Annotated in this window: 41 protein-coding genes and 1 tRNA gene (2 of these 42 running past the window's edge); 24 read left to right on the forward strand and 18 right to left on the reverse strand. The window is 34.9% G+C overall.

Annotated elements, in window-relative coordinates:
- The 7 genes from Arg41_RS04645 to purF form a co-directional block, all read left to right on the forward strand.
- Positions 1-84: the end of a type IV pilus assembly protein FimV gene (locus Arg41_RS04645; RefSeq protein ID WP_092343067.1), read on the forward strand. Its footprint begins 2,487 nt before the window's first position; 84 of the gene's 2,571 nt are visible here — the last part of the coding sequence; its start codon lies off the left edge, out of view; its stop codon occupies positions 82-84.
- A gap of 172 nt (positions 85-256) precedes the next feature.
- Positions 257-1,048: a tRNA pseudouridine(38-40) synthase TruA gene (truA, locus tag Arg41_RS04650; RefSeq protein WP_092343068.1), complete on the forward strand. Its 792-nt coding sequence runs from the start codon at positions 257-259 to the stop codon at positions 1,046-1,048.
- Positions 1,049-1,071: 23 nt separating this feature from the next.
- Positions 1,072-1,929: an acetyl-CoA carboxylase, carboxyltransferase subunit beta gene (gene accD / locus Arg41_RS04655; protein ID WP_092343069.1), complete on the forward strand. Its 858-nt coding sequence runs from the start codon at positions 1,072-1,074 to the stop codon at positions 1,927-1,929.
- A gap of 1 nt (position 1,930) precedes the next feature.
- Complete coding sequence (locus Arg41_RS04660; RefSeq protein WP_092343070.1) at positions 1,931-3,241, forward strand: bifunctional folylpolyglutamate synthase/dihydrofolate synthase; 1,311 nt, start codon at positions 1,931-1,933, stop codon at positions 3,239-3,241.
- Positions 3,229-3,822 carry a hypothetical protein gene (locus Arg41_RS04665; RefSeq protein ID WP_092343071.1) on the forward strand — a complete coding sequence of 198 codons (594 nt, stop codon included), beginning with the start codon at positions 3,229-3,231 and terminating at the stop codon, positions 3,820-3,822. Before Arg41_RS04660 ends, Arg41_RS04665 begins: the two co-directional genes overlap by 13 nt.
- A gap of 71 nt (positions 3,823-3,893) precedes the next feature.
- On the forward strand, positions 3,894-4,433 hold the full coding sequence (locus Arg41_RS04670) for a CvpA family protein (protein WP_092343072.1): 540 nt from the start codon (positions 3,894-3,896) through the stop codon (positions 4,431-4,433).
- Positions 4,434-5,843, forward strand: coding sequence for an amidophosphoribosyltransferase (gene purF, locus Arg41_RS04675; protein ID WP_092343073.1), 1,410 nt, complete (start codon positions 4,434-4,436; stop codon positions 5,841-5,843).
- Here purF and Arg41_RS04680 read toward each other — a convergent pair.
- Genes Arg41_RS04680 through Arg41_RS04695 form a run of 4 tightly spaced genes read right to left on the reverse strand, consistent with a single transcriptional unit; the run spans position 5,840 to position 10,109 of the window.
- Positions 5,840-6,910 carry a hypothetical protein gene (locus Arg41_RS04680; protein WP_092343074.1) on the reverse strand — a complete coding sequence of 357 codons (1,071 nt, stop codon included), beginning with the start codon at positions 6,908-6,910 and terminating at the stop codon, positions 5,840-5,842. The two genes, purF and Arg41_RS04680, sit on opposite strands and share 4 nt — an antisense overlap.
- Before the next feature lie 50 nt (positions 6,911-6,960).
- Positions 6,961-8,016 (reverse strand): dihydroorotase, encoded by a 1,056-nt coding sequence (gene pyrC, locus Arg41_RS04685; RefSeq protein ID WP_092343075.1) that lies wholly within the window; start codon positions 8,014-8,016, stop codon positions 6,961-6,963.
- Complete coding sequence (locus tag Arg41_RS04690) at positions 7,985-8,770, reverse strand: hypothetical protein (RefSeq protein WP_092343076.1); 786 nt, start codon at positions 8,768-8,770, stop codon at positions 7,985-7,987. The genes pyrC and Arg41_RS04690 overlap by 32 nt, the downstream gene beginning before the upstream one ends.
- Positions 8,757-10,109: a type IV secretory system conjugative DNA transfer family protein gene (locus Arg41_RS04695; protein ID WP_157722279.1), complete on the reverse strand. Its 1,353-nt coding sequence runs from the start codon at positions 10,107-10,109 to the stop codon at positions 8,757-8,759. Before Arg41_RS04695 ends, Arg41_RS04690 begins: the two co-directional genes overlap by 14 nt.
- Before the next feature lie 147 nt (positions 10,110-10,256).
- Here Arg41_RS04695 and Arg41_RS04700 point away from each other — a divergent pair.
- Positions 10,257-10,346: transfer RNA gene (locus tag Arg41_RS04700), tRNA-Ser, on the forward strand.
- A 96-nt stretch (positions 10,347-10,442) separates the two neighbouring features.
- Here Arg41_RS04700 and Arg41_RS04705 read toward each other — a convergent pair.
- Positions 10,443-14,666, reverse strand: a complete 4,224-nt coding sequence (locus Arg41_RS04705; protein ID WP_092490521.1) for a hypothetical protein — start codon at positions 14,664-14,666, stop codon at positions 10,443-10,445.
- A 411-nt stretch (positions 14,667-15,077) separates the two neighbouring features.
- On the opposite strand from Arg41_RS04705, the gene Arg41_RS08435 reads away from it, so the two are divergent.
- Together Arg41_RS08435 and Arg41_RS04710 are read left to right on the forward strand one after the other, a co-directional pair.
- On the forward strand, positions 15,078-15,203 hold the full coding sequence (locus tag Arg41_RS08435) for a hypothetical protein (RefSeq protein WP_278183670.1): 126 nt from the start codon (positions 15,078-15,080) through the stop codon (positions 15,201-15,203).
- A gap of 265 nt (positions 15,204-15,468) precedes the next feature.
- Positions 15,469-16,800, forward strand: coding sequence for a DEAD/DEAH box helicase (locus tag Arg41_RS04710; RefSeq protein ID WP_092343080.1), 1,332 nt, complete (start codon positions 15,469-15,471; stop codon positions 16,798-16,800).
- Here the strand turns inward: Arg41_RS04710 and Arg41_RS04715 are convergent.
- Positions 16,797-17,438: a carbonic anhydrase gene (locus tag Arg41_RS04715; RefSeq protein ID WP_242641402.1), complete on the reverse strand. Its 642-nt coding sequence runs from the start codon at positions 17,436-17,438 to the stop codon at positions 16,797-16,799. The two genes, Arg41_RS04710 and Arg41_RS04715, sit on opposite strands and share 4 nt — an antisense overlap.
- 191 nt (positions 17,439-17,629) lie before the next feature.
- Here Arg41_RS04715 and queC point away from each other — a divergent pair, with 191 nt between their 5' ends.
- The 5 genes from queC to Arg41_RS04740 all read left to right on the forward strand — a co-directional run bounded on the left by queC (position 17,630) and on the right by Arg41_RS04740 (position 23,638).
- Complete coding sequence (gene queC / locus Arg41_RS04720; protein WP_092343081.1) at positions 17,630-18,316, forward strand: 7-cyano-7-deazaguanine synthase QueC; 687 nt, start codon at positions 17,630-17,632, stop codon at positions 18,314-18,316.
- A 46-nt stretch (positions 18,317-18,362) separates the two neighbouring features.
- Positions 18,363-19,497 (forward strand): peptide chain release factor 2 gene (gene prfB / locus Arg41_RS04725; RefSeq protein ID WP_278183671.1). Its coding sequence is split into 2 segments (ribosomal slippage): positions 18,363-18,446 and positions 18,448-19,497, totalling 1,134 coding nucleotides; the frame shifts between segments, so codons are not numbered across the junction.
- Positions 19,498-19,516: 19 nt separating this feature from the next.
- The gene (gene lysS, locus Arg41_RS04730; RefSeq protein ID WP_092343083.1) at positions 19,517-21,025 is read left to right on the forward strand and encodes a lysine--tRNA ligase; all 1,509 of its coding nucleotides are present in this window, start codon (positions 19,517-19,519) and stop codon (positions 21,023-21,025) included.
- A gap of 89 nt (positions 21,026-21,114) precedes the next feature.
- The gene (locus Arg41_RS04735; protein ID WP_157722280.1) at positions 21,115-22,299 is read left to right on the forward strand and encodes a type IV pilus twitching motility protein PilT; all 1,185 of its coding nucleotides are present in this window, start codon (positions 21,115-21,117) and stop codon (positions 22,297-22,299) included.
- A gap of 118 nt (positions 22,300-22,417) precedes the next feature.
- Complete coding sequence (locus tag Arg41_RS04740; protein ID WP_092343085.1) at positions 22,418-23,638, forward strand: MFS transporter; 1,221 nt, start codon at positions 22,418-22,420, stop codon at positions 23,636-23,638.
- Here Arg41_RS04740 and murI read toward each other — a convergent pair.
- A complete protein-coding gene (gene murI, locus Arg41_RS04745; protein ID WP_092343086.1) occupies positions 23,633-24,400 on the reverse strand; it encodes a glutamate racemase in 768 nt (255 codons plus the stop codon). The two genes, Arg41_RS04740 and murI, sit on opposite strands and share 6 nt — an antisense overlap.
- Positions 24,401-24,405: 5 nt before the next feature.
- Positions 24,406-25,782 carry a DEAD/DEAH box helicase gene (locus Arg41_RS04750; protein WP_092343087.1) on the reverse strand — a complete coding sequence of 459 codons (1,377 nt, stop codon included), beginning with the start codon at positions 25,780-25,782 and terminating at the stop codon, positions 24,406-24,408.
- A gap of 235 nt (positions 25,783-26,017) precedes the next feature.
- On the opposite strand from Arg41_RS04750, the gene hemC reads away from it, so the two are divergent.
- From hemC to Arg41_RS04775, 5 genes are all read left to right on the forward strand, one after another.
- On the forward strand, positions 26,018-26,950 hold the full coding sequence (gene hemC, locus Arg41_RS04755) for a hydroxymethylbilane synthase (protein ID WP_157722281.1): 933 nt from the start codon (positions 26,018-26,020) through the stop codon (positions 26,948-26,950).
- 1 nt (position 26,951) lies between these two features.
- Positions 26,952-27,695, forward strand: coding sequence for a uroporphyrinogen-III synthase (locus tag Arg41_RS04760; protein WP_157722282.1), 744 nt, complete (start codon positions 26,952-26,954; stop codon positions 27,693-27,695).
- Positions 27,696-27,765: 70 nt separating this feature from the next.
- Positions 27,766-28,824, forward strand: a complete 1,059-nt coding sequence (locus Arg41_RS04765) for a uroporphyrinogen-III C-methyltransferase (RefSeq protein WP_092343090.1) — start codon at positions 27,766-27,768, stop codon at positions 28,822-28,824.
- Positions 28,821-30,005, forward strand: a complete 1,185-nt coding sequence (locus tag Arg41_RS04770) for a heme biosynthesis HemY N-terminal domain-containing protein (RefSeq protein WP_092343091.1) — start codon at positions 28,821-28,823, stop codon at positions 30,003-30,005. The genes Arg41_RS04765 and Arg41_RS04770 overlap by 4 nt, the downstream gene beginning before the upstream one ends.
- Positions 30,006-30,183: 178 nt before the next feature.
- Positions 30,184-30,396, forward strand: a complete 213-nt coding sequence (locus Arg41_RS04775) for a cold-shock protein (protein WP_092343092.1) — start codon at positions 30,184-30,186, stop codon at positions 30,394-30,396.
- Positions 30,397-31,314: 918 nt separating this feature from the next.
- On the opposite strand, the gene Arg41_RS04780 is transcribed toward Arg41_RS04775, so the two are convergent.
- Together Arg41_RS04780 and Arg41_RS04785 are read right to left on the reverse strand one after the other, a co-directional pair.
- Positions 31,315-32,997: a hypothetical protein gene (locus tag Arg41_RS04780; protein ID WP_092490524.1), complete on the reverse strand. Its 1,683-nt coding sequence runs from the start codon at positions 32,995-32,997 to the stop codon at positions 31,315-31,317.
- A gap of 817 nt (positions 32,998-33,814) precedes the next feature.
- On the reverse strand, positions 33,815-35,077 hold the full coding sequence (locus Arg41_RS04785; protein WP_092490525.1) for a hypothetical protein: 1,263 nt from the start codon (positions 35,075-35,077) through the stop codon (positions 33,815-33,817).
- A 981-nt stretch (positions 35,078-36,058) separates the two neighbouring features.
- On the opposite strand from Arg41_RS04785, the gene Arg41_RS04790 reads away from it, so the two are divergent.
- The 3 genes from Arg41_RS04790 (at position 36,059) to Arg41_RS04800 (ending at position 38,985) form a co-directional block, all read left to right on the forward strand.
- Complete coding sequence (locus Arg41_RS04790) at positions 36,059-36,973, forward strand: hypothetical protein (RefSeq protein ID WP_092490526.1); 915 nt, start codon at positions 36,059-36,061, stop codon at positions 36,971-36,973.
- A 278-nt stretch (positions 36,974-37,251) separates the two neighbouring features.
- On the forward strand, positions 37,252-37,461 hold the full coding sequence (locus Arg41_RS04795) for a cold-shock protein (protein WP_092343639.1): 210 nt from the start codon (positions 37,252-37,254) through the stop codon (positions 37,459-37,461).
- Between the two features lie 837 nt (positions 37,462-38,298).
- Complete coding sequence (locus Arg41_RS04800; RefSeq protein WP_092343640.1) at positions 38,299-38,985, forward strand: hypothetical protein; 687 nt, start codon at positions 38,299-38,301, stop codon at positions 38,983-38,985.
- A gap of 29 nt (positions 38,986-39,014) precedes the next feature.
- Here Arg41_RS04800 and icd read toward each other — a convergent pair whose 3' ends face one another.
- From icd to Arg41_RS04825, 5 genes are all read right to left on the reverse strand, one after another.
- Positions 39,015-40,268, reverse strand: coding sequence for an NADP-dependent isocitrate dehydrogenase (icd, locus tag Arg41_RS04805; RefSeq protein ID WP_092343641.1), 1,254 nt, complete (start codon positions 40,266-40,268; stop codon positions 39,015-39,017).
- Between the two features lie 68 nt (positions 40,269-40,336).
- A complete protein-coding gene (locus Arg41_RS04810; RefSeq protein ID WP_157722283.1) occupies positions 40,337-41,137 on the reverse strand; it encodes an inositol monophosphatase family protein in 801 nt (266 codons plus the stop codon).
- 312 nt (positions 41,138-41,449) lie between these two features.
- On the reverse strand, positions 41,450-43,336 hold the full coding sequence (locus Arg41_RS04815; protein ID WP_092343643.1) for a hypothetical protein: 1,887 nt from the start codon (positions 43,334-43,336) through the stop codon (positions 41,450-41,452).
- 1,396 nt (positions 43,337-44,732) lie between these two features.
- Complete coding sequence (locus tag Arg41_RS04820; RefSeq protein WP_092343644.1) at positions 44,733-46,340, reverse strand: hypothetical protein; 1,608 nt, start codon at positions 46,338-46,340, stop codon at positions 44,733-44,735.
- Positions 46,341-46,631: 291 nt separating this feature from the next.
- Positions 46,632-48,494 (reverse strand): hypothetical protein, encoded by a 1,863-nt coding sequence (locus Arg41_RS04825; protein ID WP_092490527.1) that lies wholly within the window; start codon positions 48,492-48,494, stop codon positions 46,632-46,634.
- 604 nt (positions 48,495-49,098) lie between these two features.
- On the opposite strand from Arg41_RS04825, the gene Arg41_RS04830 reads away from it, so the two are divergent.
- Positions 49,099-50,841 carry a hypothetical protein gene (locus Arg41_RS04830; protein WP_092343646.1) on the forward strand — a complete coding sequence of 581 codons (1,743 nt, stop codon included), beginning with the start codon at positions 49,099-49,101 and terminating at the stop codon, positions 50,839-50,841.
- A gap of 50 nt (positions 50,842-50,891) precedes the next feature.
- Here Arg41_RS04830 and Arg41_RS04835 read toward each other — a convergent pair whose 3' ends face one another.
- The 3 genes from Arg41_RS04835 to Arg41_RS04845 all read right to left on the reverse strand — a co-directional run.
- Positions 50,892-53,945 (reverse strand): hypothetical protein, encoded by a 3,054-nt coding sequence (locus Arg41_RS04835; RefSeq protein WP_092343647.1) that lies wholly within the window; start codon positions 53,943-53,945, stop codon positions 50,892-50,894.
- Between the two features lie 400 nt (positions 53,946-54,345).
- Positions 54,346-56,463: a hypothetical protein gene (locus Arg41_RS04840; protein ID WP_092343648.1), complete on the reverse strand. Its 2,118-nt coding sequence runs from the start codon at positions 56,461-56,463 to the stop codon at positions 54,346-54,348.
- Positions 56,464-56,761: 298 nt separating this feature from the next.
- On the reverse strand, positions 56,762-57,671 hold the 3' end of the coding sequence (locus tag Arg41_RS04845) for a hypothetical protein (protein WP_092343649.1). The gene runs 1,556 nt beyond the window's last position; the window shows 910 of its 2,466 coding nt (coding positions 1,557-2,466); its start codon lies off the right edge, out of view — the gene reads right to left on this strand; it ends in the stop codon at positions 56,762-56,764.

The following is a 57,671-nucleotide window of genomic DNA, read 5'->3' on the forward strand; positions in this document are numbered from 1 at the left end:
GAACCGGAGAAAAGAGATTCTGGCGATGATGGGTTATTGAATTTTGATTTGGATCTGAGCGAATTAAATGAAGATGATGACTGATACGTTATGCTTTGTGCTGGTCGTGCTCTGACATTTTGTTGTACCCCTAATACTCATATTTTCTATTTTTCCCATTTTATTTCCTGTTCTTAGTGCACATTAGAATATAACCATTATAATCCCCATATGTTTTTCTGTTCTGCGATTTGGTTTTAGTATGGGGTAGTTTCCTATGCGCTGGGTGCTTCAAATTGAGTATTTTGGTTACGACTTTTGTGGTTGGCAAAAACAAGTTTTCGTTCCTACCATCCAGGAATCTTTGGAGTCTGCCCTTTCACGTATCGCTGGAGAGAAAGTATCGGTTGTTGCTGCAGGTAGAACTGATAGCGGTGTCCATGCTATCGGGCAGGTGGTTCATTTTGATACTAATGCTGTTCGTCACCATATGGCCTGGGTTAGAGGGGTTAATTCTTATTTGCCAAAATCAGTGCGAGTGTTGTGGGCAAGTCCAATTTCTGATTATTTCCATGCCCGTCGCAGTGCCTTGTCTCGACGCTATAGGTATATTTTATTTATGAGTCCTGTAAGACCGGCATTATTTGCTCACAGAGTATCATGGACTCACCATGTTTTATCCGAAGAAGCCATTTATAAGGCCTTGCCATTATTGGTAGGGTGTTACGATTTTTCATCATTCCGCAGTTCTGAGTGCCAGGCTGTTTCCCCGGTTAGAGAAATTAAAGATGTATCCCTAGTTCGTCAGGATAGTTTTTTGATCTTTGAAGTGGAGGCTAACTCTTTTTTGCAGCATATGGTACGTAACATTATGGGAGCTTTGATTTTTATAGGGCGAGGTTTGTGTGACAGTGACTGGTTATATGAGCTTATACTGCAACGTAGTCGTCTTTTCGCTCCCCCAACTGCCCCGCCAGATGGGCTATATTTACTCTCCGTAAAATACCCGGCACAATACTGCTTTCCGAGCATAGATGGTAGTAATTTTTTACCTTTATGTCCTGGGTGATGTAAATTGGCTAGGAGATATTAATGAGTTGGCTTGATAAGATCTTGCCACCTAAAATTCAGAGAAATCCCGATCTGAGACGTATAGTTCCAGAAGGGGTGTGGTCTAAGTGTTCACATTGTGATGCTGTTTTGTACTACTCTGATGTGGTTAAAAATCTCTATATTTGTCCTAATTGTTCTCAGCACCAACGTTTAAATGCCTCTCTGAGACTAGATTTATTTTTGGATCAAGATGGGCGTGAGTCTATAGGTACTGAAGTCTGTCCTTGTGATCCGCTAAAATTTTTTGATACCAAGCCATATAAGGACCGTTTATCAAAAGCTTATAGTGAAACAGGTGTATCCGATGCTATTTTGGTTATGTTTGGTGCGGTAAAATCTTTACCTGTTGTGGTGGCGGCATTTGATTTCTCCTTTATGGGGGGATCTATGGGATCGGTTGTTGGTGAACGCTTTGTACGAGGTGTACGTTATGCAGTGCAACAGGGATGCCCATTTGTTTGTTTTACCTCATCAGGTGGTGCTCGTATGCAGGAAGGTATGTTTTCCCTATTGCAAATGGCTAAGACTACTGCTGCATTGCATTTTTTGCGTCAGGCAGGATTGCCTTTTATAAGTGTTCTGACTGATCCTACGATGGGTGGTGTATCTGCAAGTTTTGCTTTTATAGCTGATGTAGTTTTGGCAGAACCAGGTGCTCTTATTGGTTTCGCGGGTCCTAGGGTAATTGAGCAGACAGTACGTGAAAAATTGCCGGATGGATTTCAGAGGTCGGAGTTTCTTCTCGAGAAGGGTGCAATTGATATGATTGTTAATCGACACCATTTGAGAGATAAAATTCATAATATATTGAGTTTATTAATGAACGAAGCAAATTAAAATGTCATCTACAAAAGACAAGTCTTTTTGCTTTGATGAGTGGTTCCAGGAAACATTTTACCGTGATCACAGTTGTGTCGATTTGTCTTTGTCGCGCATGGTTGAGGTTAAGCGTAGACTTCCTAAAATTAATGCTCATGTAATATTAGTTGGAGGCACTAATGGGAAAGGATCTACTTGTGCTTATTTGGAGGCAATCTACTGCCGGGCAGGTTATAGAGTTGGATCATTTGTTTCGCCACATCTGATTACCGTTCGCGAGCGTATTAAGTATAACGGTTCTATGTTACCGGAGGAGGTATGGATTGATCTATCATCGTTTCTTCTTTCTAATTTTAGTGATTTAAATTTGACGTACTTTGAGTCAATTACTGCTTTGTCATTTATTTTTTGGCAAAAGTACCATGCTGATGTCCTCATATATGAGGTTGGTCTCGGAGGTGCTTTAGATGCAACCAATGTTCTAGATCCAGAGTGTTCGATAGTTAGCAGTGTCGATTTGGATCACCAGAATTATTTGGGTCATGATCGTGAATCTATTGGTCGTGAGAAGGCAGGTATTTTCCGTAAGGGAAAATTAGCCGTTTGCGGTGATTTATCGCCACCAAGTTCACTATTAGAGTATGCCTTGAAGGAAGGATCAAATATTTGTTGTTTGCAGAAAGATTTTTTTGTTTCCTGGGAGCCAGTTGACTCTAAGCAGTGGAGGTATTCATCTCCCATTGGTGTCTGGAAAGCACTTCCTGTACCATCCATGAGAGGCAGACATCAGCTGAGAAATGCTTCGTGTGCTTTGCGCGTTGTTCAAGAACTGTTTAATCGCTTTCCTGTTTCGGTTAGTGATATTCGTGCTGCTTTTATTGGTACTACCATACCTGGTCGTTTCCAAGTTATTCCTGGCAGGCCGTCTGTTGTTCTAGATGTGGCTCATAATCCCTCCGGAGTGAATTGTTTGCGAGACACACTAATTGATATGCCGTATTCACCCAATACAATAGCAATTTTTTCTTGCCTGCGGGATAAGGATTATTACTCTATGCTTAAAATTATAAAAGATCAGTTTTGCCAATGGTTCGTTTGCGAGTTAACATCTTCTCGTTCGTGTTCTTTGGTGGATATAGTTTCATCTTTGCAAGATGTCGGTGTAGATACTTCTACGGTTCATACTACGTCCGATCCATTTGATTCTTATAATAAGGCCTACCGTAGCGCATCTTTGGATGATCGTATTGTTATTTTTGGTTCTTTTTATCTAGTTGGTTCATTTTTGCAAAGATCTAATTTTTTATGGCATGGATCATGTTTACTATGAAAGAGAAAATTGTGGTACAATCCGCGCCTAGAGATGAGACTCAAACTATTTTGGCCCGTCGTCGTTTGCTTGGTGCTGGTGTTTTAGCTCTGGTTGCTGTGATGTTACTACCTTTTATCTTTCGCGGGCGTTATTTTATTCCTGATAAGCCTTTGCAGCTGGCGATTAATAATTTATCCAGGGCTGATAGCCTAAAAGAGTTTTCGCGACCTGTTCAGCCAATACAGACCGTTTTAATTTATCCGCATAATGATCCTAGGTACTCCCTTCCCTCTGTGGCTGGTTCGGTTAAGTTGCCTGCTGTTTTGTTGAGTAATAACAATCGTAGTTTGACTTCAGATGCTAAAGTTCATTCCTATAGTGATAAGTTTAAAACAGATTCTGTGTCTAAGCGTTTGACAAAAGTTTATCCTGCTCCTGTTGTATCTAAGCATAGTGTTTATCGCCATGTGAAGCCAGAAACCAAAATTGCTATTGACCATCCGGATGTGAATTTTACTTCCGGTCATCGTATAAAACACGCATCAAATTCCGTGGGTACAAAGAAGCCCATGAAGAATAGAAATGATTATCTAAATTAACCATAACAGCTTACTTTTAAGTTTGAGATTTTTTATACGAGTAACAATTTATTAGAAAGGCATTAGTAGTTATGAATGCTTCATATTTTTCTTATTTGTCAGTATTGGACTGGATTATTGTTGTTGTTTTTGTGTTTTCCTTACTGTGGGGTGTACATCGTGGGTTTGTCCGCGATTTTTTCGCTTTGTTGGCATGGTTGTGTGCTTTTTGGATTTTAGGTAGGTACTTTAATGTAATGGTTCGTTGGTTTAATCAACAGCAATTGCCACAGCCTAAAATTTTGGTTCCTATATTCGTGTTTTTATTTTCGCTTTTAATACTTAACATTTGTGGTCTATTATTCTCAGGATTGGTCAGAAAAGCCGATATGGGTGTTCTTGATACAGTGTGTGGTTTATTTACGGGGGCATTTCGTGGTTTTGTATTGTCGTTTGTATTGATATCATTTTTGAAGCAATCTAGCCTATCTGGGAAAGTTTTTTTCCAACAATCTGTGTTTCGTTTTCAGATAGAAGATACATTTGAAAGTGTTTTTCCTTGTTTTTATGCAGATATCAGCAAGTTTTCAAAGAAACGCTATAAGGTGGTAGCAGCTAAGAAAGTAGTATAAATGTGTGGTGTTTTAGGTGTTATCGGTAGCTCTCTTGCCAGTGGGTTGCTCTACGATGGTCTTACTGTGTTGCAGCATAGGGGGCAAGATGCTGCAGGTATGGCAACCATTGATAGTCATGGTCAGTTTCACTTAGTCAAAAATTCAGGTCTAGTCAGAGATGTTTTTAGTGATAAGGAACTTTCAGCTCTGCCAGGGGTTGCAGGTATAGCCCATTGTCGTTACCCAACTTCTGGATCGATAGTTGCTGTTGAAGCTCAACCATTCTACGTTAATTTTCCCTATGGTTTGGTACTGGCTCACAATGGTAATTTGGTAAATGCTGATGAAGTTCGTTTCTCCCTTGAAAATGTTGACTATCGCCACATTAATACTTCTTCAGATTCAGAATTATTGCTTAATGTTTTGGCTCATGAACTAGGTTGTTCATCTAACGGGATTGATTTGACCCCTGAGATTATATGTCATGCTCTCTCTCTTTTGTCCCAACGAGTTAAAGGTGCCTACTCTGTTGTTTGTTTGATAGCAAATCATGGTCTTTTGGCTTTTCAGGATCCATACGGCATTCGTCCTCTTGTTTTGGGTTGTAGAGAAGATAATGGCAATGTTTCTTATATGTTATCTTCAGAGTCGGTTGCACTCGATATAAATGGTTTTAATTTGATTGGAGATGTTAAAGCCGGTGAGATGGTTTTTATTGATTTCTCGATGAATCTTCATCGCTTTCAGTATGCTCCAGGAGTGCTATCTCATCCGTGTTTGTTTGAGTATATTTATTTTTCTCGTCCAGACTCAATTTCTTATGGTTCTTATATTTCTGACGTAAGAAAGATGATGGGGGTGCTTTTGGCAAAAAAGGTTCGTAGCTCTGGATTGTACCAGCATGTTGATGTTGTGGTTCCTATTCCAGATTCTTCTTGCTATTCTGCCTTGTCTTTAGCCTTATCTTTAGGTCTTCCTTACAGTGAGGCATTTGTTAAAAATCGTTATATTGGTCGTACTTTTATTATGCCTGCTCAGTCCTCTCGTCAAAAATTTATAAGAAGAAAGCTTAATCCTATAGTAAGTGAATTTTCTGGTAGATCCGTGTTGCTAGTTGATGACTCTATTGTTAGAGGAACTACTAGTCGTGAAATTGTGCAAATGGCACGTCAATCTGGTGCTTGCCGTGTTTTCATGGCTTCGGCAGCTCCCCCAGTTCGTTATCCTAATCGCTATGGTATTGATATGCCAACTTATGGGGAGCTTATAGCTTATTCGCGTACAGATGATGATGTTTGTCGAGAAATAGGTGCGGATGTTCTTATCTATCAGGATTTGTCTGATCTACAGGATCTTGTATCTGGTTTATCTTCTGATATTTTTAGAGCAGAAACGTCGTGTTTTGATGGCTTATATATCGTAGACTAACTGTCGTTGAGTATTAGCGAACGCCGAATGCTTTTTGATAGGGAGTCACGTATAAGTTGTTTTTCTTTTGGCGTTCCTATTTTCTCTAGTGCGGATTTAATGCTGTCTATTAGGTCAGCGTTGTCGTGTTTTTTTACGCTGTATCTGTTTTTTATAGGGTTGTAAATTTTGTTTACCTTCATAGTAATTGATATCATTATCGATTCAGATTTGCTTGGGTTTTTAATTATTTCTTGAAATCCTTTTAAAATTAATGTTTCTGCTTCAATTTTTAAAATTACTTCTTTATATATGTTTGTAGGCATTATCTCTTTTGTGAGTTCCGATTCTTCATTAGACATACCGTTTAGCTGTTTTGAAATGTAATTATGTACTGTTTGGTATGCAAGTTTGTGCATTTTGGGGTCGCATTTTTGAGGAACTAGTGCTGTCATGACTTCTTTGTATCTCTGTTGCATATCGTCTGAGGTTTTACTTCGTAAAATCATACTAATCTCAGATTTTTCTTTTTCAAATAAGGTGTACATAGCCGCTTTTATGAAAGTAGATATTAGTTCAATGTATTCTTTAGTTGGAAAAACAATTTTATATTTTTTTCTATCTAATTTTTTGCTTATTTTTTCTATAAGTTTGTTCCAGTATTTATTGCAGGGCCTGTCCGCTGTTGTTTCCTCTTTATAAATTGCCATAGTGTTGAAAAGATTGTGTATGTAACTTATGTATCTAATTTTGCTTATGGGATACTTAATCTTATTGTATAAAGATTTTTCATCAAGTTTAAGATCTAGCTGAATTAATACCAATAAAGACATATTTTCGTATGAGCTTGTTTTTCTTACAGAATTACTTATAGCTTCAAATATTAGGAAAGTCATGTAATTTTGTAAAAAATTTTCAAATTCACACACGCTTGTAAAATGCCTATGTATATATAATAAAAACCTTACTAGAAAAGTGCTTTTTATTATTCTGTACAAAAAGAAAGTACATTTCGGCTCTCTAGTTCCGTATTCATATATCTCCTTGAAGCTGATAGATTCTTTGTCTGCTGTGAATGAACTGATCATGCCTATATTCCTGAAGGAAGGAACTGGAAACGATTATGTAATAATTTAAGTTATAGCCCACTTAAGACCATTTTAGCTTTCCAGTGAAAAACCATTCCTGCACATAGTGGAATTACTTTTTTCTCGTTTGGAAGTATGGTGGCGCAAGGTACTTTCCATTCTTCCTTTATCAAATGAAGTTCTTCGTTATTTGTCTCTTGATTATAGAAATTGGAGCCAGCAATGCTACTGAAGTGCTCTAGTCTATCAATATAACCATGTGATTCAAAAATAGTTGCATAAAGTTCCATAGCATGTGGGGCTGTATAACAACCAGCACAACCACATGAAGACTCTTTATGATCTGATGTATGAGGTGCAGAATCTGTTCCTAAAAAGAACTTTGATTCCCCAGATGTTGCTGCCTCTACCAGTGCTAATCTATCTTCTTTTCTTTTTAACAATGGCATACAGTACCAATGAGGACGCAATCCACCATCAAAAAGTGCTTTTCTGTCAAATGCTAAATGGTGAGCTGTTATCGTTGCCGCAGTATTGGGAGTTTGTTTAACATATTCTACAGCTTGTCGTGTTGTTATATGCTCCAAAACAACTTTTAGGTCAGGAAACTTTTTTTGTAGAGGAAGTAGCTCATCCTTAATAAACACTTTTTCTCGATCAAAAGGATCTACAGATGGCAATGAGCTTTCACCATGTACGCAAAGTACAATGCCGTAATCAATCATGGCCTGTAAAACATCTGGATTTATGGAAGTGTTTTGAGCTATACCGCATGCGGAGTTAGTTGTAACCCCTTTGGGGTACCATTTTATGGCCAGTAAGTCTTTATTCTTAGACATATTATACACTTCATCTGGTAATAGTGTCGATGTTAAATAGAGTGACATAAACGGCGTAAATGTACTACCGCTTGGTTTTACCTTATTAATTCTCTTCCTATAGCCTATTGCATCTTCGACAGTGGTTAAAGGGGGATCCAAGTTTGGCATTACCAGAGCTCGCTTAAATTGTCGGCATGTGTCTTGGATGATAACGCTGGTAATGTCTCCGTCTCTTAAATGTAGGTGCCAATCATCAGGTGCTTTTATTACAAGATATTTTTTCATCTATATAAGGCCATTCTGTGTAATGAACACATAGCATTTTACTTAGGTGTTTATCTTTTTCCAAGCACACTATTGTGTCGTAGACGACCACATACTTAATGGAGAATAATATTTTTTTAAGCCTCTTGTATACTTTGAGGTCGTCGCTTATCCATACTATGTATTGGTACTCATTTCTTTTTATGGATTGCAGTCTGTTACCTACGATATCTCTGTAGCGATTGATGTTTTTGAGAGTTCGTTCGTATTCTATAGCAAATGCGCACCCAGCCGGTGATGTGCAAATTGCGTCTACTCTTGAGGTTTGTTCGCCGATGAAAGCAGATTGGCTCTTGTTTATCCATTTCGTCCATCCAGCATGATGGGCCAAAATCCTTATTTTTTGTAGTGTTAGTGTGTGTTGGTATTGTTTTATGTGTCTAGATTTCCTTCTAGTGGTAATGCGTGTGAGCACCTCTTGTTCCGTTAATAGCAGCATTTCTCCGTGTGTTGTAATTCCCCATATGCTAATAATCTTAGCAGGTGAAATTGTGATAGTTTTTTCCCATACGATCGAAGATGATTTCAGCCCAATCATTATTTTCTTTATTGATTGAGTATTTTTTAGTTTTAAGAGCATTTGTAGAATACTTATAGTTGTGTATGGTTCATCTTTTATGAACGACAGAATTTTGTCAATTTTTTGTTGATGGATAATTCGAGCTTGGTTTATAGGAAGCAATTTCTGTGATCGGTCTTTTTTAGATAAGATCATATGGTGAAGTGACTCCATGTTCGCAGGGTTTATATTGATGTACCTTAGGGAGTATTTTAAATTGTTGTGGCAAAACTTTAATTGGTGTGCAGCGTATAATATATGCAGGCCCATCTCCAAATATAAGCCCTACACTAGCGTTTTTCTTGCTTTGAGGCTTGGGTAGATGACTTATTATTCCAGCATGAATGTGTGGTTTAAAGGTATTTTTTTGATAATAGTACCCTGATATTTTCTCAAGTGTGTTTAGAGTGTGTCCGTGAGAAATTCTGTAAATGAATTTTATAGAAGTGTTTGTCATAACTATGGATTCTACGGCTTTGGGGTTGACAGAGCTTGATTCTAATAGATTGCCAATGTCTTGGAATGCTAATAGTAAATGGACATTTTTGTCGCGTATAGTAGAAAGGGATGTAAGCATAGTTTCTGATAAAACATACCTGAGTTCATCTATGAATAGCCCAATTGAAGGACATTTTCTAAGGTCTCGTTTTTCAATTATCTGAATAATTATTTGTAATACCAACCTCATTGCAGATTGTACCCTTGGTTGGGATGTGTTTCCAATTACATAAATTATATGCCCCGGTTGGATTACATCTGCAAGAGATAGACCGGAATGGGCTTGAAGCGCAGGTAGAAATCCTAATTGCTGACATTCTCTCCAAAACGCATGCTTTTTGTAAATCTCCTTTATATTTCCTGCCTGTTTTAAAAATTCAGGAAAACACATTTTATTTTGATATATTATATTTGATGATAGTCTAGCTGCATCTCTATCCTCACCTCTGTAAAAATCTACACCTGCATTCCCAGAATTGTGTAACTGGAAAGCTGATATGAGCATCATTTCTATGTCGGCTGGTAGTGCATCTTGAAATGGGTTTATTTGAGGTGGGGCTTGGGGTGACAGATCTAAAATGTGGAACTTGTTATTTTCTTCTAGGTAATCATATAGGGTGTTAATCATCTGCAGATCACGTTTGGGATCGAAAATAATGCTGCATTCGTTAAAATTTTTTGTGCATTGGGCTATGATGCTGGTTGCTGCCATGGTTTTTCCGCAACCACTTTCTCCGATGAAGGCGATGTGATTTTTCTGTAGCTGCTCTAATGGCCAGAACAGGGGGTCGTTATGTGTAGTTAAACCAATAAATACTCCTTTTTTAGGGTTAATGTATCTTATTGTTTCAAATGTTTTTTGGCATTCTCTCATCATCGATACAGCATGAAAGATGCTTTGATGTTTGTTGATGCTGAGTGTGATTTTGACTGCTGATACTAGCTTTCTTATAAGGAAGAGCATTAGTCCTACTACATCACCTAGCACAGATATCATCTCCATGTTTAAAGGCAAGACCACGATCAAGAAAGTACTGGTACAATTTGGGGTTTGTTATAATTTTTAATTAGTTGCGCAGATTCTTGAATAATATTATTGGATCTTGGTAGATTATTATAGTACTATAGCTTGCTTTTGTACCAGGGAGAGTTGGCAGAGCGGTTGAATGCGGCAGTCTTGAAAACTGTTGTGGGTGTAAACCCACCGTGGGTTCGAATCCCTCACTCTCCGCCAAATAAATACGCAATTGTAGGAATAATAGTGCACTGTGTTCTGGGTTTAGAAGATGATGTGACTGGTGTTTAGAAAAAACGCAAAATGATCAAAATTCTACTTTGAGTTGGGGCGGATGATGTTGTTCTCAATTTCGGTTTCTATGATTCTATCTAGCCTTGCTTCTAGCGCTCTTATTATGCAAATTTTGTCGATTTCGTCAAAATTCGATAATTCGTAGTCTGGGTTAGATATGTGATAGAGTCCGCTTAGTTTTGATACTATTACATCCCTAGTAATTGAGACTTGATTTAGTTCTAGTACGTGGTTTTTGAGCATGATTTTTAAAAATAACGGATTTTGGAGGTAGCGTTCTTCTGCACTTATTTTATATTCCTTTATGTTCTTCTTAATAACCTCTTTCCACACGTAGAATATACTGTCCATTGATGTTTTCGTCTCGCGTAACACCTTTTTTCTTGCTAGATTATTTGCAATTGAATCCAGCTCCTCTGGTAGTATTTTACGATTAAATTCACGTGCTATTTCTTCTGCGATAATGTCAAATATGTAGAATGTGGCTTCCATTCTGCATTTTTTTGATAATGTCCATCCATTAAAAGCGCATATATCAAGCAATGAGTAAATTTTTTTATATATTTTTCCATTTGAAGTGTTGTACATGAACACATCTTTAAATATTATTTCACATAGATTTTTAATAGACTTAGTTTTGCAGTGTTGTAGGTAGTGATCAATGCCATTTTTACGTATTTTATGCATATCAGATTTAAAATTATTATTTATAAATACTAATATAGACTTGATGGATCTTTTTAGTAATACATGAAAACTAGGCGATGTAACATTCATTTTTTTTATGAATTCTTCTACTTTTACATCAAAATTGTGGGGGCTTTTTTCGATATCGTAATATTCTTTTTGGCTAAATGCTGATTTGAAATAATCATCTACGTCTTCTAAGTTTCTTCTTTCAAGATTAACAATACTTCTAATGGCATCCAACAACGGTAATGATTCTATTTTCTTTGATTCTTCTCCAATTAATCTCTTGATTTCATCAGAGTTTTCATAGATAGAAACCCTAAATCTACTGCAAAATAACATGTACGTTTCGCGAACAATATTTTTCTTAGTGATGTATGCTATGACATTTTTAATGCGTAGTATTTCCTTCGTTAGCTCAAAGCATAAAAATGATTTGCTGTCTCCTAAGAAGTATCGCATTATGTCTGAATGCAATACAAATGAACAAATGTCTGTGCTTTTACTTAAATTTGATAAAATTCTGTCAACTTCATATGAGTTATAATTTGTTTCCGGTATTTCATTTGTCCATGAACTCACTGCACTGTTAACTTCATTAACAATGTTTATTTGTCTTATTGTTTTGTTGGCAGTAAAATGCAGTATCTTTCCAGATAGGAAGTTTGACTTTCTTTCTTCGAAATATTTTCGTATATCATTTGCCGCAGAAATTTCAACTTGATTTAATGCTTTTGATAATTTGCTTTCTACACATATCCAAGTTTTACCGTAGTTCTTTAGTTCATAGCTTTTTGATTCATCACTATTCGATGATTTGCTAGCCCTTATAGTGGTTTTAGTAAGTTTATTGTTTATGTTAGCGAGACATTCTTGGGTAAATGTAAACTTTGATGCAGGTATTAGTAGAGACTCCATTTCTGTTTTTAGTTTTTCAACCGAGAGCACATAAGTTCTTATGAAGAATTTTATATTCTTTGTCCAGCATTTATCAAAGATAGTTAATATGTGTCTTTTAGCGTGCTCACTTCTATCAAAAGGTAGTAATTTTTTTCTTTTACCGTGGAAGAAGTATTCGTCTTTTATTGCTTCGTATAATAAATTTGTAAATTCTTCCGGTGGTAAAACTTGACTTTTAACAAAATTAGTCAATTTACTTATAATTATTGATATTTTTTTCGGTCCAGGATACTCTTGGTAGGAAAGTTCTTTTGTTTTTTTAGCTACTGTGTAAATAGATTTATTTTTTGATTCTAGGTTAAACGCAGATTGTAATTTTTCTATTTTTGATAATACCGAAGCTTCTAAGCTTATGTTTGCATAGTTACATATCTTGCTTAAAATAATAGATTCATATTCATCATACTTAGACCATGTAACTGAGTTTACCGATTTAATTATGTACAAAATACACCTAGATAGATCAATTCTATCTAATTTTTTTTTTATAGTTACCACTGATTTTTTGTTATTTCTGAGAATATTAACTATATTCTTGTGTATTTCAGACTTATATAATCTTTTTAGTGCTTTGAAGGCACATTGCCCTAAAATTATAGCTGATAGACTCTTTACTGAATAAATATTTAGGTGTGTCATACAGTCGCCAAGATTATTAATCTTTGCTGCAATTTCTTTAAAATCACTATCTATGGCATTGATGATTTTGTGTATTTCTTTTGATATTTCAGCAACTAACTCATTAGAAAAATTATCAGCAGTTATAATTCTTATAGAATGATGAATTTTCTTGGGATTTTTTTCTGAATATGGCAAATTATCCGATGATATTGCTATTGGTAGTTTATATTTATTAAATATCCATTTTGCATAAAATTTAACTATTTTTCTGGATATTTTTTTGGGATTAAAGCTTAATTTTCCTGTAGGACCAGATAAAGCTTTAGTTTCAGTTATAAAATCAAATGCCAGTAAATTAAATATTATTTTAGGTTCTTTTTCTATGTGTGAACGAATAATTTTTTTTGCATGGTTGAAGATAGATATACATGCATTTGGTAATGCTCCTATATTAGTAAAACTAAGTACTTTGTGACTATAATTTAAGTTATACGTTTCAACTACCATCCTGTTAATAACTCCGTCACTATACTCTGCTGTTAATACTTTTTTTATCCTTGCAATAGCTTCTCCTTTTGTAATTTTATTCCTATGATATAGAGTTATTGTATTTATTACAGCAGCTGGTTTTCGTTGCAAAATACTGTTTCGTTTTTTTACTACTACAGACACTATGTCTTTTGCTATACAATCGGATATTTCTTTATTTTTTTGTGGCATCAATTGATCGTGGATTTCTTGATTATCGGGCATGTTTTGGTTAATAGAGTTGTCGCTTTTTAATTTTTTCCATAAAGGTGTATTTCTTTTAATGTCTTCGAGAAAATCTGATATGTAAGGTTGATATTTGTTGTAATTGTTTCCTTTAGATATAATATCTTTCATTACTTCGAAGTGTGTGTAACATAATATAGATATAAATAAATTTTTAAATAAACTGTTATTATGTCCTTCGTCTTTTGTTTTGGAACCAATAATTCCAATGTCGCTTAGTCTTTTTTTCAAGCATACAGAATAGTTTTTGTTGAGATAAGAACAGCAAATCCTTTGTGAGGATTTCATATAGAATTTCCTGTTTTTTCGTAATTCTCCTGAGGATAGTAACGAAATTAACTCGTAGGATATTTTGAGGTCATTGGATTCTTTTTTTTGTCTTTTCATGATTTTGTTAAAAATATTTCTTCTTATCATTCTAATGCATGCATGTGCTGTTCTTTCTTTAATCGATTCAATTAATACTAATGTATCGTAATCAAGAAATTTGATAAGTTTATCGTATTCTTGAATTTTGTTTTCCGATAATATTTTACCAATGGATTCCAATTCAATACTATTTATTCTTGTTCCAGTATTTAAAGGTATTTCTCCATATTCCCATTTTGTATCATGTGTTACCAAAAATGTTATTCTTTTATCACGGTTATCATTGTCTTCATATTTGTAGCAACTATAGCAATTATGACAATTTTCACTTGGTTCTAAATTTTTTACCCATGGTAAGGAGAGGTCGTGTGGTTTTTTATTTTCTACATTATCATTAGTGCTTGAGTAACTAGGTTTAGTATTATCATACCCCTCGCATCTTAGGTATTCCTCTATTTCTCTGATTTTAATTCTATCTTCGTCTGTTATGTCCTGATTTATCCCCGGTGCAGATTTATCCTCATCGATGCAAGTTATGCCAATTATGTCATCTAAATCGTCAAGTGATTTTTTATCAAGTACATGAGGCAATTCTTGCGTACCATCATCTTTTATTGCAACCGTAAAGGAATTTGTAGAACTGAAATTACATAATAAATCTTCAATTATATCTTCTTCGTTTATAATTGGTTGAGAACTAGTTCTATAATTAATTTCTCTTTCTACTCTTTCTATAAACATATTAATTTCATCAGCAACATTGGTTTCTGATGATTCTGGTTGATAATTTTCATTTGTGATTGGATCACTGTACTGTGTGGTGAAGTTCATATGCTATTAAAAACATTGTTAAATAGATGAAAACTAACCTCTGCAAACTATAATCAGAGAATGAATGTAATCCTATAAGATATTATTCTATCCTATCAATTCTAAAATTTTGAAACAAAAAATTGGTTTCGTATTTTTTATTTTATGAGGTTGAAATACAAATATAACCTAGCTACTGTTTAGTTGTTAGAGATATTTTCATATTATTATTTTAGTCTACAGTCTTTATTTGCTTGGTATAATGGGTTATTCATTGATCATACTAAACAAGCTAAAGCCAAATATATATCAAGTGAGAAGTTTTTTTTGTTTCTTATCTCAACATTAGTAAGTGTGGCTTGCTTTATTTGTGTTTTCAGTATACCTTGGCTTTGTAGCTCGCGTTTACTCTTCTACTACTATACATTTTGGGTGGGTTGTTCGCGAGGGCCAGAGTTTACTCTGGGGGCTGAGCGGGGGTTTTTTCCTTTTCCCGGTGTTTTTTCACACTTTCTATCGCGCTTTCTGTTTTTATCTGTGCGTGCCTTGGGATGGTGATTGGTTCTGCCCTTTGGGTAGTTTTTGGTGTTCTATAACGTTAGTGGAAGCTGGATTTTACGTGCTGCTATTCTTTTCCTTTACGGGGGGCGTCGGTTCCTTTAGGGAAGGTTTCTAGCCTGGGTTTTTGTCAATCTTGTATCTCTGATCTTCGGTTGTTTGGGTTTTCCTGCGCGCGTTTTTTCCTCTTTTATCTCCAGTTACTGATTGTTATGCCGGTATCTTCCGACGTGGGTGTTTGGTGTGACACTAGGGATATAATATAATGGACAACAACTTTAGTTCTTTTGGTCTTCCAGTTGTTTTGTTGCAAGCTTTAGATAAATTGGGGTTTAAGTCCCCAACTCCAGTTCAGTTTGCTACTATTCCAGTAGCGATGACGGGTAAAGATGTTTTAGGATCTGCACATACGGGTGCGGGCAAGACTGCAGCGTTTGGTATACCATTGGCTGTTAATTTGATTTCAAATGCTGAAGCGTCAGCACTTGTTATGACTCCCACCCGTGAGTTGGCAACTCAGGTTATGAGATCATTATCCGATCTTTTGGGTGGTTCTGCTATCAAGACGGCTTTGTTAATTGGTGGTGATTCTATGGAACATCAATTGCGTCAATTGAGACTTAAGCCGCGTTTGTACGTTGGGACTCCAGGTAGAATTAATGATCATCTGATGAGGGGTAGTCTTAATTTAAGAAATGTTGGTTTTTTGGTTTTGGATGAAGCAGATCGCATGTTGGACATGGGATTTTCTGTGCAAATAGAGAGGATTTGCAAGCATTTGCCGTCTGAACGCCAAAGTTTGCTTTTTTCTGCTACCTTGCCACGTAATATTATGCGTTTGGCCGAAACTTATTTGTCTAATTACGAACGTGTAGCGGTTGGATCTACCATCAATCCTGCTGAAAATATCAAGCAAGAGGTTGTTTTTGTTGATGAAGATAAGAAGTATAGTGCCTTGCTTGACCAACTAAGGGATCGTAGCGGTTCGGTGATTGTTTTCGTTAAGACGAAGTATTCTGCGGATCGTATCGCCAATAGCCTTTCTAACAGTGGTCATGATGCTAGGGCTATACACGGCGATTTGAGACATAATAAAAGAGAACGGGTTATGAGGGCGTTTCGTCAAAAACGATACCGTGTTCTTGTTGCCACCGATATTGCTGCGCGTGGACTAGATATACCTCATATTCAACACGTAATTAATTATGATTTACCACATTGTCCGGAGGACTATATCCATCGTGTAGGACGTACTGCACGAGGTGGTTCAAATGGGGAGGCCTTATGTCTCGTTTCGCGCTCAGATAGGCGTAGATGGTACGCTATAGACAGGTTTATGAAACCAGATTCACGCGACAGCCATCTTCCATTGCGTCGAGGTTCTTCTTCTAGATCTAGTAGTGGTTCGGCGAGTAAGGCCGTTTATTCTCGCAACCGCTCTTCATTTGGTGGTCAAGGTGCTGATGGTAGGGCTTCTGATCGTGGTCCCCGCCGCCAGAATCAGAACAAAAACTTTTCTCAGCAGCGAGTTTCTTCCTCCGCTAGAAGGTCAGATAGGCGTTCTTCGGTTAGTTTCGAAGAAGTGGTTTCTGTTTAGTAAGCAGGAAGAGTTGAGCATAGTTCTCTGTACCCGTTTACGCTTTCTTGGTACTGGTACATTGTCCCAGAGCTGATCTCAAAAAAACATAAATGTATGCTGAGTTTTCCTTGTGATACCGCTTCTTTTATCCAGGGGAAGCTCATGCAGTTTTTGTATGAGTTTTTTAACATCTCCTTGGCGTAATTGTCTATATTTTCATCTTCGGAATCATACGGTACTTGAGCACAGGATAGCCACGGCAGCAGAAAATCTGTTGAATCCAGAGGGTGCCTTAGTGCTTTTATTCCTGCGCATTGACTGTGACCAATTATTATGAAGTGTTTTGTGTTGAGGAACTTTATGCCGAATTCCATGGCGGCCACGGTTCCGTCCTTGTTGTTATCCTCAGCACACGGATTATAACGGGGAACAATGTTTGCAACGTTTCGTATAACGAAAAGATCACCTGGATTAGATTGCATAATTATGGCGGGGTCGACGCGGGAGTCGCAGCACGATAGCACCATTATTTCCGGATTCTGTCCTAAGTTATGCAAGTCTTTCATGGTAGAATTATTGTTTGAGGCATACACTCTACGAAACTTACTGTAACCATTGATAATTTTTTCCCAGCTTGTCATCATAGTACGTGCCATCCCCACCCATAAATTACTTAAAACAGAGGTATTGCTTACAAAAAAACGGGGACAATTGTACCAATAGTTTCTTGATTTGTCGAAGAATTGGCTTTCTAATATAACCAATATTAATGTAGCATGTCCGCTTCCTATTTCTTATCGTAGGTGTTGTTGGACATTGGTATCATCTACTGCAGGAGTGCTTTTTTATGCCAGAAGATAATTCTAGACGAGGTGTTGTTCTGGTTTCTGGGGGGATGGATTCTGCAGTTTTGATTGCACATCTAGCTAATCAGGGATATGAGTTATATGCTATTTCTTTTGAATATGGCCAAAGGAGCTGTTACGAGACTGTTCTTGCCAGAGAACTGTGTCATACTTACGGTGTTTTAAGGCACTGGGTGCAGCGTATAGATTTCCCTTGGGGTGGTTCGTCTCTTATTGATAAATCGAAGGATATCCCTCAAAGATTACCTAGTAGTGATGAGGTTCATAATACCTATGTTCCAGGTAGGAATACTATTTTTTTGTCCTTTGCTCTTTCTTGTGCTGAGGTAGTGGGGGCCAGTAAGGTTTTTATTGGAGCAAACGAACTCGATTACTCTAACTACCCGGATTGTAGAAAGAATTATTTTGATGCCTATAATAATCTTGTGACTCAAGCTGTACCTCGTGCGGTCGGTTTCCATTCGATTAGTATTGAAGCACCGTTTGTTAATTTTTCTAAGTCTGATATCGTTGTTCTTGGGTATAGCTTGTGTGTAGATTTTTCACGTACCTTGTCTTGTTATCAGGCAATAGATAATGTCTTAGCCTGTGGGTGTTGCTCTGCGTGCCTTTTTCGTAGGCGTGCTTTTGTAGTTTCTGGTGTTCCAGATACTACTCTCTATGCATAGTTTTTTAACTGCTGTTGTTCTTAATAATGTCTCAAGGGGGACTGTAATGATTGATTTGGATTTCATCCTATCTTTAAAATCAGATATTTCTGATTCTAAAAAAAAGTTAATTGAAATTTGGAACTATCTTTGATGTTGATCGTCAACGTGATCGTTTGCTTGAGCTAGACAAGATTTTGCAAGATGAATCCATATGGTCAGATGTTCCTCGTTATCAAGATCTTCATAAGGAAATGAAGATTCTTCAATCTTCTGTAGATCAATTTGATAATCTCTACAGAGATCTTGAAGATGCATCATCCCTCCTATCTTTGGCAGAAGAGGAGTCTGATGCTTCCCTTATTTTGTCAATTAAGGATGATTTGTCCCATTTTAAACTAACACTAAATGATATGGAGATGCGTTGTTTGTTCTCTCAACCGATGGATTCTAATTTCTGTTTTTTGGAAATTCAATCCGGTGCCGGTGGGACAGAGGCGCAGGATTGGGCAGCTATGCTGCTTCGTATGTATCTTCGTTATTGCGAGAAGAAGTCTTTAGCGGTTGATGTTGTTTCTTGTGATGAAGGTGAGGTTGCTGGCATTAAAGGCGCTACAATATATGTAAAGTCGTCCTATGCTACCGGGTTGTTGCGTACTGAGACCGGTATCCATCGCCTAGTGCGTAAATCTCCATTTGATTCAAATTCGCGCAGACATACCAGTTTTGCTTCTGTTTTTGTTTATCCAGAAGTAGATGATAGTTTTGATGTAAAGCTTAATCCTGCTGATTTGCGTATTGATACCTACCGTGCTTCAGGTGCTGGTGGTCAGCACGTTAATCGTACTGAATCCGCAATTCGTATTACTCATATTCCTACTAACATTGTTGTTCAGTGTCAAACTGATCGTTCTCAGCATCGTAATCGTGAAGAAGCTATGCGTGTTTTGAGGTCACGGTTATATGAGCATGAATTTAAAAAAAAACAAGAAGCACAAAAGGCATTGGAGGATACAAAATCAGATATTGCTTGGGGGCATCAGATTCGTTCTTATGTGCTTGATCAATCACGTATTAAGGACTTGAGGACTAATATGGAGACAGGTAATACTCAGGCGTTTTTAGATGGTGATTTGGATAGTTTTATCATGGCTAATTTAAAACAGTTAGCATCTCTTTCCAAATCATTTTTTTCAAATTGACAATAGTTGAGTTAAGACAATGGCAGAATATACCAAGGTTGATGATGTAGATACCAGTCATATTGTTCGTGAACGTTTTGAGAAGTTGTCACTTATGCGTCAGCAAGGTGTTGCTTACAAAAATAATTTTCGTCCACAAGATAAGGCTGATCATCTTATAAAGTTGTACCAGCACGTTACCGATTCAGAATTGAGTTGTCGAGAAATATTTGTAACTATTGCTGGTCGTATTGTTCTTAAACGTTTGATGGGTAAGGCTAGTTTTGCCACTTTACAGGATTGTACCGGTAAGATTCAAATTTACCTTAGTGAGAAGAATATAGATCCCTCAGTTTGCGATAATTTCAAAACTTGGGATTTAGGTGATATTTGCTATGTTGAGGGGACGATATTCCATACCAAGACAGGTGAATTGACGGTTAAGGTAACCAATATTGAGTTAGTTTCGAAATGTCTTCGTCCATTGCCAGACAAGTTTCATGGACTAGTTGATCAGGATAAGCGGTACCGTCAACGCTACGTAGATTTAATTGTTAATGAGGAGACACGCCGAGTTTTTTTGAATCGATCTAAAACGATTTCCTCTGTTCGTCATATGTTGGAGTCTCATGATTTCCTAGAGGTAGAAACCCCGATGATGCATCCCATTCCTGGTGGTGCAGTCGCTAAGCCTTTTGTTACTCACCACCACGCTTTAGATCGTGATCTTTTTCTTCGTGTAGCGCCTGAGCTTTATCTTAAACGTTTATTAGTAGGTGGTTTTGACCGAGTGTTTGAGATAAACCGTAGCTTTCGTAATGAAGGTATTAGTCCACGTCATAATCCTGAATTTACCATGCTTGAGATGTATGCTGCATATAGCGATTATATATGGATGATGGATTTTACTGAAAAATTGATTCGCCAAGTGGCAATTGATATTTTGGGTACTGCTGTTTTTACCTACCAAGGACGAGAGATAGACATTTCCACTAAATTTCGCCGCCTTAGTATGCTTGAGGCAATTAAAGAGCATGCATCATATACAGATGATCAGTTGGCAGACTCAAGATTTATTGTCGAACAATTGGAGTCATTTGGGGTAAAGAAGGATTTGCTAACTTGTCAAGGTTCATTGAGTTCCCTGCATGTTTTTCTGTTTGAAAGTGTGGCAGAAAATAAGTTGTGGCAACCTACGTTTATTGTTGATTACCCTACGGAGATATCACCTCTTTCCCGAGCTTCTGACGATAATAAAAATGTTGCAGAGAGATTTGAGTTATTTGTTGCAGGAAGAGAACTTGCTAATGGTTTTTCCGAGCTTAATGATCCTGAGGATCAAGCTGCACGTTTTCAGCAGCAAGTTATTCAAAAAAATGCTGGTAACGAGGAGGCCATGTATTATGATGCTGATTATATTCAGGCTCTTGAATATGGTATGCCGCCGGCAGGAGGATGTGGTGTAGGAATAGATAGGTTGGTTATGTTGCTTACTAATACATCTACTATTAGGGATGTAATCTTTTTCCCTCATTTGAAAGGAGGGTGAGCCTAAGTATTTTGAGGTTAAGTTAACTACGTTAATTTTATTGAATACAATGTTGATATTGTTTACTTTTTGTGCTCATGGAATTTATTATGGACTTGAGTTTATTAGATGATGATCCTGATAAGTTTGTGTCTCGGATGTTAGAGTCCATGCTTTCTAAGGGGGCTTCTAATGCCTTTCTTATTGTTCCTTCTCCACTGAGTTTTCGTATTTCAGGCGAAATTTTTCCTCAGACTGAAGAGCCACTCCTGCAGTCTCAAGTCAACAGAGTGGTGAATATTTTTTTGACTGATTATGAAAAGGAAAAATTGCGTCGAGACTTAGATGTTAATTTCAGCTATATGCTTCCAGGAACTGATCACCGTTTTCGTGTTAGTGTTTTTCGTCAGGCAGGTCATTTAGCTGCGGTTATACGTACTATCAATTCTGATATTCCAAGCATTGATAGTATGGGTTTACCGGAAATTTTTAAGGATATAGCTTTATACAATAGTGGTCTGGTGTTGTTTGGTGGTCCTACTAATGCTGGAAAGTCTACTTCTATTGCGACTCTGATTGATTATAGAAATCGAATGAAATCAAGTCATATTCTTATTTTAGAAGAACCCTTAGAATATGTTCATAAGCCAATAAAGTCAGTTATTACCCATCGTGAAATTTCTCACGATGCTAAGTCGTGGAATTTAGCATTAAAGTACGCAATGAGGCAGTCACCAGATATGCTATTTCTAGGTGAAGTACTTGACATAGAGACTATGGAAAATATTCTGCAGGCGTCTACTGTAGGTCATTTTGTCCTAACAACTATTCACGCTAATACAGCGGTACAAGTTATAGAGCGTTGTTTTTCGATGTTTGCTGATCCAATGAGACAAAATCAGGTGTTAATGAACTTAGCTCTTAACTTGAGGGCAGTAGTGTGTCAAAGGTTGATTCGTAGTAAATCTAATGGTGTTGTTCCTATGGTGGAAGTCATGATTAACAATCATTCCATATCCAATTGTATTATGAATAGGGACCTCGATAAAATACCTCAATTGATGGAGGTATCTAGTAGTGGTGGAATGCAAACCTTCCAGAAACATTTGGTTGATCTAATTGGTAAGGATAAAATAAGCGTCGAGGATGCATTGTGGTCTACAGATAATAGCGTAGACCTGCAAATTGCGTTGAGGTCTGCTGGGCTTATAGATGCCATTAGTAGCTCAGAGTCCTCGTTTACTCTCTATGAGTCCAAGGATAAGAAAAAATTATCTTCATCCTCATCTGAGTAAATAAGTGTTGTTTTTGTGACCCATAGAGCTTATTCCCTATTAAATTATTTGTCTATTTTAGTAATCTACTCTTTACTGAATTTTTCTGACTTGTTTTCATTATCTAGTAGGTGGCAATGTGCTAAATACAGAGAGCTTAACTAAAAAGTTTCCTCCTTCCATTTTGATGTCAATATTAAGTGGTTTTACTGCTTTTTTGAATTTGTATGTAGCTCAACCATTTTTTGTTGAATTGTCTAATAGCTTTCATGTTTCTATTTCTTCTATTGCTTTTGTTCAGTCTTTGCTTTTGTTAGTGTTGGCAATATCTTCTCCTTTTGTTTCTGCCTGTAATGATATTTATGGTAGGGACTTGATGTTGAAAATTTCATTTGCTGGATTGGTTATTTGTCAACTTGTTACGTCTATAGCAACTAAATTTTGGATATTTGCTATGGCTCAATCGTTGCTGGGTTTTTTCCCTCCAGCTATTATTACTGCAGCAGTTATAGCTGCATCTAAGCAATCATCTCATGATGCTTCATTGCGAGGGTCACGTCTGTATATAATAAGTATTGCTACTGGAGGTACAGTATCGCGTCTATTATCTGGGGTAATTTCTGATATCTTCGGAGGGTGGAGAGTATCGTACGCAGCTATTGGTTTAATAACCGCTGTTTTTTCGTTCATAGTGCTTGTTTTATTGGTTAAACCTGATAATCACAGCGCAACGCATTTGAGAAAGAACTCTCTAAAAAATAAAGTACTCCATGTCATTTCTGAGCTTGGTGAGCATTTGACAAATACTAGCTTGCTCAAAGTTTATTTTTGTGGGTTTTTACTGCTTTTTTCTATTATTTCAGTTTACACGATTAATGTTTTGCGATTATCACACTATCCGTTTGAAACTTCTGCTACGGAGAGGGGAGCACTGTTCTTGGCTAATTTAGTAGGGTGTCTTGTTGCTTCACGTGCCATGATTATTCTACACAATCGTAGTCGTAGCTATACTTTCTGGTATTACTCTGTTTTTTCGATGATTTTAGGTGTGTTTGTTTGTTGGATTCAAAGTAAGTTTTTTGTGTTCCTTGGGACGTTTATTGCTGTGTCAGGATGTTTCGGAGTTCAAATTTGTTCTTTGTCTTCTGTTTCAATGAGAGCAACCAGAGCGCATTCTTCTGCTGTTGGGCTATACACTACTTCTTATTATTTGGGTGGTTTCTCAGGAAGTTACTATATGGCTTATATGTACGAGCATAGAGGTGTTTCTCATTGTATAACTTCCCTGTTGTTGGTATCAGTTATCCTAATGATGCTTCCTCTAAGTGTTAGTTCCAAAAAGAAATCTGTAGATTTATAGGGGGGTAACCACTACATCTTTTTGTAGTAATCGAGAAAAAGATTTAGTACATAACGATGGGTTTCCTGTGGTTAAGAATTCGTCTGTATGATTATCTTTATGTGATGGTATTATTGGTTCTGCTATTATGTTCATTAATCTTTCCGATATACTTTTTTCCGTGTGGATGATGTTGGTTCCTGGGGGCAATTCTTCCCTAATTTGGGATAGTATTAGAGGGTAGTGAGAGCAACCAAGTATCAGTGTGTCTATGTTTTTTTCATATACAAACTTCAAGTGACTACATATAATCGATTCTTCTACCTTGTCGTCGTGTTCTATGCTCTCCGCTAGTCCTTGATCAACTTGGAAAAAAAAAGAGCAGTCTTTTCCATACTGGTTTATTAATTGTATGACTTTAGTGCTAGTAATGGTCAATTTCGTTGCTAAGAGACCGATGTTTCCATTTTTTGACAAATGTGATGCGGGTTTTATACCGGGTTCCATTCCGATGAAATTTGTACTCTGGAACTTTAGTCGTAATTCTGATAGCGCTTGCACTGTAGCTGTGTTGCAGGCAATTATTATAATAGAGCACTGCTTATGTATGAGTACTTTTGATAGCTTAGTTACTCTTTGGCATATATCTTGTGTGCTGCGAATTCCGTATGGCATGTAGGCAGTGTCGGCAATGTAAATGATTCGGTGTTGTGTTTTGATATTTGATCTTATAGCTTTCCATACACTCAGCCCTCCAACCCCAGAGTCTATTATGCCGATCATACCGTTCAATTCGCTGATGCAGGTTTTACATGAGGCTGAAACAAAGCAGCAACTTTTTTCTTTTCAGTTGTACTTCTTTTTATAGAAAAATGTGATACGGACGTGCAATTTTTTTCCCTCTCTACTTCAGCCATGTATGGTCTGTCGACAAAGTCACTATCATCACAATCAGATGCAGCATTACCGCTAGGTTTGTTCGTATTGTTTATATGGTGGCGTCGGTTGGTGTTAGAGTTACTGGTACTTCCGCTATCTTCTAATGAAATGCGTCTTATTTTTTTTCCTATCAAATTTTCAATCTCTTTTAAACGCTTTTCGTCCTGTGGCGTTATCAACGATCTTGCTATACCTTTCTGTCCTCGACGACCGGTTCTTCCTATACGGTGAACGTAGGATTCTGATGATTGCGGAAGACTGAAATTTATTACTTCCGGCAAGTCAGAAATATCTAAACCACGGGCAGCAATATCAGTAGCTATCAATATGTCTACATTCTGGGTTTTAAATGCTTCTAGTGTTTCTACGCGTTCTTTCTGTGATCTGTCACCATGTATTGCAGCTGCCAATAATCCTTTGTCTGATAACCATTGGGATAAACGTGTGCAAACCTCTTTAGTTTCAACAAAAATTAGTGTTTTTTGGTTAGTTTGTCGCAATAGCTGCAGCAATACGGCTTGCCTGTTTTTGTCCGAAACCACATGTATGACATGCTCTATGGTATCCGCAACAGAATTGAGCTCAGATACTTGTATTCTTATCGGATTGCGTAGAATTTTTTGAGCAAGGACATCAATTTCAGGGGATATGGTTGCTGAAAACAAAAGATTCTGTCTTTCGACGGGTAGGTGGCCAATTATTCTTGTAATGTCAGGCAAAAAACCCATGTCTAACATGCAGTCTACTTCGTCTAGGATTAGGATGCCTATTTCCTGGCAGCGTATATTTTGTAATCGCAGATGATCTAGCAGTCTTCCTGGTGTTGCAACTATTATTTCTCGCCCTTCACGCAAAGCTTGTGACTGTACGTCTATGTGCATTCCCCCAAATATGGCACATGAGCGCAGAGGTATAAAAGGAGAAAATTTATTGACGGCTTCGCAAACTTGCAATGCCAACTCTCTAGTTGGTTCCAAAATCAGAACGCGAGGAGGATGTTTTGCTGGGGAAAAACTATTGTTAGCCCACGGAGCTATTCGTTGTATTACCGGAAGTGAGAAGCTGGCGGTTTTTCCAGTTCCTGTTTGGGCAATACCAAGAACGTCGCGGCAAGAGAGAACGGCAGGTATGGCGCTTTCTTGTATCGGTGTAGGATTTTTGTACCCCAACTGATCCAATATGGCCAACAGTTCAGGAATCAGACCTAGATCTTCAAAACTAGTCATGCACCACTATCTCCGATAGCCACAGGGTTGAACTTCACATTGTCCAGTACTATTCTCCGGATCACCAGTATTTTACTTACACATTCTTGCTTAGACAGGAGAATTAGTTATCAATTGTGGTAGATTATAGTTGATTTTCATCTAGTTATCAAAGATAAAGACTAGATTGATACTATATTTATGACCCATGAGGTATATTCAGGGCTTTTAATCTTGTTTCAAGGCAATGTTTGGTATGTCATTTTCTAATTGCAATTTGCCTTCTTCTTTTTCTATTGCAACTCGATCTTCAGAGTTAGCTTTGTGGCAGGCTAACTCGATTCGCAATCATTTGTTGAATTTTTACCCGCAATTGTCAATAGATCTTTTACCTATAAAGACACAAGGAGATCTTATTGTAGATCTCGATGATTGGAGGAGCGTTGCCTCCAGAGGGATATTTGTTAGGCAATTGGAATTGGCAATTATGGAAGGGGAGGCTTTTTGTGCAGTTCATTCGTTGAAAGATGTTCCTTATTTGCTACCTGAAGGACTGGACTTGGTCTGGATAGGTCACAGAGATGATCCGTCAGATGCTTTTGTGTCATATGGCTATGACTCTCTTGAAGATGTACCAATTGGAGGTAGCATTGGTACATCTAGTATTCGTCGTTCTGTTCAGATTAAATATTATCGTCCAGACCTTAAAATTGTTCCTATTCGCGGTAATGTACTGACGCGCCTAAAAAAAATTCAAGAACTTTCTTTAGCTGGGATTATTTTATCTTCGTCAGGATTAACTAGATTGGGGTTGGATTCACTTATAAAGCAACGTTTATCTTTTTCAATTAGTATTCCAGCGCCAGGACAGGGTTTTTTAGCTATTGAGGCCAAAAAAGAGTACGAAAATTTAGATGTTTGGTCCCTTATGAATGATGAAGATGCCATTCTTGCTAAGACTGAACGGCGTTTAGGGGAAATGCTGGGTGCAAATTGTAATATTCCTTTGGCGGCTTATGCTTTTTATGAGAAATCAGGCATTGCCCTTCACGCCCGTCTTTTTTCCTCAGATGGGACTGATATGATTGAATTTAATGACACTGTATCTAGCAGGGGTGATTGGCAAAGCCTTGCCGATAGAGCAGTACAATATTTTCAAGAGGGGGCGTTTTTTGCTAGGAAATTATGAAATGGCATTTTCTTCTTCAATTTTTTTGATTACTAAAATGCCTAATCAGGCCGATAATTTGTGTTATTTGCTTAATAAAAACAATGTTTGTGCAGCATCTTTTCCTATTTTTGTAATCAATCCACTATCGCCTCCATTGCCTGCGTATAATCACTATGATTTTGGAATTTTTGTTAGTAGCTATTCTGTATGGAATGCATTTTCCCTATATGATATTCCGGTGACAGCAAATTATTGGCTTGCTACTGGTAAGGGCACTGCTAATGCTATGTCGATGTATTTGCCCATTGAAACTATTTTATTTAAAGATGGGTATGGTGGGAGTGATACCGTACGTGAAATTTTGCAAGGTCTACCATCTTTTGTTAAAGGTAATAAAATTTTACTAGTGCGGGGTGAACCAACTCGGTCTGATTTGGCTCAATGGTTGCGTGAAGAGGGAACATTGCTAGAAGAGTATGTTTGTTATCAGCGTTGCGTTGATAGTGATTGGACTAATCGTTTATTGTCTTTCATAGATAATTTTAAAGAAATAGTTTTGGTTTTTACCAGTACCGAAGTTGCTAGGATTATCTGTTCTTTTTTGCAAAATAACCATTTTTATGGAGTTGCTTTTTCTTTTCTTTGTAGTCACCCTAGAATTCGTGATACGGTTCTGGGATATAAGTTGGGACCTGTATTTTTATCATCTCCTGGTGAGGATAATTTGACTAATGCTATTTATAACATTTCACTAACTATGTAATATTTGGGAGTAACTGTTTTTTTATGCTCTTCAAATGAAAATTATGTAATGAAAGAGAGAGGGTGCAATTGTGGCAGATTTATCTCCAGAATCAATAGATAATAAACAAGAGCCTAAACTGTCTGTTTTGTCATTTTGGGTTAAGATATTTTTTATACTGTTGTTTGTTGTTGGTATTTTCGGGATATTTTTTGCTAGCAATGTGTTGTACGAGTATGTTGCCACTAACAAGCATATGATTGCCACTTTACTTAACTCTGACCGATTTCATGCTAGTGATTTGAGTAATTTATCACGCCGTGTTCGTGAGATAGACGATCAGTTGAATGTTTTGCGTAGTAGATACGAGAGTAGTGCAGAGCTCTTGAATCATTACTCGGATGTTCATAATACTCAAGTCCTTGTTCAGATACGAGATTATGTTGGTGTTGCTACCTCTAATCTTATGTGGATGAGTCATCCAGATCGTGCTGTATCTATTTTGGCTTCGGCCTATCTTTTATCTAAGGGTGTTGCTGATCCAGCTTTTTCTCGATTAGCTGATTTGATTAAAGTCAAGATAGATATTCTTAAGGGGCTGCCCTTGTATGGTAGCGACGATTTTTATGCGCAAATGGTATATTTCAAAAATACTCTGGATATCCTTCGTTTTGTTGGTTATTCATCATCTAATCGTATAGATAAATATAACTTACACACGGATGATAGTGATCCAAACTCATTTTGGAAGAGTGTGTGGGTGCAGTTTCAGCGTAAATTTCATGATTTTGTTCGTATTTACCACGAAAGTGATCCAAATTTAGTGCTTTTAACTCCTGAAGAGAAGAATTTTGTTATGGAGATGATTCATCTTCACACCCTTTCTTTGAAGTTATCATGGGTTATTCATGATCAGAATTCCTACAATAGCAGTCTTGATAAACTTAGCAAGTTTGTTGATAGATATTTTGATCATGATGATAATTACAATAAATTTAAAGATATTATTGCTAAGCTATACTTGATAAAATTTGTTCCTCCTGAAGTTATTAATATGTCAGACATAGAACATTGTATTGACCATATTCAAGCTGCACAAAAAAATCTAGTTTTGGTGCCTGTTGAGAGCTCGAAAGAGGTGTCCGCATGATGAAGAAGTTTTTACAGTTGCTTGTTTTTTTTGCAGTGATAGTTTTTTTTACCGTCCTGGCGTTTCATTCTCACGGGGGATCTGTTCTATTTACTGTTCCACCATACCGTGTCGAAGTTTCATTCTTATTCTTTATATTATGTGCCTCATTTATCTTCTTTGGTGGTTATTTTTTGATACGGTTGGTTGATTTTTTTTTCCGCATACCTGATCGACTGCGTACTATACATCAACGGAAAAAGCATAATTCAGCTCTTCGATTGTTTTCTGAGGGTTTTGTGTACTTTTTAGAGGGGCGGTATGCTCGTGCTGCGAATGCTGCAGAGCAGTCTTTTGAGGCTAATTTGGTTCCGATTGTGTCTGGGCTTATGGCTGCCCAGTCATACCACGCCTTGGGAAAAGTTTCTGAGAGAGATTACTGGTTGGATGTGGTGAAAAATCTCCAAGGCGGGGAGCGCGCGCAGCGCTTGACGGCTGCGGAGTTGTATTTGAATGACAATAACCCTACTAGGGCATTAGAATTGCTTTCTCCTTACGTTTTGGATTCTAGTACAAGATATCTTGCGGTGACTAGGTTATTGTTTCTTACTTATCTTTCTTTGGAGAACTGGTCAGAAGCTATGAGGTGTTTCCGTATTTTAGAGAAAAGGCAGTCTATTCATCCGGCCTCTTTTTTTTCGCTAAAGCAGGAACTTTATCAAGGACTTGTTTCCAACACTGAAAGTGTTGAAGATCTGAAAAAGTTCTTTTCATGTTTATCTGAGTCAGACCAAAAATTACACATAGTGCGTGTGGTAAAGAGATTTTTGGAGTTGTTGGACTATGGGTTGGCTCGTCGTTACATTGAAGATTACCATAGGAAGGATTGGTCTTCTGAGTTAGCTCTGCTATATTCAGATTCTTGTGAAGATAATACAATTACTCATCAGATTGAGTGTGCTGAATTTTGGTTGCTTAACCACCAGGATGATGCTTATCTGTTAGTAACTTTGGCTAAATTGTGCCAAAAAAAGTCTCTTTGGGGTAAAGCTAGGGAGTATTTAGAGCAGGCTTGTTCCTATGGCGATGATATGGTTTTGCCTATTTACGAAAAAGCTTCCTTGCTTGATCGGTTGGGAGAGCATGAGCAAGCCAATGTTTTATATAGAAGGTGCGCTAAAAAGACATTATCTAGGCCATAGTATTTCCGGTACTATCTTTTTTTAGGTGTAGGATGTATACTACCAATCTTTGTTTAGTCCTGGTATGTCTCTGGTGCTTGGCATAGCTACCAGTTTGTTGTTGTTGTTTGCTTTGTCAGTTATGCTGTTGGTGTTTTAGGCGTGACAGTTTTTTTGTTTTATTAGAAGGATTTGCGTAATGTCTCAGAAGAAAAAGGGAACAGTTAAGTGGTTTAGCGATTCCAAGGGGTATGGCTTTATTACTCCGGATGAGGGCGGTGAGGATCTGTTTGTTCATTATTCGGCTGTTCAAATGAATGGTTTTCGTACTCTTAAAGAGGGCCAGTTGGTGTTTTTTGAAGTGATAGATGGTCCTAAGGGTAAGCAGGCGGCTAATATACAATCTTGTTAGCATACAACAACTTACTGTTTCAAAATAAGGGCGCTGCTTCTAAGGCGGCGCTTCTCGGCTTTGTCCTTGTTTATTTCCTGGTGTGCAGTGCTTACTTATTGTAGCGCTTGCCTGTCTTTGTGCCTCATATCTGATTTGTTGGAATCTTTTCATATTGTTTAGGTTTAACTCTGGATGTTTGGTCGTGTGGTTTTTTACTGCAATCTGACAATATCTCGTTGTTCTCGAAAAAACTAATCATAGTAATGCTTGCTTATTTCAATGCTGTTTTCTAGTCAAGTGCAACGTAACCTACAATGAAGTTGTGACCAATTTGTGATTTAATATTTGCCGAAATTATACCTACAGTATGAGCGTAATGCGATTATGGAGTGTAAATTACTATCATTGATTTACAAATTAACACCGAACAGCACGAGAACTCTATCCTTCCTTAATTACTACAAGCTTACAGCTATTGTGTTCGTTAAGCTTATAGTCCGTGGGTATATCTATCGCAATTATATTTTATAATATGTTGTCTAAATGTGATTACAAGTTTTAGTTTGTGATTATATAGCGACGGTATATGGTAGATATTGTAATAGTGTTTTAATAATGTTAGGAATAAGATAGTTATTTGATTTGCATGGTTAATATCCTATGTCTTAATTTATTCCGAGGAATTAAAGGTTTATTTTTTGTTATTTGGGTGTAAAAAATAAATTGTTTTTTGCTAAAGATGTATATTTAGTATTTTTGAAAAATAGTTGCATCGTAGCAGGGATGCTTCTAAGCTATTTCTAGATGCGCGTTGGTTATTTTTGTCATTAACGCACATTGCTTGCGATTTAAAGATTATTTAATCAATTTTACGGTGTATTTACTTATTTATTAAGGCACGGCAATTTTTGTCGTGCCTTAATACAAAGTCAAAAGTTATTTGCGTTTATGTTTACCATATTTATTTGCTGCCTCTTTCATATACTGCTTGTAGTACTCATCGAAGCTCTGTATGGCTGCTTTTATCAAAGTTTCATATGACTTTACTATTTTGTCAGCCTCACTTCTTTTATTTTCAGATTTTTTATTAATACCATTGAGCATAGTTTCTAGACTCGACTTAGCCATGTACTTTGTATTATGATTTCCATTTGGGTTATTAATTTCTTCTATGTCCTTTTGGATACATTCAAGTCTACTTACAATATCTTTGACTATTTTGTATTTTTTTCCTGCAAATTTAACAATATCTTCAGTTAATTTTCTGCTTTTAGGGGTTCGAGTGATCTTATCAAGAAGTTTATCTAATTCTTGCCGATCGTTGTAGCTGTGTATAATAATAGAAATATTAGTAGCTGTATTTGTATCTCCTTCACTATTCACAATGATATTAAAGACCTTTTGAACTAAGGCTGTTTTTTGCTCTTCAGCTAAGGGGAGATTAATATCAGTAACTTTTGATGTCTCTACCATAATACTATTTATTCCTTTTTTTATTGCTTCTGATCTTAGATACCTATCTACGCGTGGCATACTACTAATATCTGCGGAAATTTTACGTAAATTGTTTTTGGCACCTATTTTTTCAGTTTTTTTTCCTCTTTGGTTTTTAATAATTGATATTTCTGCTTTGATATCTCTAATCTTAGCTTTAACATTATCAGCATCAGCATCAGCATCAGATCCAGTACCTTCGTTTTCTAGAACATCAGTCATATATTCGATTAATTCTCTTCTTTCATAGTCATGCATATGAATATCCGGATCATTGATAAGTGCACTTATCTCTTTTTCAACCTTACTCATTTGTCTTGGTGAAGTAAGGTTTGGAGTAGTAGTTCTAGCTTGTGTAGAAGCTTGTGTAGAAGCTTGTGGTAGATTAACATTATGATCATTGATAGTTGTATTTATATCTTCTTTGATATCAGTCACTTGTTTTAATGAAGTAAAGTTTGTAGTAGTGGTGGTTTTGGGTCGTACAGAAGGAGTATCAACATTTGATGCAGTTGTTGTTTTTGCTGCTGTTGATTTTTCCGAAGAAGTGACTTTTTTATCAGTGGTGCTATTGTGCGGTGCATTTTTAGCTCTTGTAGTATTTCTCTTCCTTGTTCTAGTGGGTTTTGTAGTACTGCTGAATTGCTGATCTTGCGGAGTACTAAAAAGGGACTCGGGTATATTGGTACTGTTTAATAAGCCACCATCAGTTGTGTTCATTATAGATTTATTTGAACCAGAAGCTAAATTTCCAAATTTAATTTGTGAGACCAATACGTAAATGATTAACAGAAATAAATTAATTATTCCAAAGAAAATTAATACTTTTTTGGCAAAGAAACATTTGCTATTATTTGAGGTTAGCGAGGAATTGTTTTTCCTTTTTTTACCTTTTACTTTTCCTTCTGTACTAGAAAGAGGTTGGCTTTCTTCCCCCGCAGTTATTCCACTTCCAAGATGAGGAATAACTGCATGATCATAGGTATTACTAAAATCGTCTATACCTACACAATCTAGAGTTACTATACTAGAAGCAGATCCTACTGTACTAGCATAGTCCTCATCCTCAATGCTCAGACTAATATCGTCTGGGGGTCTACCTGCTGTATTATCATTGATTGACATATTTATCCCTACTTTTAGTGCTTATATTTGTAATGGAATTTATGCAATTGCTCTTTTTACCTTTACTAAGTAAACAATAGCGTAACAAATGTTAGATGACATATTACAGTTATACTAGAGTTATGTAATTTATGGTTTTCGCTATACAAAGGGGAAGTGATATACGGGATATTAAGGGGAACTTTTATAATTCATCAAAAGTAAAAGGGAATGTGATTAATGTGATTAATATGATTTGTGGTTTACAAAGAGGATGCTGATTTATCATTAGTGTGGTTTCATTGATATATTGTTTAGTTAGTAGGACATAAAAATAATGTAAGTAGGGTTAGTTTGAATTTTTTAAATTAGATTTGCACCCTACAGTTTCACTAGTAATTTTACTTACTTCTTAAAGTTTGTATATCATTACTTCGTAGTAATTTGGGTTTATGATTCATTGTTTACTGTAGTGTTATAGCTTCTAGTTAATATGTTCATAAGAGTTTTTTATTATATGGATAGATATTTTTTATTATGTTTTTATTATGTGATTATAAGCTTTTTGATCAAAGTCAAAAGTTGACCTGTTTTTTGCTATAACAATTATTGCCGTTCTTTTGTTGAAATTAAAATATTGTACAAAAATTAATAGTTATTTATATATTAATTATATAAATCTATAAAAAATCGCATAAATTTTATAGCTTAGGCAAATGACTAAATGTTGATAACAATTTGAATATAGTTTTACATTAGAGTTATTTGATATGGACCATCCCAATTTTTTGAATAGGTCCATATTTTGGTTTAGCTTCCATAATATTTCTAATTGTTCTTATGACATCTTACCAATGTTTTTCAGTAATTTTTTAAGTAATCTTTCTCTGCCTCTTGCGATAATTGAGCGTACATTTTCCACGGCCGTGTTAACTACTTCAGGTGCTGGATTTCTTCTAATTAGCACTTCCATTTTATCCATTTCTTCCAGAATATCTACGGTATTTGTTGGACAGGGGGCAGACGTTCCCTCATCTTTTACAGATTTGGCTTTTTCTTGATCTTGCACTAGCTGTTTCTGTAACTCTAACCTGTCGGCATCAGTTATTTTTGAGATATTTTCAGATAAAAAGTTGCTTATTTCTTCCGTGATAGCAGTTTTTTCTTTTATTGTGAGGCATGTATTATTTAATTCACGATTTTTTTGTATAAGTGTTTTCAGGATATTAGCAGTATCGTAATCAATATCTGTATGACCAATATTAGTAGTAGTTGACTCAACATAATTTTCATGGTTGTTTTTTGTGTTTGCATTAACACTAGTGTTTTCTACCATAGTTGGTTGAGGATTTACTGGAGTTATTGATGTAGCTGAAGTGCTACTTTCAGGTTGTTCATTATTGGTATTAGCAGTTGTTACTGAAACTGAAGTGCTAGCTTTAGGTTGATCATTATTGACTGCATTAGTTGTTACTAAAACTGAAGTAGTGTTTTTAGGTTTTGCAGAAGTAGTAACATCAGTTGTTTTATTTCTTATCTTGTTAGAGTGAGTGGAGGTTTTATTTTTTTTAGATTTTGCTTTCGCTGGCTTTTGTTTTTTTCTTATTCTAGCTGATGTACTGCTTCCAGAAGGGTAGTCCTGTGTGGTGCTGGAGAAAATATATTCAGGTGTTGTGCCAATTGAGTAACTTTCAGTTGAGTTCATTAGGGCTGTTGGTGAAGCAGTATCCGAAGTTCCAAACTTCAATTGAGCAAACAATACGCATATTATAACTATAAAAATTTGAATTATTCCCAAAAGTACTAATATTTTTCCACCTTGGAAAAGTCTGCTGTTTCTTGATGTTGTCAAAGAATGTTTTTTACTTTTTTTCTTGTTTTTTTCAGTAGCAGAAGTAGATTGAGTTACAAGGTTTTTATCGATTTCAGAAGTAGAATCATTTAAGGGAAAATTTTCAGAATTGCTGAAAACACTTAAATTATCAATATCCATGTGACTAAGTGATATCACACTAGATTCGGAACTACTTTCTTCTTCCTCTTCTTCTATGTTTACAACATGACTGCCTAGGGTATTTATTAGTACATTATTAATAGACATTATTTATTCCTGTTTTTAATTCTCAGTGTTTGTAATTGCTATTTTTACCTATGTTCGATGTAACATACAGTGACGAACATGTAAATATATACTACCGTTATAATAGAGTTATGTCATTTATCGTTTTTTCTATTTTGTATAAATAAATCATGTGAAAGATGCATGTTTCTTAGTCATATAAACATGAATTTTGTAAATAACTTGTTTAAGTTTGGCACTAGCAGTAATAAGAAAATGGCGCAGTATTAAAAATAAGTACTTTTATATGTTAGTTGCAATTAATATCAGAGATAAATGGATTGTGTCTGATGAGTAATAATTAGGTGATATTGCTTAGGATTAACTGCCTGATGTGCATATATATTTGCTATTAGATCATATCTATAATATGCAGTGGGTGGTTGTGTATAACAGAGGATCTTTGTTTTGCTGGTATATATCTATAGTAATTTTTTCGTTTCAATGATTAACTGCCTGATGTGCATATATATTTGCTATTAGATCATATCTATAATATGCAGTGGGTGGTTGTGTATAACAGAGGATCTTTGTTTTGCTGGTATATATCTATAGTAATTTTTTCGTTGATATAAGTATAAGAAATAAACTAACCAAATATTTATTGATGACATTTTACTAATTTTTGCAATTTTAATAACTTTATACTGAGTTGAGAAAATTTTTTATACAGTAAGTAAATTGTTATACCTAGATAGTGCTACTGATAGTAAAAATATTATGATTGATTGCAATTGTTGCGTTTATAACGTCTTTTATTGGAAAATTAATTGTAATTGCAATTGGTAGGCATAACTTACCCTAATTTTGCATACAATCTTTTTGTACTATTATCGCGGATGAGATATTTTTGCTAAAGTTATTAATTCAAATAAAAAGCTGAAATCAAACAATAACAAGTGATTGCTATCTTAGCATATGGTAGTGATCAACTAACAACTTGCATAAGGATGGAGAGGAAATATGGAAGTTATTTCCGGTAATGATGATTTTTTGGAAATGGATAATATATCTGTTTCTAGCCTACAGAGTGACTCTTCTAGTGGCATTGATTTAAGCAACAGTGATTCTCCTCTTCTAGGATTAGTGAATGAAAGAAATTTAGAAGTTGATGATAGTTACGGTTTTCCTAGAGATGATGTGTCTGTTACTAGCATGCAAAGTGGATCTTCTCTTGGTATTGATTTATCTGAAAAGGCAATTACTCTAAGACCAAAAAATGAAAGGCATGTATCTCCTCCTAGTGATGGAATTGAACTTAGAGATTTGTCTATGGATAGAGATACCGTTGTAGTTGAGGATAGAGCTAATGATGTCAGTGTTGGATCAAGAAAAATTACCGCTGTGGTAGTTGTTTGCGTTGTATTTGTTGTATTGCTTTGGGTGCTATATGCTGCTTTGATGATTGCTTCGAAGAATAGTGTTCAGTATTCTCACCTTATGCTTGCTGCTTCTGCCGTATCTCCTGTCCTTACAATTATTGCGGTTGGAATAGTTGCTACCATTGTACTTAGAGCAGTTAAATCGGTAAAGGAAAGAAAAGATAAAATTGATACTGATACCGGTTGCTTAAAACGTGAGCTAGAAGAATTAAGACGTGCTAAAAGTGAATTAGAACTCGAGAATTGTAAATTATCAGAGGATATTTCCGAATTAAGGGAGAGTTTGTCTAAAAGACCTAGGAGCATTAGTTCTAGATTTGGTAGTACTGAGGAAGTGGATGGACTGGTTAAACTTAGTGAGGATGTTTTCAGTTTAAGGCTTAAGGCTAGAAAATTAGGCGCAGAATTAGACGACTGCCATCAAAGAATGGATCAGGCCGTTGTTCTTATGCAAGGGGGTGATATTAATGGAGCCAAGATCATTCTAGGGTCTTAGGTTTGTCTTTTAATCGGTGGATTTTGTATTTAAATTAAAATAATGCACTAGGATTTTTGTATTTTGTAAGTATTAGTTTTGATCAATATTTTTAAGTATGGTGTTAATATTGCTGATAATGTTGCTAGTTATGGTGTGTTTGTTAGGATATGTTCCAATGTTAGCAGTTGTTGATATGAATTAGCATTCTTTAAGTAGTAACTTGTTTTTGTTGTAACTTGTATTGATGGTGTTTTTAGTGTGATATTTTTGGTCTATTATTTATAAGGGTTTGAACGATGTCTCAGAAAAAAGGAACTGTTAAGTGGTTTAGTGATTCCAAAGGTTACGGATTTATTACTCCAGATGATGGTAGTGATGATCTATTTGTTCATTATTCAGCTGTTCAAATGAACGGTTTCCGTACTTTAAAAGAGGGGCAGTTGGTATTTTTTGAAGTTATAGATGGTCCTAAAGGTAAACAAGCCTCCAACATTCAATCGTGCTAGCTTTTTCAGTGCCAGTGCAGTTGATGTTTGCTTGATTTGAACCATTTTGCTTTTATATCTTATCTGTTTAAAGTTGCTTCGTTTTAGATAAATATTTTATTTACTCTTTTCTAAGTTTATATAGGTGGAGTGAAAAGCAATTAAACAGTAGGATATTTTGTGAAAATGGTATGATGGCGGCCCGTATGGGGGCACATGGACTTATGTAAGAGAGATTAAATTGGATTACATCCAGGTATTTGTTAATTTAAAATAATGCAAAATTCTGGTGCGCACATCAACCATGTTGTTATGGAACGCTAAGCATAAATATAATAAATGTGATTTTATGTGCTTTTTCTATGTTCGCTAAGGTCACTACTTAAAGGCTTAAGTTGCCTTTGATAAAAGGTACTGCTTCGTAGTTTAAATGTGCGAATAGCTGGTGTAAAATCTACCTATTTTTATTCCTTACTAAAATTTATGCAGAAATATATGTGACTAAATATTTAATTTAACTTGAAGTATTATGATTTAAAGACATTGGGTTTTTGGTATCCTCATTACTATGTTGCAGAATAATTTGGGGAGATTGAATTTATTAGTGATAAATTAATACTAATTGCTATATGTAGTGCAGTTGTAACTTTATTAAAATATATAGTACTGCCTAATTTTGTACATAAACAGTACTAGTTATCATGATTTGTTTTTTTGTCAAACAGGAGGTTGTGTTCTTCGTTTTTTAGTTATTTTTGTCATTATTGTTAAGTCAGTTATGGGGGCCATAGCATAATTACAATAACAAGTGATGCTATTTTCCATTGCAGATACTTATTTGTATTATGGGGAGGAACCGTGCTTGGATCAAAAAATTGTGTCTCGTCTTCTACTGATAATCTGCTCGAAGCAGATGGTGTATCTTCTAATGCAGTTGCTTCTAATAATTCACTTTCACTTTGTTGTAGTAATGTTGTCTCTTCTGATGATATTTCAGCAATAGTGTTGCCTAGTACTAGTTCGTTGCTTGATAATTCTTGCAATAATTCATCTCTACAATTGCTTAAAGTTAGTCATGATAACTCTAGTTTATTTGTTACCGTAGCTATCTCTGTTATGATTATCCTAATGATATTGTGGGTTGTGTTTGCCATTTTGAGTGCTTTATTAAATTTAGGTATTATTGATGGGAATGCTATCAGGGGATTTTTGGTTGCATCGTCTTTTGTTTTGCCTGTTCTAACTGTGGCTGCTACCTTTGTGCTGCTGTTTTCCAGTGTAAAGAGGGAGATGCTAATTGAAGATCTGAGAAAAAATTATCCGAGTCGTGTTAGAAGAGATATTGATTTACGCGATTCCATCATATCTCATCTTTCAAGGGAAAATGATCTTTCTAGCTCCATTCTGGGTTCTCTTTTTGAAGAAAATTCAAATATTAAAAAAGAAAATGATAAGATTAGAGAAGAAAACAGAAGGCTGAATTTTTTGCTTAATACTAAAAAAAGCGTAACTAGAGTAAGAAGCGATGGAACATGTTCTGATTGAGGAGGTGGGTAACCTCCTCTTCAGTAATGTTATCCTACGTTATCTACGATGGATTTTGCAAAATCAGATGTGCTGAGCTGTGTCGCCGATGTCATTATTCTCGCTAAATCATATGTTACCTGTCCGTTGGATATTGATTTTTCGATGCCAGAGATTATTAAATCTGCAGCTTCAAACCACCCTATGTGCCGGAGCATCATTTCCGCTGACAATATAATCGATCCTGGATTAGCTTTGTTTTGAGCTGCGTGCTTAGGAGCAGTTCCGTGGGTTGCTTCAAACACTGCAGTTGAATCAGACAAATTAGCGCCAGGTGCCATTCCTATTCCACCTACTTGTGCCGCTAGGGCATCCGATATGTAATCACCGTTAAGATTTAGAGTAGCTACTACATCAGTATCGTCCGGACGCAGCAATATTCCCTGAAGAAAAGCATCAGCAATAGAGTCCTTGATTATCAGTTCATTGCCAGTAGTAGGGTGCTTAATTTTACACCATGGGCCTTGGTCTATTTCTTGTGCGCCAAATTCTCTTTTGGCGATGCCATATCCCCAGTCACGGAATGCTCCCTCCGTGTACTTCATGATATTTCCCTTGTGGACTAATGTAACGCTCTTTCTTTCATGGTCAATTGCATACTGTATGGCGCGACGAACCAAGCGTTCTGTTCCTTCACGAGAGACGGTTTTAATTCCTATGCCGGAAGTTTCGGGAAAACGTATCGCTGTTACTCCAAATGTGTCCTGTAAGTAAGAAATCAGTTTCTTTGCTTCTGGTGACTCGGCCTTCCATTCTATTCCTGCATATATGTCTTCTGAATTTTCCCTAAATATCACTGCATTAGTCTTTTCCGGGTGCTTGAGTACGCTGGGGGTGCCCTTAAAGTATCTTATTGGTCGAAGGCAGACGTAAAGATCAAGATTTTGACGTAATGCCACGTTGATGGATCTAATTCCACCTCCTACCGGAGTGGTTAGTGGTCCTTTTATGGCTACACAAAATTCCTTTATGGCATCTATAGTCTCATCAGGCATCCATGTGTTAGGTCCATATACTCTGTTAGATTTTTCACCAGCGTATATTTCCATCCAATGAATTTTTTTCTTGTTTCCGTAAGCCTTACTAACTACGGAGTCAATGACGAAAACCATAGCAGGTGTAATGTCTACTCCAATACCATCGCCTTCAATGAACGGAATAATTGGGTTATCAGGAGTGTTTATTTGGCCATTAGATATAGTAATCTTTTCGCCTTTAGTTGGTACAACAATCTTTTTGTACATCGACTTTTCCCCTATCTCAGCAATGGTAATACCCCATAATTATATACTACAGAGGGTGCATGATGTAATTATGAATCTAGAGAGTTAATGTTTTCTTTCATAATTTTTATAAACATAGTTACCAATTTGGGTGATGATGCCAGAACATCTCCGGATTCTAAGTAAGTTATATTTTTTTGAGGAAAAAGTTCCGACACTATTCCTCCTGCCTCTGTTACTAGCAGGCTTCCAGCAGCTATGTCGAAAGTCTTCAATTTTTCACCAAAAAACGCATCAAATCTACCCGTTGCAACATATGAAAGAGCCAATGACGATGATCCCATGACACGAAAGCTGTTAATCCTGCTATTAAGCGCTTGTATAACGGTTAAATTATCTCCATCTTTTTGGGGTTTTTGTGTGCATATGTTAACGTGAGCTTGAGATATATTTGAGCATGTAGATACTCTAATTCTTCTGTCATTTAAGAATGCCCCTACACCCCTGCTAGCCGTGAACATTTCGTTTAAATTAGGGTCATATACCACGCCGTGAGTTACGATACCCCTTTCTATGAGACCTATGGATATAGCGTAGTGTGGTATGCCGTGTATAAAATTATTGGTGCCGTCAATTGGATCTATATACCAAACACTATTACTGTTCCTTTTGTATGCCCAACCACATTCTTCAGAATATATATCATGTTCTGGGTATATATTGTGTATCATTGATACAATGCACCGCTCTGCGTTGACATCAGTATTAGTGGAAAATGTTCCATCTTCTTTCTTTTTGATCTTTATCTGATTTTTATCTATGGAATCACGAATGATTATAGATGAAGCCTGGCGTACTGCCTTAATTGCAGTGCTTAGGTAGTGGTGCACGTAAACTCCTATTATGGATTTATTACCCACCATTCTAACATATACGGATTCTTAATATACAGAGCGAGAGTACGCTCATATGGTACCTCTGCCGACTAGACAACGAATACTAATATCCATAGGCACGAGTATCATCACACATACTTATTGCAATTTTATGCAAAATTCCACATTATTTGTGTAATGATCCACTTCATATTCCCCAAGTCTTATCTGCATCAATATACTCCACAATTATCCACGTTACCAACAATTCCGTAGAAAGCAATAGCATCCAAAAAAGATCTAACTTCTTTTTTATATATTATTCCGTTACATCACTTTGCTACGGTTTTCACAGAGTCTTCTGTATTCTCCCATGGAAAGAGTTTCTATGTCCCGGACAATATACTTAGCTATTTTTTCTGAGCTTTTTTTATCTAAACTAAGAACTTTTTCATCACACAATACGAGAGCTCTTTCCAGTGAAACTTTTATTTTATCAATCGATTTTTGTGACAGAATAGATATGTAATTGGACACATATGAACCTTTCTTTAACTTATGAAGCCTAACCACAGAATTGCTGTTTGACTCAGAGTTAACTATTTTCTTGGCAATTATATCTACATTATTATATAAAATTTCATCTTTAGCTATTATTTCACGTATAGAAATGCATATATCACTGATTTCTTTCAAATCTTTGTTGCAAAAATATACATTGTGACAACGAGAGAACATCCAATTTTTAATCAAAATATTTGATGCACTTGCCACAGCGGGATAGAATTTCTCTCTTAGGGCGGTTGCGCACTTGATTATCATTTTTTTTGCATTAATTGGCAATTGTTCTGAGAATGATTTCCGACTCCTCATATCTACAGAAACTCTTACACCGTTCACATTAACCTTAATTTTGGTTTGCACGACCCCAATAGCATCTTCATCTGTGATATTTTCTGCTAGTTTTTTGCAATACCCATCCAATTTAACCAGCAACGCATCAATTGACAAGAATAGAAGATTTCTAATATCGGCCATAGACATCCCCTCAACTATTACAATGTCCTCCGGTTCTTTGTCATTCAGTGCATACTCGTTGATTTTACCCAGGATATATTTTTTTGCACTAGAGAATGTGCCAGTAAGGTCAGGAATTATGAACTGAGGAGTATTATTTGCTGCAATAGCTTTAGCTTCACGTGCACTATTGCTACGATTCTTACTAAACAAGTACCCAATTTCTCCTAGAATACAATCCTCAAACTCCTTGTCGTAGAAACTAGTGTCTCTTAGGATTGCATCGTAAGGGCAATAATAATACACCGCTGCCGATTTTGGGTTCCAGCAAGATATATATTTTTCTGAAAAATTCAATGGTGCTATGTTTTCGGAAACATTTGTGATTAAAGGCGAATTTTCAGCAATTGTAGTGGGATTTTCAGTAATTGCATTTATTCTGCCGATGTAACGGAACTCATCTTTTTCATTAAAATGGCAGTTTAATCCTGAGCTATCAATAGTGGATAATGTATTGATGCTAGCAGCTGAACCAATCTTATCTAATACATGTGATTCAGATTCCTCGTTAAAAAAACCGTGTGCTTTTAAGCTATCAATACAGGTGTCACCAAGATATTTATCAATCATTTCAAACAAACTCTTATCGATACAGTCTGTTTTTAAATCTGTATGATTGTAAGCTGAAATATTATCAATACATGCGTCGTCAACGTCAGAGTTTACTAGTTGTTTCAGATATTCTTTCAGCCATTCTGACGAATAGTAATCATGATCGACAAAATTTGAAGATGAAGAGTTACTGCAAACTTCAGAAAACAAGTTTCCAGAGAGCTCAGGGAGTGTAGTATGTTCGTCATAGCAGCAATAATCCATCTCCTCCTGTTTGTTAGACAAAAGTTGCGTTGTCTGAGTTAGAGGTTGCAGCGAAGCAGACGGATCTCCACCTAATTCTGTACATGAACCAGGTGACGTTCTAGTGACGGTATCACTAGAACGTATGCCCTCCCGACAATAGGATGAATCTATCCCAAGTAAAGAGACAACCTTTTCTTCAGAAGGGTTGGTAATCCCTGGTTCTTCTGAACAACACGATTCACTACCTATGTAACCATCAAAATCGCCAGTGTTATACATGTCGCCAACATGCTGTAATTCAGGCATGCATGGTGATTCACTATTAGTCAAATTATGCATATAAAATGTAAGTCGCAAATGTCGTTTGATAGCCCCTCATTATACATAACCTGTATATTTTAGTAATGAGAAATTGTATATGAAATATGATTATTATTGTGTGTCTTATCCGCAAACAAATTAAGGTTGTGATTTATCATATTTTATATATTGAGGCAATTAGGTGATTAAATTTTATTTAAAATTATAAAGATGACGTTTTTTATATTACTACGCGTAATGCAATTAATGTACTTATCTATCATTTATGTTAAGTTAAAATAACTTAGTACGTTCTCTTTGAAAATTCTCTTGCAATATTTTGTGGTCGTATAATCATCTTCAACTAGAGTATTCAATGTTTTTGTGAGTTTGTTGTTATTTAAATTAAGCATAATTTTATTCTGTGCATAGGTGTTTTCCATAATCTTTTTAAGTATACTTAATTACTCAACAATATGTTTGCTGTTGATTGGTATTCGTGCAATTTTCTAAGAAATTTAATTTATCGGTAAATGTTTTATATCCTAGTATTTTTGCGTATCTTGAGACAAATATATTGCTGATATTTTTTGATATCCTTAATTTATATCTTCCAAGATCATAGAAGGAGTTTATATGGTATTTACCCAGTATAGTTTTAACTTAGTGCTGTGATGTTACGACCTCTTCATCTAAGATGTTGTCAATAATATTTTTTATGCTTGTACAGTATTTTTGTCGATCGCCATAATGAAATTGATGATGGTGTTTTTATTCTAATTTATGTCACTCTTTCAGGTAAGTCTTAAATCATTTAAGAGGGGGTGATATCGTTATAACTTGCATCTTTATAGAAATTAAAATTTCAAACGAGGATGCTAATTTTCTTAGGAGTGTTTTTTGTTTCGATAAGATATGAGGTATGTGCGAGACGGTTTTTCACAATACGATTATCAGAACTATTTATCATATAGTTATAAATAATGTGGTATTTATATTGTTGCTTATTAAATTTATTTAATAATTTTTAATCTGCTTATTTTTCATTTAGTTATATTTATTCAACGAATATGACATTTAGTGTTTTATCAATGTGTTTCTGAGAATTGTTTTTATTGTTTGTGTTGCCTCCAGCACTATCATAGTAGTGTGTTTGGGGGGGTATTTGATAATAATTATATTTACCAGTTTTATAACTAGGGTCTATATGACGTTACATAATGCCATTGCAAAACACAAAGTGTTACAACATAAACATATCTGCCACATGATGTCATATGTGAATTATATTCGCATTTAATATTTTTGGTTTTTTGCATTATATAGATTGTAACATAAGTTGCCGTACCACTTACTATGCTATATTCTGCGAATACTTGTATCAAAACACCTTAGCAAAGAAGTTATGGCGTACTAAATGTATGACTATAACATACTAATAGAGACTAATATTTTTTGCTGCACTAGAGCAGGTGTTGCTGTATGATTTTAAAGATATATTTTGCAAGTCAACAATTAAGCATCTTGCCATTTTTTCTATTGTTTTCTTATCTAGGCTAACTACATTTCTGTTGTGAATTACAAGCGATTTTGACAACGAAATCCTCAATTGATCAAGTGATTGATTAGACAAGATGTTTATATGGCTATGTACGCTTTTACCCGTTGATAGCTTATGATTGCCAACAACGGAAACACATGAACAGCGATAATTTCTTTTAGTAATTGTTTTGGCAATATCATCAATATTAGACAGTAGCAAAAAATCATTGATTATCAGCTCATTTGCTTTGATAATTGTATTACATATTTCCCCTATTGACTTGTCGTAAATGTATATTCCATGGCATTCTGAAAATAGCCACTTTCTAATGGAGATTTCCGAGGAATTTTCTATTTCATTAAGAATTTTCTGGGGCAGACTGGAAGCGATTCTCATGAGCATTTCCTTAATTTTTTTTTGAAAAGGATCAGACCTTTTTTTGCTAGATGGTATGCTTAACGCATGTTGCGACGAAACCTTAATCTTAGATTGCATTATTAAAGAAATATCATCTATCCCAGAGTTTTCAATCATTCCTTGTATTTGTTCACAATATTCTGATATTTTTGTGAAAAAATCATTGTTTTTTGCTAGAATACCCTTAATGTCATCTATGGACATGCCATTAAGTATTGGTATCCTTGTGCTGTTATAAGCATCAGCTAAATCACGAGGAATATTACTAGTAATAAAGTCTTTAGCTCTTTGAAACGTTAAATAAAGATCAATATTATTGCTGTTACTATTGATTATTCTGCCATAATTGCTTGATGATCTACGTCTACTACTTGCTTTTTTAATATTTTTCAAAATAAAATCCTTAAACATTTCATCGCAGACATCTATATCTTCTATGGCGAAAGAATATGCTGACTTAGTGAGCAATACGGATTTGGGATCCCAGTAAGAATTGGACAGTGAAATTAGCATATCCGCATCTTCAGAGGGAAGTATCAATAAATTTGTTTTTTCTGATTCAACGCAATGATCAATGATTGGTACGTGTGCATTGTTAGTATATAGTTCATAAGTATTATTTCTGATTGAGGTAGGATCATAGTTTTTTTCCTGTATTAGTTCTTTGTCATAATGTGAGCTTTCCAATAGCTTAATATCATTTTCGATATTGCTGAGTTTTGTAGATACAAAGTCAGGTAATTCAGTACAATTTCTAAGAGTATATAGCTCCGGAGATGAATTATCTAACAACTCATTGCTGATTTGATTGATGTAATGATCTGAAGATAAACTTTCCAACAACTCAGCATTAGTTTGGGTGCTATCATCGTCAGAAAATAGTTTTCCTGATAAATTGGGAAGTTCTTGACTGAAAAGGTAGTTTTCATATATATCTTGTTCTTGATTTGGTAAAATGCATTCCAAGGAGGGCACAGAATATTGACCTGTACTAATTGGGTAGATCACATTACCCTCATGCTGATAAAAGTCGCCTTCCGTGGGATTCCACTGAAGATTTGTGGGTGAAATATTAAAAGACATATAGATAAGTCCTACAGTTTACTTAATTCAAACGTAAGTTTATTAGTAAGCGCATAAATGCTAACTAACATTAGTCGCTGCATTATCAAAAATTAATGATCTTAGCTATTTTCGTAAAAGTGATTACTCTCCGTGTTTACACTACGTGAGTAAGTGTACTCGCGATATTTGCTAAAAGTACAATCGCTTAAATTGTACAGTTTAAGATCAAAAATTATACCAAAAATATAACTCCTTATCTTTTTATAATCAACCAATATTGCAGTCAGCAACTTGCACAGAAAGACTTAGTTAGTTGCTAACCACTACCTTATTAATAGTTTTATCTGTACATAATTTTCTATAAGATTCCACAGACATATTTACTATATCAATAATTAGATGGTCTACCATGTTTTTTACTGATATCTCATCTAAATGAACCAGTATTTTACCATTAAAGACAAAAGATTCTCTCATCTCATTCATTAATCTATCAGTTGAGTTTTTTGCTAAATCAAATATGCGATCAACTAATCCCAAGATTTTCATTGAATCATAAAATGAACTGATACTGCCTTTTTCAATACTTTCAGTGACTACATGCATTTTATCTATCAAAAGATTATCTCTAACTATTGCTTCTTGTACTTCAACGCATGTAGCATATGTTTTTCTTAAATAAGAGTTGTACAAATATACTCCGTGATATTTAGTGAATAACCAACCTTTAAGTATTTCTAATCTTACGTTTTCTATTACTATGCGAATCTTTTCTGGCAAGCAGGACACACATTTTATTATCATTTTCGATATGTTTTTTCTAAATACCAAAGATTTCTTTATCGAAGGTGGAAAATAAAATTTATGCAATACTTTTCCTAGATAAACGTTAACTGATGATTGAAGAACTCGAGAAACATCACCATTTTTAGAAAAACTCATAATGTCCAACTTAAGTTGATTGCAGCGCTCAGACAATTTGATGAAAAAATTATTATTATTAACTAAAAGAATCCTAATATCATGTATAGACATACCTTCACATACAGGTACATCCATATCACCATGAAGTCCGATGATGTGAGGAGAAATAATTTTTTTGATGTACTGTCTTGTTTTAATAAGAGTAGGAATTAAATCCATACTGCAAGATTCATAAGGGAGTGACGTATTTTCATCAGGTGGATGCTTAGACCCCTTAATTTTTTTCAAAATAAAAATTCTAATATCATTAGTGTCAACGCTAATATTTTCTATAGCAAGAATATACGAAACGGAAAGAGATAGCTCAGAAGGTTTGAGATCTTTGTGTAAATGCAGGGGTGATACGGTAAATTTCTCTTTTAATGTTGGCATCAGTTTTTTATTTTTTCTTATTGCGTTACCTTGATTAAACTGTTCTAAACTGTAGCTGATATTGCTGGTAGAGGGTTCGTTGTTTTCGCAAAATTTATTATTGTCATATGCATTGTAGTTGCTTATGGGCATTTGTTGTGTACATATTATTGATTCACCCGGCATTATTTTGTCTCCCAAAAAACATAATTCTTCATTGTAACGGCTATCTTGGGTACTTTGTTGCGCATTTGTATCAAAATTATATTGCTGAGTTGGATATTCACATTCGTTTGTTTCTAAGGGGAATGATGGGTAGTTACTTACTGTTGATGCATATATTTCTGTTCCATTATTAAATGGGAAAAATTTACTGCTGTTACAACTACTATTGCTTTCTATTTCTTTTTCCCAAGATGACGATTGATTTGTTCTTGTAAAGCATGATGGCATATCATATCTGTAACCGCAGTTATTACTTCCAGATTCAGCACTACCTGCATATTGATAGCGTTCCAAATTACTACTTGATAATTGATTATCAACCTGACTATTTTCAAGTCCAGATGATAACCACTTCGGATATTCATTATTGATAAGGTGCTCAGTATTAAAAGTGCATTGCTGTTGAAACCCGAGATATCCTTGTTGATATAAATGATGATCATAAGATGTTCGATTGAGAGCAAATGGGGGATGATTGTTAAAACCATGCTCCTGATCATACATCAAATTCGTCGAGCTAGCGCATGAATTATCTAATGTTGAAGAACTTTCCACATCATATGCTGAGAGTTCATCATTAGTTGATAGCTCAGAATTTGAAATATGATTCATATCGTTTGCCTCAATACAAGTGTGTTACTGATTTTATACTATACGACTAATACTCAATTTACGTGGAATGCTATACCAATAAAGCTGGTAAAATTTAATGAGTGCCGTATAAACTTTTTGGTTTTGGATGAAATTAATGAACATTTAATATTACCAATTTGTACAGGAAAGAAATTTTCTCTTATCCTTAGAAACTCTTTCTATGACATTTAGTAGTACTGTATGGCATAAATTATAATCTGTGTATAATATTCATGTCTTCTCTCTATATGGTATGTCCTTACTAAACTAATACAATAAAATTGTGCATTTGATATTATTGTATGGTCACTATAGAAATAGTGCGTTGCTTTAGTTTGAAGAACCAAATCGCATATCTGACTGTAATAAAACTTGTAACATAAATGCATTTGTACTAACAACAGCTTTTATTCTAATGCTGCAATTCTTAAGTCGTATGGAATATAATATTAATTAACTAGTTTGTAGAAATGTTTTTACTAAAAATAGTGTGTTCTTAATTTGATAAAAATTGGTGAAAAACAAATGAATTTGGTATACACTTGTCACGACGTGGCGAAACTAAATATATATGGTGGTTAGAATGTATCCTAATATTTCATATCCTAATTTTCCAGCTACTAGAGATATGGAAAGAGGTAGCGATAGTGACTCTAGTGGTTGCATAGATAGAGAAAATTGTATAGATGCTAGTTCCTGTGCCAGTAGTAGTATTTCTGAAGGTAGCGACTTGTTGCAAAATAATGTTGCCGAGAATAGATTTTCTGAAACTCGTTCTATTGTATCTAATCGAAATCTTAATCAACGTTGTACTGAATTATGCCAAGTTGATGGTTATGCACATTTGTCACAACAATATTTAAATTTTTCAACTATTTATTTATGCAACAGTATTGCATTGCAAAATTATACTAATACTATTGTTGTGCCTTCTTTTCCGATTTGTCCAAAAAGGAGCAATGACCAATCTGGCAACAAATCCTCAGGTTTTAATTTTTTTCAGGCGCGTAATGATGACGGATGTTTGCTGAGGGCGAAAGAAGGTAAGACTGATCTTGCAATGGATCAGGAAAATAAAAATGCTGAAGTGGAAGAACCAACTCCTGGTATTGATTGCTCTGATGATGATGCGAATTGTGTGCCTATGGAAGCAACTAGCAATGAGAGGACTTCTGCAATAAGTCAGGAATGTAAAAATGATGATACGGAGGAGCGTGTTTTTGGTGCCGGCTGCTCAGTTCCGGGATTGTATTGGGGAGAGTGTAAGTTATATTTACCAAAAAATTACAACTACTGTAATGTGTTGCATATGGCGTACAATTGCAGCATATATAAATGTATTCTAGAGAAGGTTGATGTTCGTGATGTAGAATTTGAAAATTTCATTGCGTGCAATGTTATTTCTGCAGTAAAAAAGAAAAAGGAACCGTATGGTGTGAGGTTTTATCAGTCCTGCAGTTTGGATTTGTCTGTTACTCGTAATAATGCGAAATTATTTGTTTTTAACAAGGTATCGTCTTGTATGAATGGCATTGATGATGGTGAAGATGTAGTGCTGTCTGAAGGGATGTCTATAGAAGATATTAAATCTCTTATGCTTTCGAATGAATTTTTTTTGAAGTTATCTGATAAATGTAAATTGATCAAAAGAAGTGTTTCTTTATCTAGTGAATCTGATATTCCTTCTTTAGTGCAATCAAAGATTAAGATTTTTTCAGAAAAGTGCGGGGTGGGGTATGTGTTTTCTCTGTCATCCAACAAGAAGAAATCACTGAGTTTTATTGTTAATACAAAGAGGATGATAGAGAGAGTAATATTAAGTTTGCCCGAGGGATTTTCTTCTGTGGTTGGTCGTTCCACTGATGATGATATCAAAAGTTGGTTTTTTTCGGATTGTCACGGTGCACGTATATATAAACCATTTTTTAAAATGATTGTCAATATATGTGTTGCTACGCATAGAATGGTACTGGAAGATCAAATGTTACTTGACAATGTGAGTTTAATAGCTGGTAATATTGTTGGTAGAGGCAATGGCATAAATTCAATTACCAGTATTATAAATTTCCATAAGTTAGTTGAGAATGGCACTTCTGTATACGATCGTATATCAAATTTGTCTGGTATGTATGTTAGTAATATATCAACTGTATTGGAGAACTCTATTGTATTGTTACCTGATAGTAAGTTAGGTAACTTGAGTAAGGAAATGGTTATAATAATGTCAAAACATTTTGTGGTTGATATAATTATGTCGTCTGTTCAGGCATATAAGTCACTTTGTAAGAGAAAGGTATCGGAAATGAGAGGGAAATCTACTTCCTGATTTTTTACTTCGATAAATGATAAATGCCATTGTAGTTGCAATAATAAGTTCTATCTTGTGGTACGTTTCCTAGCTAGATCTGTCTCAAATTTTTCAAAGCATATCTTTTTGTACATCCTTATAGATCTTATTATTAGGTATGTTTTGAATTTGTCCATTATGATGTTTTCGGTTTTGTTGTCCGCAATTACTAATTTTTCATCACAAATAATCATAATGGGACCCTTCATATCGTTTTTTAATTGATTTGTAACTGTTTTTTTTATATACGTGAAAACAGATAAATCTTTAGTAACAGGATGGGCTCTTATCATTGCATCAAGGGCGCGTTTTTTTTTAATTCCGATATGGGTTACATACTTAAAAATGTTATCGCAAATTTCTCCTACACATTTACATAGCAGTGGATCATTAATTAATTTTTCTTGTATTGATCCAAATGTTTCTTTTACTTTTAGTATAGATTTATTATCAACATACATATCTTGAAAAAAATAAAAAAATTCTCCCAGTAATTTACATTTAGGTAATGATTTTATTGCATTTACAATTTTTTGGGGGAGGATGGAAATATTTTTAATTAAAAATTCCGAAACATCATTAGCACTATACTTAGTTTGTTTGACCAAAATAGACTTTCTATTATTAGTATATTCAATAATTCTGGATATGACTGGATCATCATGTTTCCTTAGACGACAAGTGACCAAGTTAATTAATTCTCTAAGTTTGCTAAAAAATTCTTCATTTGATGTATATGCCAATTCAAGCTCTTTTGTTGTCATTCCGTGATTCAGCTCAATCTTTAGTTGCAATTTATCACCAATTTCATTCAACAACCTGCCAGCCAATTCTGAATAATAGTCGCTTACTATGCTGCCAAAATTTCCTACGTCAATTGCAATAGTTGACATAGTATATTTATACACTCCTTCATATGGGTCCTCATTTAGGTTCCAGTTGCTCAAACTTTCACTGTTTTTTGCGGATCTACTAGGGGTAATTTCCTTGGAATACAAGTTGCAATACATTTTATGACAAATTTTATTAATATCTCTTGATAGATATCTGATCATCAATTCTGCGGTGGTTTTATTTGGTAAAAACAATTTTCCCTCGTGGAGTATAGGAGATGTTTTTGCTGCTATCTCTAATTTTTCCATCGAATTATCAATTAGTGTTTTGTAATCTATGAAACCTTTATTTAATGGTTTGTCGTTCATCATTTTTTTGTTAATTATGTTACAAAAGTCAACTATTTTTCTCACAAATGATTTAGTAACATATGTTCCATGGAATCTAAAAAATATTCCTCTCAAAATATCATTTGGTCCAAATTTATTGATTTCATGGATAATTTTATTGGATAAATTGGACACGGTATTTACTATTAATATTTTTATCACCGAAGATATTCTCTTTCTCTTGTTTTTTCGTTTAAGCGTTAAAAAGTTGTATGAATCAAAAAAAATTCTACCTTGAATTAGTGGTATAAACTCTTCATGGTGGATTTCATTTATGAGTTTTTCGACTTTTTTAGAGTACTCATTTAGTCTGTCAAAGAAATTTTTATTCAAAATATAATAGGATGGTATGTTTTTAATGAGCATATCAGGGGTTATCAATATGTCTGTCGATCGCATAATGCGGTTAATGTGTGGAGAAAATTTATGTATAATATATTTGCGTATATTTGCGTGAGTAGGTGATAGATCAATACTTGATTCTGTAAATCCTTTTTGGTTGATGATTGTACGAACTTCTTTCAATATCTCATCCCTTAATTCATTGTTGTCATCGATGCTAATTTTATTTATAGCATATTCATATACACTGCCAATTTCGCTATCATTGCAAATACTAATGGATAAACTGTAGTGTGGAGACAATGCAATTAATTTTTCTGGCATTGTATTTTTTAATCTATTATCAGATGCGTTAGCGGCCGTAGGTAGTTTATCCTCTATTTTTACGACGTCTATCCCGCCATGTATAGCAGTGCTGTCATTTTGACTGGTAATTTTTTTTTTAGGTTTTGGTATTGATGTGAGTGGTTTATTTTCAATAATTGAACATTTATTTTTGCCAGATGTGGGAGGTGTTTTAGCAGGAACTTCGGTGCTAATTATTCTTATTATGTTTGTTCCATGCTCAGCATTAGGTGTAGGTGGCTGGTAGCTTTGATTAATAATTTCTTTCTTAGGATTTTGTACTGGTGTTAGCACCCCATTATTAATAATATAGCATTTTATTTCAGCAGATGTAGAAGGCGGTTTGGCAAAAAATTCGGTATTTATTGTTTTTAGTGTGCTTGTTTCAACAATAGCATGAGATGTAGGTGGATTATATATTTGATTAACAGTTACTTTTTTAGTGCTTGGTATTGATGTGAGTGGTCTATTTTCAATAATAGAACATTTAGTTTTAGCAGATGTAGAAGGTGGTTCGTCAAAAATTTTGGTGTTGATTTTTTCAACTTCGGTATTGGTAGTTGTTTTTGGTGTGCTTGTTTCAACTGTAACAATGGATATAGGTAGTGTATAGCTTTGATTAATATCTTTTTTAGTAATCGGTGTTGACGTTAGTGATCTATTTTCAATAATAGAACATTTAGTTTCAGCAGATGTAGAAGGTGGTTCGTCAAAAACTTTGGTGTTGATTTTTTCAACTTCATTATTAGATGGTTGTTGGGAAACAATTTCAGTATTTTTTCTTTCAGTATCAATTGTTTTAGGTGGTATTGTTTCAACTGTGGTATGAGGTGTAGATAGTTTATTATTTTGATTTATATTTTCTTTTTTAGGGCTTGGTATTGATGTAAGTGATTCATTTTCAATAAACGAATTTCCTATTTCACGAGATGTGGTCGGTAGTTCAGAAATATTTTCAGCGCTAATTGTTTTTAAGGAGCTTATTCCAACTAGGTCAGGAAACAAATCTCTCAGCAAATTATCCATGGATGAGGAAAATTTCTGATTATGACTTGAGCATTGATCGTGTAATGATAGGTCACTGCTATAATCACAATTGACACTATTTGTAGTATTGTCTGTGTCATTACCATCACCTATGGTTAAGCTATATTCTGAAAAATATGCGCACATACAGCAATACCCAATTAAAATATAAAAAAGTTACTTTTACTCTGAAGACAGCATGCGCACCAATACTATAGTCATTATATATCCTATTATTTGATTGATATATTGATTCTTAATTAAAAATTGTACTATGATACCTAATGACAATGTAGATTATAGTACACAAACACATTTAAATAAAATCTTTGATTGTATTACATCTTTCAACTTATTTTTAAATATATTACTTGTAATTATTACAACAACAACAAGTAGCCTTAAAAATATATTACTCGCAAATTAATGTTTCCATCGTTAATATTACTGCATAGACTACTAGTCATCAGTGATATATTTTTCAAAGTTTACTGTGGCTGAATAAATAAAGTATTTCTACGTGGATATTTTGGATAAATTATTCAAATTAGTGTTTTTCTATATATAACCTTCTGTATGATCTAACAGCTAGCGACATTAATTCAGATTCAATTTTATTCAGTATAATATTATTAGTTTTTGCATCTGCTATTGATACAGCATTATTGCAAATGATCATGATAGGTCCAGTTATTCCATTCTCAGAGTCATAAATTTGTTTTTTTACTAACATTCTTAAATATATAGACGGTGTTACATCGTCAATGCTAATATCATTATCCTGATTGATTTTCTTATTTTTAGAGAACATTCTAACATTCCTAGGGATATTACCCACATATTTTATTAATGCTTGGTCACTTATTATCTTTTTTTGTGTCAAGACAAATAATTTTTTTGCTTTTAGCAATATTCTGTTATCAACATAGACATTTCCAAAAAGAGAGAAAAACTCTCCTACAAAATTATGCATAGGTAATGATTCAATTTTTTTAAAAACCATATCCGGGATATTTAACATATTGTTTACCAGGCTCTCTGCTATATAATTGACAAGACAGTTTTTTTTGTAAGGTGTTAACTTAATTACTATGGGTTTTTCCCCTGCTTCTATTCTTACACGTGATTGAATTAGTCTATTTAAATTGCCATAATCGCATGTTCTAACTGTTTTGATCATTTCATTGCAAAAATTGCGCAATCTACAAAAAAATAGATCATCTGATGTGTACACCGATTTAAATTGTTCTATGGTCATTCCATTAAATGGTTTAATTGTTAACTTCATTTCTTCCTCAATTTTTGTTAGAAAAGGATTAAATGCTGATGAAATATAATTTTTGAGACGATCACAGGTAACAGTAATGTTTGGATCAAATGATCCACGTTTACTGGCGCGTTTAACTATAGGAACTGATTCTTCTATTTGTGATATTAAAGCTCTTTTAAATATATCCGCATCAATATTAATGTTTTCTATAGCAAATCTATATAATCCCACAGATGATATAGTATAGTGATCACGGTACTTAGGGTAAAATATTGTACTAGATATGTCTTCTCTGGAAGAGGGCAGCTCTATGTTTTTGAGATCTTGTTCTGGTTTCTGCTCATCATCTATATCAATAATTTCTTGTTTTGAACTGTACGATGATGATGGATATCCTGTAAGTGCTATATGTGTAGTAGTATCAGTAATTTCTTTGCCTGAATTGATGTCGATAGGTGTTGCTGTATACATTGAATTTGAAAAATCTATTTCATGTGCACTATCAACTAAGTTTTGCTCTAAATTGTTACTTACATAAGCAGTTCTACTAGTTAAATCATCAATAAGCTCAGATGATGTTGTAATATCAGTAGTGTCTAATGAATATAATTCAACTAAGTCGTTAACAAAATCTTGTTCTGAGTCATTACTTTCATTCAAGTGACCTCCCGTTTCAATTGATGCTATAAATTTTGATGTCTCTAGTGAATACAACTCAGTTAGGTCATTAGTGAAATCTTGTTCTGAAGATGATGTATATTTGTTGAGATCACAGTTCATTCCAGGTAATGATATTGTGTCAGTTGTGTCTGGTGAATATAATTCAACCAGATCATTAATGAAATCTCTCTCCGAAGTAGAGATGTTAACTGGTGTTATAAATGTTGACGTATCTAATGAACATAATATGGATAAATCATTAGTAAAGTCTTGTTCAGGAGTATAGTTTGAACTAGAGTACGTATTTGCTTCATTTACTGATTCGAATGATGTTACAATGCTTCCTGTGCTCAATGAGTGTGACTCAGAGGTTAGGACGTTACTAATATGTTCCTCTGAAGTGCTAACTGGGTTAGTATTTAAGTCGCTACTTACCTCGGTCGATTCTACACTGTTGTCCATTCCTGAAGAATGATAATCAAATATATCGCCAAGCAAGTCTTGATTCAAATCACTAACTGAACTGGTGTGTTTATCTAAATCATAGTCATCAGCAATATAATTTAATAGGCTGCAGAATGACTTATCTTTTAATAGGCTATAGTTAATTTCTTTGCTATGACTTGGTAAATGATTTTGGGATAATAAGTGATTCATATCATTCATTATCATATTATTATCTGACTCAGAAATATCACTTGGATTAATACTATAAACTGAATGATATTTAAGCATATGTCTATATTGTCTAATTCAAGGTGAATATAAATTTCTTCTTCATATAAATTATTGTACACCAATGTAATAATAATTTGATGTTAAATTTTGTCTGATGAACAATGCCATTTAATTTATAAGGTAAGTATTATTATGCTATCTGCGTAGCGTGTGTCATACCTAATATATTTTAAAAAATTTAGTTTGTAATATTATGGTAGTTTTAGTATCATGAGTTGATGATGATTCGGGAGAAACGTGATTGAGCATAATGAATGCCGAATGTGATGCATGTGAATGATCGTATTTTGCTCTGTTAAGGAAGTTGTGGGAGTGATTTGTTTTTTATGCCAGATTTTTCTACGCATAGGTTTTTGTATAATTTTAATGATTGTGCCCCCATATCTGATCTGAGTAAGTTTAATATTTTTTTCTCATCTTTTTTGTTGGCAGTTGCCACTTTTCCATTTGAGACGGTCATAATGGATTTGCTTAGAGTTTCTTTCAATTCGTCGATTTGGTCTTTTACTAATTTTCTTAAATACTTGGATACTGATAATCCGCCATCCACAATGTGGGTATTGACAATGGTACAGTAATGGTGATCTCTTCTGTTGCCTATATTTTCATCATAAGTTCTGATGCTATTACAAATTGCCTCCATGGAATTACATAGCACGGTGTCATTGATTATTTTTTTCTTTATTGAGTCAAAAGTAGCTTTTGCTTTTAGTAACGATGCATTATCTATACAAATATTGTGAAAAACGGAAAAAAATTCTACCAAAATCTGAGATTCTGGTAATAATTTAATTTCATCTGCGATTTTTTGAGGAATATTTGAAATATTCTTAGTTATTAAATCCGCAATTAAAACGTCAATATTGTAAGCATGTCCTGATTTTTCAAGTAGTAACGCCATTTTACTTTTATCAATAAGTTTATGTACAGCACTGTATTCTTTATTTGCCAACATTGTATTAACCTTAGAGATAAACTCATCAAACTTACTGAAAAACTCTTTATTGTTTAAATATGCTGATCTAAAGTTTTCTACCGACATTCCATTGCGTATTTTAACCGATATGGTATCTTTTTCTCCAATTTCACTGAAGAAACAATTCAATAATTCTGAAACATAAAATCTGATAACATTGATTTTATTTTTAAAAACTCCCATATCGATCTTAATTTTTGATAAGGAAAGTTTGTATAATTTATCAGAA

The sequence above is a fragment of the Candidatus Ichthyocystis hellenicum genome (genome assembly GCF_001460935.1).
Classification (GTDB): domain Bacteria; phylum Pseudomonadota; class Gammaproteobacteria; order Burkholderiales; family 2013Ark19i; genus Ichthyocystis; species Ichthyocystis hellenicum.

Bases quoted from the DNA above. Each gene is read 5' to 3' on its own strand.
- Arg41_RS04660 (WP_092343070.1), top strand. From the start codon at position 1,931: ATGTCATCTACAAAAGACAAGTCTTTTTGCTTTGATGAGTGGTTCCAG.
- Arg41_RS04695 (WP_157722279.1), bottom strand. From the start codon at position 10,109: ATGATATCTGTGCTAGGTGATGTAGTAGGACTAATGCTCTTCCTTATA.
- Arg41_RS04760 (WP_157722282.1), top strand. From the start codon at position 26,952: ATGGCATTTTCTTCTTCAATTTTTTTGATTACTAAAATGCCTAATCAG.
- pyrC (WP_092343075.1), bottom strand. From the start codon at position 8,016: ATGAAAAAATATCTTGTAATAAAAGCACCTGATGATTGGCACCTACAT.
- queC (WP_092343081.1), top strand. From the start codon at position 17,630: ATGCCAGAAGATAATTCTAGACGAGGTGTTGTTCTGGTTTCTGGGGGG.
- Arg41_RS04705 (WP_092490521.1), bottom strand. From the start codon at position 14,666: ATGAACTTCACCACACAGTACAGTGATCCAATCACAAATGAAAATTAT.
- purF (WP_092343073.1), top strand. From the start codon at position 4,434: ATGTGTGGTGTTTTAGGTGTTATCGGTAGCTCTCTTGCCAGTGGGTTG.
- Arg41_RS04825 (WP_092490527.1), bottom strand. From the start codon at position 48,494: ATGAATCATATTTCAAATTCTGAGCTATCAACTAATGATGAACTCTCA.
- Arg41_RS04680 (WP_092343074.1), bottom strand. From the start codon at position 6,910: ATGATCAGTTCATTCACAGCAGACAAAGAATCTATCAGCTTCAAGGAG.
- Arg41_RS04780 (WP_092490524.1), bottom strand. From the start codon at position 32,997: ATGTCAATCAATGATAATACAGCAGGTAGACCCCCAGACGATATTAGT.
- Arg41_RS04670 (WP_092343072.1), top strand. From the start codon at position 3,894: ATGAATGCTTCATATTTTTCTTATTTGTCAGTATTGGACTGGATTATT.
- truA (WP_092343068.1), top strand. From the start codon at position 257: ATGCGCTGGGTGCTTCAAATTGAGTATTTTGGTTACGACTTTTGTGGT.
- Arg41_RS04690 (WP_092343076.1), bottom strand. From the start codon at position 8,770: ATGATCTTATCTAAAAAAGACCGATCACAGAAATTGCTTCCTATAAAC.
- Arg41_RS04735 (WP_157722280.1), top strand. From the start codon at position 21,115: ATGGACTTGAGTTTATTAGATGATGATCCTGATAAGTTTGTGTCTCGG.
- Arg41_RS04835 (WP_092343647.1), bottom strand. From the start codon at position 53,945: ATGTGCGCATATTTTTCAGAATATAGCTTAACCATAGGTGATGGTAAT.
- lysS (WP_092343083.1), top strand. From the start codon at position 19,517: ATGGCAGAATATACCAAGGTTGATGATGTAGATACCAGTCATATTGTT.
- accD (WP_092343069.1), top strand. From the start codon at position 1,072: ATGAGTTGGCTTGATAAGATCTTGCCACCTAAAATTCAGAGAAATCCC.
- murI (WP_092343086.1), bottom strand. From the start codon at position 24,400: ATGATCGGCATAATAGACTCTGGGGTTGGAGGGCTGAGTGTATGGAAA.
- Arg41_RS04790 (WP_092490526.1), top strand. From the start codon at position 36,059: ATGGAAGTTATTTCCGGTAATGATGATTTTTTGGAAATGGATAATATA.
- Arg41_RS04775 (WP_092343092.1), top strand. From the start codon at position 30,184: ATGTCTCAGAAGAAAAAGGGAACAGTTAAGTGGTTTAGCGATTCCAAG.
- Arg41_RS04665 (WP_092343071.1), top strand. From the start codon at position 3,229: ATGTTTACTATGAAAGAGAAAATTGTGGTACAATCCGCGCCTAGAGAT.
- Arg41_RS04710 (WP_092343080.1), top strand. From the start codon at position 15,469: ATGGACAACAACTTTAGTTCTTTTGGTCTTCCAGTTGTTTTGTTGCAA.
- Arg41_RS04815 (WP_092343643.1), bottom strand. From the start codon at position 43,336: ATGCATAATTTGACTAATAGTGAATCACCATGCATGCCTGAATTACAG.
- icd (WP_092343641.1), bottom strand. From the start codon at position 40,268: ATGTACAAAAAGATTGTTGTACCAACTAAAGGCGAAAAGATTACTATA.
- Arg41_RS04830 (WP_092343646.1), top strand. From the start codon at position 49,099: ATGTATCCTAATATTTCATATCCTAATTTTCCAGCTACTAGAGATATG.
- Arg41_RS04750 (WP_092343087.1), bottom strand. From the start codon at position 25,782: ATGACTAGTTTTGAAGATCTAGGTCTGATTCCTGAACTGTTGGCCATA.
- Arg41_RS04820 (WP_092343644.1), bottom strand. From the start codon at position 46,340: ATGTCTTTTAATATTTCACCCACAAATCTTCAGTGGAATCCCACGGAA.
- Arg41_RS04715 (WP_242641402.1), bottom strand. From the start codon at position 17,438: ATGGCACGTACTATGATGACAAGCTGGGAAAAAATTATCAATGGTTAC.
- hemC (WP_157722281.1), top strand. From the start codon at position 26,018: ATGTCATTTTCTAATTGCAATTTGCCTTCTTCTTTTTCTATTGCAACT.
- Arg41_RS04840 (WP_092343648.1), bottom strand. From the start codon at position 56,463: ATGCTTAAATATCATTCAGTTTATAGTATTAATCCAAGTGATATTTCT.
- Arg41_RS04770 (WP_092343091.1), top strand. From the start codon at position 28,821: ATGATGAAGAAGTTTTTACAGTTGCTTGTTTTTTTTGCAGTGATAGTT.
- Arg41_RS04785 (WP_092490525.1), bottom strand. From the start codon at position 35,077: ATGTCTATTAATAATGTACTAATAAATACCCTAGGCAGTCATGTTGTA.
- Arg41_RS04795 (WP_092343639.1), top strand. From the start codon at position 37,252: ATGTCTCAGAAAAAAGGAACTGTTAAGTGGTTTAGTGATTCCAAAGGT.